Below are 57,671 nucleotides of genomic sequence, written 5' to 3'. Positions count from 1 at the left end.
AGGTTAACGTTGGCGGTACCGAATGCGAGCACGTCGAACGTCACGCTTACAAACGCCTTCTCGGACTCAAAATCGGTTCCCGATGTGTCGGAGTAGTTGCCCTTGATCGTACCCTTTGTGGTCTCATTCGCAACAACGCTGCTTACGTTGGGCATGATTTTGCCGGTAGCGGTCTTGTTGTAGCTGAGCTTTGAGGTGTCGTAGGTAAGGGTCCACTCTGAGTTTTGCAGATCCATGTTGGACTTGAACATATAGTTTACCGTAACCTGAGAGCCTGTCTTGGTAGCGGTAGTGGTGCTTGACGGGAAGAAGTTAGAGGTCGCGTTTACAGTGAGCTTTGTGTCAACAGAGGGAGTACCGTTGATAACGGAGGTCGAACCGGTGACATTGTTTGAGCTGAAGCCCGAAATCGAGGAGATATTCTGCTTCTGGCTGTTCTTTACGGCGTTTTCGAATTTCAGTGTGCTGCCGCTCTTGTAGCCTACGGAAAGCTCCTGAACGTCGAGAGCGACGCTCGCGGTACCCTTGCCGATTACTTCGAATTCAGCCTGTACAAACGGCTTTGAGGTCTTGAAATCATACGGATTGCTGATTTCGGAGAAATTGCCGTATGCAACGTTGTTGTAAATATTCGCGCTGCCGCTGATGTTGGGCATAAGACTTGCCGCGGCGGTCTTGAGCTTGAGCTTTGAGGTGTCGTATTTCAGGTTCCACTGACCGTTTACGAGATCCATAGCTGACTGCAGGTTGTATGTAACTGTTACTGTGCTGCCTGTAGCGGTAACGCTGCCGCTGCCGCAGATGTTGGATGTAGCGTTAACTACGGTCTTGTCGGAAACGGGATCTGTTGTGGGCTGAGGAGTTGTTACGGGAGCCGTGGTGGGCTGGGGAGTCGTTACGGGAGCTGTGGTGGGCTGAGGAGGCGGAGTTACGCCGCCCTTGCCGATGCTCGCGAGGGGTACTGTGAGTGCGTCGAGGTCGTCCTTCTCGTGAGAGGTACTGGGGTCGTTGCCGTAATCGCCCTTGACGTTGTCGATCATTGAGGGGTCGAACGGACAGCAGTCGAGAGCAGATTCGCCTCTGCCGCAGAGGGTCATGGCGCCGATGCCGTTAGAGGTGAGCTGGCTTGCGGTGATGCCCAGAGCGGAGAACGGGATCTTGATCTCATAGAAGCTGTCGTACTTGGTGTCGTGAACACCCTTGCTTCCCTTGTAGGTCTTGTAGTCTACCCAGTCGGAGCTGTCGGAGAATACGTCGTCGGGTGAATCGGAATTGTTGAGACCCCAGATGCTGCTGCAAACATTGCCGTCAGCCATCTTGTACTCGATACCTTCGTCCTTGAAGCTGCCGCAGTTGGTGGTGTAGCTGGTGTTGCCCGCAGCGTCCGCTACGGTGAAGTGGCCGGGAACGCCTGCGCCCGGCTTTGCGCTCATGTAGAACAGGTGGTCAACATGGGTGCCGCTGTAGTCGATCTGATCGCCCCAGATGTACTTGCCGTCGGTCACCTTACCGGTAAGACCTGTTGATGACGGATTTACGCTGAGGGCGAGAACCATGTGAAGATCGCCGATCTTGCCGCCGTCCATAAGGGACGCGTCACCCGGGTTCTGCCATGTGTCGGTTGTGTTGACGTACTGCATGCCGATGTAGAGGTTGGAGCTGTCCCACGCTGCGAGAAGCGCGTAAGCGTCTATCAGGCAGTTCTCGTGAGAGCCCTTCCAGTGGTTTGCGCAGTCCCAAGCCGCGCTTGTTGCGATGACCATGTCCTCCGACCAGTCGGAAAGATCGCCGTCGATGGTGATGCTGCCTGCCTTACCGACGCCGCCCGAGGGGTTAGTCTGGTAATGCGAGCTGAGTGTGCCTGCCGCTGCGCTTACGGAAAACGCCGCTGTAGCGACGGTTGTGATCAACAGCGCCGCGACAAGCAGAACGCTGATGAACTTCTTTGTGTTTCTCATGTTAATTACCTCCTAAATACTGCTCGATAATTCGCAATATAAATTACCAATTTAATTATAAATGCTTTTGCTGGAAAGTTCAATAAAAAAATCAGATGCGCAAAGTTTTTGTCACAATGCACATCTGACGGGGTTTGAATTTGTGTATTATTACTGTACGGTTTGTTTCTCCTTTTTGATTCCGAAGAACATTCTCAGCAGTCCCGCGAAAAACTTTGGATTTTCAATAAGTACAACCTTCATAACTACCTCCGAGCACAAGATAAACTGACGAGCACAAGCGCGGCAGCCGCCACGCACAGCACCCATTCTGTCGGCAGCACAGACGCGACAAGCAGACCGAGTCCGAACCAAAGGCAGGTGCGGACCTTTTGTTTTCTGCATCTCACTGTATCACCCTCTGTCATTTTATACCGTAACGCCGAATGTGTGCTTGAAATTTTCGCGGTTTTACAGTATGATAAGAGCGGTGATTAATATGAGAGAACTGACGATAGGCAAAAACGACGCGGGACAAAGGCTCGACAAGTTCCTGCAGAAGCGGTTCCGCACGATGCCGAAAAAAATGATGTATATGTATATCCGCAAAAAATGCGTCAAGCGCAACGGCAAAAGATGCGCTGCCGACGAAATGCTCAGCGAAGGCGATGTGCTGACGTTTTATATAAAGGACGAGTTCTTTGAAGCCGCACAGGAAAAGCACTATGAATTCATGAAGGCTCCGTCAAAGCTCGATATCGTTTACGAGGATGAAAATCTCCTTTTGCTCGACAAAAAGCCCGGGCTTATCGCGCATCAGGACAAGAGCTACCACTTTGACTCTCTCGTAGGCCGCGTGCAGCATTACCTGTATGAAAAAGGCGAATACGACCCTGAGGAGGAAAAGGCGTTTTCTCCCGCGCTCGTCAACCGCATCGACCGCAACACGGGCGGGATCGTCATCGCCGCGAAAAACGCGGAGGCTCTGCGCATACTCAACCAAAAGATGAAAACGAGAGAAATCGAAAAATACTACCTCTGCCTTGTTTACGGCAAGCCGGAAAAGGACAGCGGCATTCTCAGCGGATTTCTGACGAAAAACGAGAGCAAAAACAAGGTCACGGTTCACAAAACCGAGGTCAATGGCTCAAAGGAGATCCGCACAAAGTACCGCGTTCTCTCGTTCGACGGCAAATACAGCCTTGTCGAAATCGAGCTGCTTACAGGAAGGACGCACCAGATACGCGCGCACATGGCGAGCATCGGGCACCCTCTTGTCGGCGACAGCAAGTACGGACGTAAAAAAGCGCCCGGGGGATTTCCCTATCAGGCGCTTTACAGCTATAAATTGATATTCAACTTCACCGGGGACTCAGGCTCGCTCGGTTACCTTAACGGAAAGGAATTCTCGGTCAGGGACGTGTGGTTTGCAAAGTCATTTTAAGCACAGAAACGCTGACATCGTTCCTCGGTGACCCTTTGTCGCGCGGTGACTCCAGAGCAGATCGCTGTTGCAGTTGGTACAGAGGTCTGAGACAGTTATGTTTTTGTTCTTTACGCCCGCTGCGGCGAGAATCTGACGGTTCGTCTCGAGCAGGTCGATCATGAACTTGCCGTCTTGCTTCGGGAACACGAATTTCTCCGTCTGCAAATCCTTGAGAGCGAGGAAATGCTCCGCGCACGGCAGATCTACCTCGTAGCAGCAGACCGAGATCGCGGGGCCTATGGCGGCGACGATATTCTCAGGCTTTGTGCCGTACCTCTCGCCCATTTCCTTTATAACCTTCTCGCCGATACGTCCCACAGTGCCGCGCCATCCCGCGTGAGCGAGAGCGATAGCCTTGTTCCCGGTATCGACAAAGAAAAGCGGCGTGCAGTCGGCGTAGTAGGTCACGAGCGTAACGCCGGTCTCGTTGGTCATAACAGCGTCAACGCTCTCCATATCGCGGGGCTTGTAAATGCCGACGCCGCGGTTTTCGCGGGTAACGGCGCGGACAACGGTGTGGTGATCCTGAGCAGAAGCAGTCAGGCTCTCAAACTCAAATCCCGCGCTCTCACAGATTCGGCGGTAATTTTCCGTGACCGCGTCAGGGTCGTCGCCGCGGTTGAACGCCATGTTCATCGAGCTGAACTCGCCCTGAGACGCTCCTCCGAGACGGGTGGAGAAGGCGTGATTTATAAAACTTATTTCCGATAAAGAATTATGCGTGAGATAAGGCACGGTATCGGGGTTATTAAGGCGCATTGTAACTGAGTGAAAATTCAACGGTATCCCTCCAAAATTCTACTTGAAACTTATGCCCGCTTGTGATACACTATTAGTGCAGAGGTGATTCAGAATGAAAAACAAGCTGTTCGGCAGAAATATCGCACCCGACTGTTCATACTGCGAAAATTCTTTTTTCGAAAACGGAATTATGGGCTGTAAAAAGTCAAAGCGCATTCAGGACGGCAAATGCAGAGCGTTCAGCTACGATCCGCTTATGCGCGTTCCGCGCAGCATTACCCTGAGAGGTACGTATTCCATAGAGGATTTCAAGCTTTAATAAATTATCAGGAGCCAATCTTCCGGTTGGCTCCTTTTATTATACTATTTGTAGTCGACCCAGTCAATAGCGGTGCTGCAAGTGGGCAGATAATAGCCGTCGTAGTACTTATCCGCGCTGTAGTCGATGGTGTAATCAATATCCTGCCACGTGGTGCCGAGCATATATATTGTATTACCGATGTATACGCAGCGGCTGACCTCGGCGTTATTGTTCTTTTCAAATACCTCAGAGCGGTACTCGTCGAAAATATTTATCTTTCCGTCCTCGACCTTGAAGTTGATTATCCCTGAAAAGCTGTCGTAGCCGCTGTATCCGTCGCCGCTGCCGTAAAACGGGATCGTAAAGTCGTTTCTTTCGGTATTGACAAGAAGCGCCTTTGGATTGTACTGCACCTCTGAGTAATAGTCCTCAAAGACCTTCGTGTCGAGCACCTTCGGATTCTTCTTGTCGCTGACGTCGAAGGTGACAATTTTCATTCCGTTCTGAACCTCCATGTCGGTGTAGTACACGTTTCCGGTATTGTAGCCTATGCCGAGGACTGTATTCTCGTCAATCGGAACGAGCATGGTCGAGAAGCCGCTGATCTTGACCTCGCCGAGGATTGCCGGGTCGGACGGATTTGTCAGATCTATAACGAACAGCGGGTCGGTCTCCTCGTAGGTGATGACGTAGGCTGTATCTCCCATGTAGCGGACTGCCTTGATGCTCTCGTCCTTGGCAAAGCCCTCGACCGCGCCGATCTGGTTAAGCTCTGGATCGAGCACATAGAGGTTGTTGACTTCAAAGCTGTTTTTGCCGTTGATCGAAGTTGTAGCGACTCTGAGATTGCCGTTGTGCTCGTCGAGGGAATACTGGTTATTGATCTCGCCGTTTACACAGCAGCTCGCCACGGCGTCGAGGTCATCGTTGAGGCTGAATTTTACGATTTGCGTCTTAACCTCCGTCGGCGCGTAGTAATTGCCCGCAAAGCTGTTGCTCAGTATGCGGTTATAGTACTTTGCTTCGTACTCAGTCGCATTGACGTAGAGGTAGTCCTGATTGCAGTAGATATCATCGGCTGAGCCTAAAATCGACTTCGTGTTGAGAACCTTAGCGCCGTTTTTGGTATCGACGCTGCTGACAACGAGAAAGCTGCTGTCTGCGGGCGTTTCCACCGAATAAATGCAGTTTGCGGGAACCTCGTCGGGAGTCGCGCCTGAATTGCCGGTCTCGGGAATATCGCCATCGTCGTATACGTAGTAATCGGACACCATATAGAGGGTGCCGTCGATCATGCGCGAGGAAATATATCTTCCGCTCTGGGAGAAGGAATCGATAAGCTTTGGCTTGCTCCTGTCGGAAATATCGTAAACCGACGCTGCGGTCGAGGTATTTTTGCGGTTATCGTCGGCAAGGACGACAAGACGGTCGCCGTATACGTAAAACTCGCGGAAGTGCTCGTCGTTAAGCTCAGTAATCTCGGACACACGCTCGGTGTCATTCCGTGCCGCGCGGTAGATCTGTATCTGATTTTTCATTCCGTTTGAAACAGGCGCGAGGTAGTAGATGTATTCGCTGTCGGTCTTGACGCAGTCCGCCTCGTCGACTCCCGTGTGCTGAACATAGGTCGAATTGTGCGACGAAGAACCGCCCGATGAGCCTGACGCAGAGCCGTTTGCCGAGCCTGCAGAATAGCTGTCGGAGTTGAGTTTTTCCTCAGCTCCGTACTCAAGCACATTGCCGTCAAGAACGTTATATCTCTCGCCGCTGTACAGATTTTCCCGGAACTTCATCGCGTTGCCGACCGCCTTCTTCACCTCGTCGCGAGAATTGAACTGCAGAAGCTTTGCGGTTCCGCTGACAGATACAGGCGTTCCGATGCTTCTCACGGGAAGCTTGCCGAGAAGATTGACCGCGAGGAAGGCTGCCGCGGTTATCACAGCGACGCTTGCGGCCGCTGCCGAGGTTATACCGAGCACCATACCGGTCTTTTTCTTCTTTGGCTTGACAGGCTCGACGCCCTCGAGCTCAGACAGAACCAAATCCTCGTTTATGCCGTCGGGCGCGTTTACGCCGTCGGAATCAAATTTTTCCCTGATAAAATCAAAATCGTTTTTCATATTACTCACTCCAAAAACTGTCTCATCTTGCCGAGCGCGCGTGACAGGCGCGAACGCACCGTAGAGGGATTCATGCAAAACATCTGCGCTATCTCCTGACTGTTATAACCCGCGACGACCGACAGAAGCACGATGTCCCTGTCCTCTGTTCCGAGGCTGTCAAGCGCCTCGCTGAGCTCGCTGCGGATATATGTCTCGTCGGGAAGTATATAGCGGTTCTCGTCGATCTCAGCAAAGGATATCTGAGCCTTTCTGCGGATGATCGCGCAGCACTCGCGGTAGAGTATGCGGAACAGCCACGCCGAAAAAGCCCTTTCGTCGCGTATCGAGCCTATGCCCATGTACGCCTGCGTGATACAGGCTGAAACCGCGTCCTTGGCGTCCTCGGCGGAACGCAGCTTGTAGTAGGCGTAGCGGTACAGGCTGTCCTTGCAGCTTATGTACAGAGCGGCAAACGCCTGCTTGTCACCTGCCGCGGCTTTTTTTACTAATTTATTACCGTCCATTTCCGTCCTCCAACGAATTCGTTCATATATATAGTGTCAAATAAACGGCGAAGTGTTGCACAGCTTTTGAAATATTTTAAAAAAATTTGAGCGCACCGGTGGTGCGCCCTTTGTTTTTACGCGAGCTGGAAGTCGAGAATGTAGCTCTCGATGCAGAGCTGAACTACTTCCTTTGCCTTTTCTACGCCCGAAATCTCGGTAGCCGCGGTCTCCTTGTCGTCCTCGAGGGTCTTGTAAACCTGGAAGAAGTGGCGGATCTCGTCAAAACGGTGCTTGGGCAGATCCGAGATGTCGTTGTAGGTATTGTAGTTGGGATCGTTGATCGGCACAGCGATGATTTTTTCGTCCTTGCTGTTGTTGTCGATCATGTTGAGCACGCCGATGGGCTTGCACTCTACCAGAGTCATTGGCAGAATGGTCTCGCTGCACAGGACAAGAACGTCGAGCGGGTCGCCGTCGTCGGCATATGTACGCGGAATGAATCCGTAGTTAGCGGGATAGTGGGTCGAGGTAAAGAGCACACGGTCAAGCTTGAGCATACCGGTCTCCTTGTCGAGCTCGTATTTATTTTTTCCGCCCTTTGATATTTCGATTACTGCGTAAAAGCGGTCGCAGGTAATTCTTTTAGGTGAGATGTCATGCCAGATATTGTTCATGGAAAAACCTCCTTTTTTTTCTATTATAAATTATGGCAAATTTTATGTCAAGAGGTTTTATTCACCTTGTCGGAAATAGCCTTTATAATCTGGATAACGACTGTCGGAGCGAATGCAAGAAGCGCAACATAGGCGTACATCATTCCGTCAAGCGATTCCACAACGAACAGGGAGTGAAGCGCAGGTACGAAGAGCACGAGAGCGAGCAGCAGACAGCCGAGCACGAAAGCGCCGACGCTGTAGAGGTTGCTGAGAAGTCCGAGGCTGAATATAGAACGCTTGCTGCGGCAGTTGAAGCCGTGGAAAAGTCTCGCGAGGGTGAGTGTCGAGAAAGCCATTGTAGCCGCAGCGGACGCTCCGTAGGGCAGTCCGAGATAGAAGGCAATAATTACGACAACCGCTATCAGCGCGCCCTGACCGAACATCAGAGCCGTGAAATCCTTTGTGAGAATGCCCTTGTTGGGGTCGCGGGGCTTCTGGGAAAGCAGACCGCCCTCGGGCTTTTCCATTCCTATCGCGAGAGCGGGAAGCGAGTCGGTAAGAAGATTGATAAAGAGCAGATGTACCGGCTCAAACGGCACCGGCAGCGCCATGATCGAAGTAAAGAGCACGGTGAGGATTCCCGCCATATTGCCCGAGAGCAGGAACAAAATCGCGTTGCGGATATTGCGGTAAACATTTCTGCCGTTCGCGACAGCCTTGATGATCGTGGCGAAGTTGTCGTCCTGCAAGATCATCGAAGCCGCGTCCTTTGAGACCTCGGTGCCGGTGATGCCCATTGCAACGCCGATGTCCGCCTTCTTGAGTGCGGGCGCGTCGTTTACGCCGTCGCCTGTCATGGAGACAATATTGCCCTTTCGCTGCCATGCCTCGACGATGCGGATTTTGTTCTCGGGCGATACGCGCGCGTAGACCGAGATCTTTTCGAGCACACGGTCGAGCTCTTCGTCGTTCATCGCGTCAAGCTCCATGCCCGTGACAGCCATGTCGCCGTCGCGCATGATACCGATCTGCTTTGCTATTGCCGAAGCGGTGATCTTGTGGTCGCCTGTGATCATTATCGGCTTGATTCCCGCGCGGATAGCGTCGGCAACAGCCGCCTTGCTCTCCTCACGCGGCGGGTCGATCATCGCGACAAGACCGAGGAAGGTGTAGTCGTATTCTGTTTCAACCGAGAGAGCCTCGTCGCTTTCCTTGTAGGCAAAGGTCAGGACGCGCAAGCCCTCCTCGGAATATTTATTATTCTGTGCAAGAATTATTTTCTTGTCCTCGTCTGTAATCGGACGCACGCCGTCCTTTGTGGCAATACTCACGCAGCGGTCGAGAATCGAGTCTAGAGCGCCCTTTGTGAGAATGTGCGGCACGCCGTGGAGCTTGTATTTTGTGCTCATCATCTTGCGGTCGGAATCAAACGGAACCTCCTCTACCCTGCCGAGGGTGTCGCGGATAATATTCTCGTCAAGACCTATGCTGCGCGAGGTTTCGATCAGAGCGTACTCCGTCGGGTCGCCGATGCCCTTGCCGTCGACAATGCTCGAGTCATTGTTGAGCACCATGTCGTAAATCAGGCGGCGGTGGCTTTCGAGACGTATGTCAAGCTCCTCCTCGCGTATGCTCTCGCCGTTGATGTAGATGCGCTGAACGGTCATCTTGTTCTGGGTGAGCGTACCGGTCTTGTCCGAACAGATAACCGAAACGCAGCCGAGGCTTTCAACCGCCTTCAAGTCCTTGATAACGGCGTTTTCCTTAGCCATTTTCTGTGTGCCCATAGCCTGAACTATGGTGACGATCGAGCTCAGCGCCTCGGGAATCGCAGCGACCGCGAGAGCCACGGCAAACATCAGCGAGTCTATGATAGTCTTGCCCTGCCAGAGCGAAAGTCCGAATACGACCGCGCAGATTACCATAATTATGATCGCAAGCTTGCCCGAGAACTTGTCAAGGCTCTGCTGGAGCGGAGTCTTTTTCTCCTTGGCGGAATTCATCAGGGAAGCGATGTGTCCGATCTCGGTATTCATTCCCGTCTCTGTGACGAGGACAAGCGCTCTGCCGTAGGTGACAAGGCTGCCGGAGAATACCATATTAGCGCGGTCAGCAAGAGGAGTTTCGCCGCTTAACGTTTCGTCGTTCTTGTCGACATTGGTGGATTCGCCCGTCAGCGAGCTCTCGTTGACCTGCAGCGAATAGTTGCGGATAATTCTGCCGTCGGCGACGACAAGATCGCCTGCCTCTAGAACAACGATATCGCCCGCGACGACTTTTTTGGAGTCGATCTCGAGCTTCTGACCGTCACGGATAACCTTGGCGGACGGAGATGACAGGGATTTGAGGCTGTCGAGGGATTTTTCAGCCTTTACGTGCTGGGCGGTGCCGAGGATCGCGTTCATGATGATTACCGCGAAAATAACGATCGTGCTCTCGATATTGCCCGAGAACATCGAGATTATCGCCGCGGCGATGAGGATCAGCACAAGCAGATCCGCGAACTGACTTAAGAATACCTGCAAAACGGTTTTCTTTTTACCCTCCGCGAGGACGTTTTCGCCGTCTTTTTTGAGACGTTCAGCCGCCTGTTCAGAGCTGAGACCGTCGGTCGTGACGTCAAAATGCTTAAGCGCCTCTTCTCCTGTTTTTTGATACCAGTCTGCCATAAAACTACCTCCAAAAAATAAAGACCTTTATTGTGCACGTTACCCATGCGCAATAAAAGTCTCGTTCTTTAGTGTATATCCGATACCCCTGAGGGTATGAGATTGACGAAATATACCACGGCTATCGCCGCGAACTACTCCCCTTTAACAATGCAATTATATCACATCATCATCAGGGTTGTCAATATGCTTTTTGCGTTTTTTTACCCTCGGCTTGCTGCAATACGCAAGAATGATCCCTACAAACGCGGCAAGCGCTGCGGCTCCTCCGATTATAGCCGCAATGTCCTCCTTGTTCATTTCATAAGCGACATACGCCGCCGCACCCGCGGCAGCCACGCTGATGATCGCGAGAATAAAGCCGATGATAAACAGCGCGTTCATTTTTTGCTTCTGTCCCATATTATTCACCTATCGCGTTTGCTATCGCCGCGAAGTCCTCTAAGCTGAGCTTTTCCGCGCGTGCCGTCGGCGAAACTCCCGCCGCCCCGAGAACAGACGTTATTTCCTCCTTGCTTCTGCCAAGACCCGCGCTCAGCGAGTTTGCGATGACCTTGCGCCGCTGTGAAAACGCCGCCTTCACAACCGCGAAAAAAAGCTTCTCGTCAGCCTGAACGGGCGGTTGTTTCAGGATATCGAGTCGGATTACCGCCGAATCGACCTTAGGCGCGGGCATGAACGAGCCTGCGCTCACCCCGAACAACAGCTGCGGCTTTGCGTAATAATTGACCGAAACCGTTACAGCTCCGCTCATTCGCGAGCCGACCTCAGCGCAGATACGCTGCGCCGCTTCCTTCTGCACCATTACGGTGACGGAGGTTATCGGAAGCCTGTCCTCGAGCAGCTTCATGATCACGGGCGAGGTGATGTAGTACGGAAGATTCGCGCAGACCACGACCTCAAGTCCCTCAAATTCGTCCTTGATGAGCTGATTCAGGTCAAGCTCGAGCACGTCGGCGTTGACGACCTTAATGTTGTCATACTCCGCGAGCGTCTCGTCGAGCACCGGCAAAAGGCGCTTGTCCAGCTCGACCGCGACGACCTTGTCCGCGAGCTGACAGAGCTCGTTCGTGAGCACGCCGATTCCGGGGCCTATCTCAATCACGCCCACGCCCTTGCCCGCGCCGGAGCAGGACGCCATTCGCGGACAGACAGACGGATTTATCAGAAAGTTCTGACCGAGCGCCTTCGAAAACGTGAAGCCGTGGCGCGAAAGGATATCTTTAATTGTGCCGATGTCGGATAGTCGTTTCATCTGAGTGTCCGCAGTCCTTTCGGGTATTTATTCTTTAATCTGCCGTTTGAAGCCTTGCCGAAGCCGACTGTCATGCCGCTGACGCAGACGGCGCAGTAGCCCTTTACGTCCGCGGGCACGGCGGTCTCCTCTCCGTGGAGATACGCCTTAATTTCCGCGCTGTCAGCATCAAAATCAACCGCATTCACGCAATCGGATTTCTTTGCCGCGGCAAACGCGCTGTGGTGCGGCTCGATGCGCTTTTTCACGATCTCGCCGAGAATCACGCCCGCTCTCAGTACAGGCACGCCGTCTATGGGCTGATAATTCTTTGGAAGAATAATAACTTTATCCTTCAAGACAGTGATATTCTCTCCGAACGGTCGGTCAGCAAACAAACTGTCGTAAAAATCGAGAACCTCGCTGTCCGTCTTTGCTGTAATCACGGGCAGAGGATTCCTGCCGCTCTCGCCTTTTTTGCGCAGTCTTGCGGCAAAATGACCCTCGCCGCCGTCCATCGGGAATATCCTCCGCGCATAGTCAAGAGCGGGTCTGCCGAAGCTCACTCCGGCGTCCTCAAGCTCAAAGTCCGGGTTTTTATCTAAGAAGCGTGTTATCACGCCCTCGTTTTCCTCCTGTGAAAAGGTGCAGGTCGAATAGACCAGAACGCCGCCGGGTTTCAGAGCTTTTTTCGCGCTTTCGAGGATATTGAGCTGACGCACCGCGCAGCTGCGGACATGCTCAACGCTCCACTCCGTCTGAGCTTCGCCGTTCTTGCGGAACATTCCCTCGCCGCTGCACGGAGCGTCGACGAGTACCTTGTCAAACATACCCGCGAGCCTTTCGCAAAGCTGCTCAGGGTGGGCGTTCGAGACAACGGCATTGCTTATTCCCATCCGCTCAATATTCGATAAAAGAATATTAGCGCGGTTCCTGACGATCTCGTTGCTCCACAAAAGCCCCGTGCCGTTGAGCATTGCGCCTATCTGGGTGCTCTTTCCGCCGGGAGCCGCGCAGAGATCGAGAACAAAGTCTCCCTCACTGACCCCGAGCATTTCCGCCGCCGAGGTCGCGGACGGCTCTTGTATATAGAACGCTCCGCAGTGGTGCAGCGGACTGTTGCCGAGCGACTGCACCTGAGCCGGGATATAAAATCCGTTCGGGCAAAACGGCGTTGGTTCAAGCTCAAAGCCGATAAGCTCCCTGAGCTTTTCCGGCGTGCACTTCAGGGTGTTCACACGAAGTCCGCGGAAGTTCTCACCCTCGTAGTATTTTAAAAATTCTTCGTATTCGCCGCCGAGCAGCGATTTCATTCTGCCGAGAAACTCCTCCATCAGTAGCCGAGTTCCTCGTTGATGATGATAACCTTGATTCTGTTTACGTGGCGCTGCTGCGCGCAGACAACATAGTTGCAGCAGATCCTGCCGTCACTGTGGCAGCCCTCGCACATCTCCGGGTTTTCTTTGTTCAGAGAAACGCACTGACCCGACTTCGCGCAGTAGGTATCGATTCCGAGACGGACGGTATTTGGCGGCGCCGCCTTTGTCTTGACTCTCTCGACAGCCTGAGCGATGTTCCTGACGAGCTTGTTCACGCCGCAGACGACGATAACGCTCTTGGGACCGTAGAGAATAGCCGCTACACGGTTAGAATTGCCGTCGACATTATAAAGCTCGCCGTTTTCGGTGACGGCGTTGGAGCTTGTGAAAAACGCGTCGGCACAGAAGGTCTTGCGGTATACCTCCTCAACCTCCTCGCGGGTGATGCCCTCGCGCGAGCGGTCGAGGTAATTGTAATCGGATGAACTGATAATATCGTAAATGCCGGTCTGCTTGAGTGTAACGGAGCCGCCGTTTGAGATAACGTCGCCCTTGCTTATCAGCGTCTTGACAAGCTCGCGAGCCTCGGCGCTGTTCTCGCAGTAATACGCCTCCATGCGGTTGCGGCGGAGATTCTGCATCGTTTTTTCGATTCTTGCCTTTAATTCGTCAGTCATGATAATCACGCCCTTTTTTGTTTTTCCTAATTATACCGCAAAATCCGCACGAGCGCAAGACGCAGACGTGATTTTTACGGCTCTTTAAAAGGTACGTTCAAATACTCGGCGACGGATTTTGACAGAGCGCGGGCTATGTTGTCGAGATTATCGCGTATCCAGCGCGCGTCCTCGCGGTTGTCGTGGTAGGCGGTCTCGATCAGCACGGCAGGCGCCTTTGTCTTTCGAAGCTCGGCGAGCTTGGCGTCGGGTACGAGCTTTATGTTCATCGGCTCGCGGTAAATCGGGCGGTAGTTTTCGGCGATTATCTCAGCGAAGCGTTTTCCGCGCGTACTTGTCGGGTAGTAGTAAATCTGCACTCCGGTGTTTTTGCCAGCCTGAGCATCGGGCGAAGCGTTGCTGTGGATCGCGAGATGAAGGTCGTAGTCCTGACCGTTCGCGTCGTTGATGATTTTCCAGAGCGGCATTTCGGGCGGATTGCGCGAAAAATCTATGCCGCTCGCAATGAGATACGGCTCCATTGCGTCGGCGACAAGGTTCATGTAGTATTCCTCGTTGCCGCCGTCGACGTAATGATTGAACTCCTGGGCGGACGGACTGAGGTAAATTTTAGGCATAACTGTACTCCCTTTCATATTTGGTTGTACAGTATATGCGGACAGTGAAAAAATGTTGCGGTAATCTTCGTTATAATTCTAAAATGCAATTAAATTAGAAGGTTTTTGTGTTAAGATGATTGAAATAAATGGATTTTATATCCTGAATTTTGTAAATTATTTTGAAGGGAGAAATGTCAATATGAAATGGGTATGCACCGTATGCGGTTATGTTTACGAGGGACCCGAGCCGCCTGAGGCTTGTCCCGTCTGCAAGCAGCCTGCCTCCAAGTTCAAGAAGATGGAGGTTGAGGCTGAGTACGCTACCGTCCACAAGCTCGGCGAGGGCAAAATGCACGACACAAGCGAGGATATCATCGCGGATCTGAGAGCTAACTTTGAGGGCGAGTGCGCTGAGGTCGGTATGTATCTGGCTATGGCGAGAGTCGCTGACAGAGAGGGTTATCCCGAGGTTGCCGAGGCGTTCAAGAGATACGCCTTTGAGGAAGCCGATCACGCTTCACGTTTTGCCGAGCTGCTCGGCGAGGTTCTGACCGACAGCACCGAAAAGAACCTCAAGATGCGCGCCGACGCTGAGGCAGGCGCCTGTGAGGGCAAGTTCGACCTCGCAAAGAGAGCGAAGGCAGCAGGTCTCGACGCTATTCACGACACCGTCCACGAAATGGCAAAGGACGAGGCAAGACACGGCGCGGGCTTCAAGGGACTGCTCAAGAGATACTTCGGCTAAGCTATGATACCGCTTGCACTGATTTGCGTTCTTGCAATCGGATTTCTCGCCGGCGCGGTTTTATTGTTCCAACAGACAGTAAAGGGATTCAAGCGCGCCGCGACAAAAAGGAGCGTCATAATTTGTACGGCTGTTTACATTATCTCAGGCATAGGTCTGATTACAGTATCGTGCTTTGACCTGTCGGTAATGTTCGCCTACCTGCTTATCGGGCTGGTGTTTCTCGCATTGGCGTTCTTTTTGGTAAAACGGAACTTTTTCTGACAAGGAGTGGGAGTGATCCCGCTCCTTTTTCCGTGGGCAGGGCGTATTGATATTTCACCGCCGTTGTGATATAATTCTATAGTAAATATCAATCAGAAAGGAAATACGCGTATGAAATTAATACGGAGCTTTTCCGTGGATCACACAGCCATTGTCCCGGGCATCTTTGTCAGCCGCGTTGACGAGGTCGGCGGCGGCACGGTCACGACCTATGACATCAGACTGAAAAAGCCTAACAGAGAACCCGTTATCGACGTGGCGGCTATGCACTCGCTCGAGCACATCATCGCTACATATCTCAGAAATGACAACGACTGGAAGGACGAGATCATCTACTGGGGTCCTATGGGCTGTCTGACGGGCTTTTACCTTATATTAAAGGGCAATCGTTCTCCGCGTGAGATTTACGGTCTGCTGCTCGGCGCTTTCAAGTCCGTGAATGAATCGCAGGAGGTTCCCGGAGCTACAGCCGTGAGCTGCGGCAATTACCTGATGCACAACCTCAATATGGCGAAATGGTACGCCTCGGAATTTGCTGCATATCTTGAAGAAAACGCGGATAATCCGGCAATTTTTGAGTACCCGCAAACCGAAAGGCTCGTTACCGGAGAAGGACAGAATTTCTTTGATTCCTGATGTATACAAAAAATCCACCGTCGCTGTGACAGTGGATTTTTATTTTTTTATCAGTCGGCGCTTCTGCCGTCGATGTCATTCTTGATCTGCTCAAAGGTGACGCCGTATCTTTTGGCGATGTCGGCGGCGTAGCTTACGCCCTGAGGCGGTGCTATGATGACCTTGAAGCTGCGTTCGCCGCCGTGTATGCCAGTGATAAGGCTCTCGACTCGGCTCTCACCTTCTACAGCTTCATTTATCTCGCCGACAGAGGTCGCAAGCTCGTGCATATGCGTGTTGAAAATCGAGCGTACTCCGAGGTAGCGCATGGACTTTACGACGCCCTTCGCGATGAACACGCCCTCGGCGACGCTGGTTGTGGCTAAACTCTCGTTGAGCAGCAAAAGGCTGTGTCTTGTCGCGGTCTTGAAAATTTTTGAAAGCCTCTGGCTCTCCTCGCCCAGTCTGCCCAGATCCACGGTCTCGTTCTCGTCTGCGGGAAAATGCGTGAAGATATTGTCGCACGGGCTGATTTCAGCTGAGCCTGCGGGAATGTACACGCCCCACTGCGCCATGAGCATCGCGATTCCTATCGCCTGAGTGAAGATAGTCTTTCCGCCGCGGTTGGGTCCCGTTAGAATGTATATGCGGCGCTCATCATTGAAATCGAAGTCGTTGGTGATGATATTGATTTCCTCGCCGCGCATCTTGTTTATCGCGAGCTTGAGATTGTAGACATCCTTGAAGGTGCAGCTGCGCTCCTCACTGCTGAGGATTCCGGGCTTGCACATCGGCATTCCCGAGGCGATCAGCTTTTCCGTAAGCTCTGCCCAGCGGTTGTAAAAAAGGACTTCGGGCATTATTCCCGTGAGAGAATAGGCGTTGACGCTGATGTGCTTTCTGAGTGTGTTTTTGATGTCGGCAACGGTGCGGCTCATGATATCGGACACCTGATGGCGCAGCGCGTCCGACAGCGCGTCCTTTCCGGTGATGTTGTCAGCGTCGATATGGTTGCTGTTGTGGTTTACTGCCGTCGCCGCAGCTGCGTCAACCATCAGACCCGCGAAGGTTCCCTTTGAGTTATTCGGATTCGACGGGTGAAAGCGGCGGCTCTTGTTGTCGACTCCCTTGTGGAGATTGTCCTTTCCCTCAGTGAACTTCATGAAGCGGCTCATCAGACCGGGATTTGAATACTTTGTGTCGTTGAGCGAAACGATTCCCGCGTACTCGGGACGGAGGAAGGAGTCGAGGTTAACGCCGATCGTGATGCTCTTGACCTCACGCGCCTTGCTCATCATCTCGTCGACGTCGGCTTTAAGCGCGTCAAAGCCGCTCTCCTCGGGAATGGAGGTAACCATATCGCGCAGTGCGCACATGCCCTCGGACTGAATATCAAGCCCGGTCAGGCAGTCCCTGATCATCGTGATGCAGGTCATGTACTCGTCGATCGCGCGCAGGCGGTTGACAAGAGTCCACAGCACTGAGTCGTTGCTGTCCATCTGAAAACGCTCGAGGTCGCGCAGATCCGCGAGCTTCATCACAAGCTCCGTCATCGAGGCTCTCAGCTTCGGAAAACGCAGGAAATCCTCAAAAATATCGCGGCGGTAGCGGATAGTCTCGGGGTCTGTCGGCAGCTTTGACAGCATACCGCGGAGAACGGGACGTTCGCTGCGCTTTTCTGTCAGCGCGTCGAGAATAAAGTCGAGTGAAAGGTCGTTGATCGCCTCGTCTGATAAAGTCGTGTAAGAGTGCTCTGCGTTCTGCGGCTCCATTAAGCTGAAATCCATAATAACCTCCGATATTTTTACAAGCTTTTTTGTTTACAGCTCTATTATACATGATAAATCTGAATTTCGTCTGAAGATTTTTATTTTTTAAGGATATCAAAAAAGCCTTCGCGGAAGAATCAGCCCGCGAAGGCATTTATGATATACTATTTATCTATCCAGCCGACATATCCCTCGGTGTACTGGTTGTCTGTGATAGGCACATAACGGTTCTGGTCGCCCATGTCGTCCAAAAATCCGTTGTACGCGCGGTAGATCTCACCGGTGTTGTTGTCGTAGACGCGCTCGTACTCCTCGAGCATATCGGAACGCTTCTCCTGAATAATGGTATCTGATTTGCTTCTCTCCTCAAACGCCTCCATAACCGGGTCGGGGTCATTTATGGTGTTTTTCGGCTCCGTCACAGACTGCGCGATCTGCTGCCACTGCTTAATATAGTAGTCGGTGTACTGGAAGGACTTCGCTATCGTGCCGATAACCTGAGACCAGTTTACCAGACTTCCCATAGGCGCCCACTGGGTGCAGATGCAGTTTATCTCCCACGCGCCGTAGTTTGAGCCCCTGATTATAACGTCCTTTGAATCCATGATAACAGCAGAGTATACGCCCTCGCCTTCCCAGCCGTTTTCCTTGAAGGTCGCGTAGAGAGCCTGATAATCCCTGATCGCCGTGTACGGACGGATAGACTGTATCAAATCCTTGTTGCCGGGAACGCAGGAATTCTGCACGGTGAAGTAATCGGTGGTGTCCTTGTAAAGAGTTTCAAAATACTCCTGTACCGTTCCATCGGACAGCGAAATATTAAAGCCGAGCGTCGACGCCATCGACGCGTCTTTGGCGGCGTAGGCGTGATCCTGATTGAAAAAGCCTATCTTGCCGTCGGGACTCGTAGCCTTCCACGCGAGCTGATTAGCGTCGCCCTGCCACTCGACCTGCCAGCCGCTCGGTATCTGCAATGTGAAATACTCACACGTATACGGCTCCCACTGTACAGCCGCCCACTCCGCGGGTCTTACGCTTACATTCTCGGGCTCGGGAGCCTGAGTCCCCTCGGGGTAGTACGTCCACCCGGTTGACGGTTCTTCGGTTGAGGGCACATAGTCCGTCACGTCAATGTCCTCAAAGTCCTCTCCGTCGTCACCGAGCAGGTTATTGAGCATTCTCAGTCCGCCGCAGCCCGAAAGCGAAGCCGCAATAAGCATTGCGGACAAGATCACCGCAAGTGTTTTTTTCATACCTTTGCCTCCTTTTTAGTGATTGCCTCTTATTATTTTAGCATAGTTCTCGTAAAAAGGATATAGAATGTTCCTGCTATGTGGCTTTTTATGCGGTTTTTTTCACAAAAAATCACTTGTCAATTGTTCATTACGAGCTTGCACAGAGCCGAGCGCGTCTGGACGCCCGTCTTTTTGTATATCGACGTGACATGGTGCCGCAGAGTGCTGACCGAGATATTAAGCCTTGCGGCTATCACGTCCTGCTTGTCGTCTGTGGTGACAAGCTCACGCAGCACCTTCATCTCAGAGGGCGTGATGCGGCAGCTGTCCCCGATAGCGCTGAATAAATCCGCATCCGGCTCAGGCTCCTCAGCTTTTTCCGCTTCGGGCTGCGGCTCCTGCGCAGCGTGTCCCGAAAAATCAAACGCGCCCGTGAGGGCCATCATCACGATCACAATGACAAGAGCCGCAATGTCGATGATAAGCACCGCGACCTGAGAAAGAGCCGAGAACTTGAGCGAAATCGAGAGCACAACCGCTGCGCTGTCGAGCACTCTTCCCATGACAGCCCAGACCGCGGGGTGCTTTGTCCTCGCGGCAAGCCGCAGAAAAGTCAGGTTGTAGTACGCGATCACTACGGTGAGAGCGACGTAGTACAGGCACATGTTGAGAATGTAGGTTTCCTTGCCGAGCAGCACCGTGTTCAGAAGCGCTATCACAACCACGCACAATGTGCCCAGCGGAAGGAATTTTCCGCCCCGGATATCGGCAAGAATGCCGAACAGAAGAATGGCGGGTATCATAAGAAGCCGCGGCCATGTGTAGACATTATAATCGGTATAGCCGGACGCGACCTGCAAATGGTGGATATAGCTGTTGTAATAGCTCGTAAAAATCAGCAGAGCAAGGGTAATTACCGATGTGTAAAACAAAATGGAACGCGGCGTAAAGGATCTTCCCTCTTTGGCAGGCGCAATGGCTTCGGTGTTTTTTATCAGCAGAAAGCCCATCACGCCGAACGAGGCAAGAAGCAGCACGGCAATTGCGGGAATCACCGTCCACTGCAGCTGCAGGAAGAACTGCAGCGCGACCGCAGCGGAGTAACCGACGCCGACGCACAGTCCCGAACGCGCCTTTTTCGCTGTGAGCGCCGCGAGACGGTAATAGACCGCGCCGCCGGTGCAACCGAGAAAATAAACGCTGAACCCTGTTGCCGCGAGATAAAACAGCGAATCCGGCGGACTGAACAGCAGCACCGCCGTTCCCGCCATACAAAGCAGCAGAGCGGCAAGCACAATAGCCTTGTAGGTTCTTTCCCGCTTGACCACCGACTTTATCAGCGCATGTGAGAAGAAGCCGCAGATAACCACAAGCTGCACAAATAGGTAAACAAGCTCCTGGTGCTGTTGTTCAAGATATCCGCGTCCCGCCTGATTGCTCATGCGCAGAATGATAAACTGCACAAACATAAACGCTGAGAACAGAACGGTCATTCTTATATTTATATTCTTTTGTAAGGAACTCAGAATATTTTTCATTATCTTTTCTCCCTGATTCTTGTCAGCAACACAATTATTATAGCGGAACAGCAAGTTTTTTTCAATAGAATTATTACAAATTGACAAAAATATAGATTTTCAGCGCGAGATGTGTTATATTTAACGTAGCAAAATAATTTTGAAAGGAATGATAATATGAAATACGAATACATCACTCTCCGCGAGCGTCCCGGTCTCGAAAACGAAGCTGCGACTTGGTTCAGCTCAAAATGGGGCGTGCCTGAGGAAGCGTATCTCGAGTGCATGGACGAATACCTGAGCGGAAAAACCGAGTACGGCTGGTATCTCTGTCTTGACGGAGAAAAAATCGTAGGCGGCCTGGGCGTTATCGAGAACGATTTTCACGAGAGAAAAGACTTGTACCCGAACGTCTGCGCGGTGTACACCGAGGAAAGCTGCCGCGGTCAGGGCATCGCGGGCAGGCTGCTGAATATGGCTGTCGACGATCTGAAGTCCAAGGGCATTTCCCCGGTTTATCTCATCACCGACCACACGGGCTTTTACGAGCGTTACGGCTGGGAATTTTACTGCATGGTTCAGGGCAGCGACCCCGAGCCTTCAAGAATGTATGTGCACAGATAGGTTTGGAATATTTAAACGCGGAAAAGGACGGCTCGAGCCGTCCTTTTGTTTTATAGACTATGTTATCGAATCAAAGTCCGAGAGCGTTGAGCTCCTCAGCGGTTTTCTCAACGAGCTTCTCGCATTCCTTAGCGGTGTTTCCGAAAACCTTGCCTACGCCTGCCCAGCCTCTTGTAAGACCGTCGAGAGCGGCGTTCTGCATCATGTTGCCCATACCTGCCTGCTCCTGCTTCTGAACCTGGAACTTGTTGGATTCCTGACCCAGACCCGCGCGAATGATCCAAACCTGATTTCTCTTGTCGAGAGCGGGGAAAGTGATTACATACGCAAGGCCGTGCTTTGTGAGTGAAGGCTCGCCAGCTGTGAATTTCTTGTCCTTGATCGCCTCGTAGAAGGATTCAATTGTATATTTGTTTGCGGTTTTAACTGTCTTGATTTTTACTCCGAATGCCATTGAGAATCAACCTTTCTGAAGATATTGCATTTCTGCAAGGTCATTATACAATATTAAATTGAAATAATCAATAATTGTCATCAGATTCTGCAATCTTATACATTTTTCTGTTGCGCTCAAGCCTTTTACGTGGTAAAATTTAAGTATAAATACAGAAAAAGGAGAATTTTTATGGCTACCTCAAAGGAATACCTGCAATACATACTCGAACAGCTCGGCGGTATCGATGAAATCTCTCACCGCGCGATGATGGGCGAATACGTCATTTACTGCAAAGGAAAGGTCGTCGGCGGTCTTTACGACAACCGCTTCCTCATCAAGCCTGTAAAATCCGCGCGTGAGCTTCTGCCGGACGCTCCGCTTGAGGAACCGTACCCCGGCGCAAAGGAAATGCTCCTCGTCACCGAACCCGAGGACAGCCAACTGATGGAAAAGCTGCTTAACTCCGTCGCGGACGAGCTGCCGGCGCCGAAGAAAAGAACGAAGAAATAAATATTGGGGTGAAATTATGGCTCGATTGAAAAACAAGCTTATCGGAATACTCTACACCGTCCTGCTGGGCATTATCACGGGAGCGATAGTCTGGGCGTTTTTGAGGGTGATGAACCTCGGAATCGGCTTTCTGTGGGATTTTCTTCCCTCAAAGCTCAATTTTCCGTTTTATACCGTCGGAGTATGTCTTTTCGGCTCGGTGCTTGTCGGTCTGTACAAGCTCAAATTCGGCGACTACCCCGAGGAACTGACGGTTGTTCTCGGAAAGCTCAAAAAGAACGGACGTTACCCGTATCATAATCTGTTCGTAATTCTGGGCGCGGCTCTGTTTCCGCTGCTTTTGGGCGCGTCGATCGGTCCCGAGGCGGGCTTGACCGGAGTTATCGTCGGTCTGTGCTGCTGGGTCGGCGACAAGCTCAAGCGCTACTACAAGGAATCAGAGGATCTCGCCGCAATCGGTGCGAGCGCGACTCTAGCGACGATTTTCCGCTCGCCTATGTTCGGATTTGTCGAACCTCTCGAGGGCGAGGCTGACGCAAAGCTCCCGAAGGCGTCAAAAACCGTGCTTTACATTCTTGCTATTCTCAGCTCGTTCGGAATTTTTATCCTTCTCAACAAGCTGACCGGCGGCAGCACGGGCTTTCCCGCTATCGAATTCGGCGGTTATGAGCTTATCCACCTGCTATGGGCTATTTTGCTCACTCTCGTCGGCATTGTTCTCGGCGCTCTGTTTCTCGCCTTTGAAAAGCTGACCCATTTTCTTTTCGGTTTTGTCAAAAACGCCGTGGTACGCTGCGCAATCGGCGGTCTGGCTCTCGGCTTAATCGGAACGCTTCTTCCGCTGACGATGTTCTCAGGCGAGCACGAAATCGAAAAAGTCCTTTCCGACGGAAGGACGATAGGCGTTATCATGCTGCTGGTCATCGCCGTCGTCAAGCTGTTTCTGACTAACGTCTGTATCGCGTCGTGGCTCAAGGGCGGTCACTTCTTCCCCGTTATCTTCTCGGGGATCGCCGCGGGGTACGCGTTCTCGATGATAATCGGCATAGATTCAGGGCTTTGCATGGCTGTCGTCACTGCGGCTCTGCTTGGCAGTATTATCAAAAAGCCCGTTGCGGTTACCCTGCTGCTTCTGATTCTGTTTCCGTGGCAGCTCGTGCCCGTTATGCTCGGAGCCGCGGCACTCGGCGGATTCATCGACCTTCCGAGGCTGTTCGGAAAATCCGCGAAGGCTGAATAAACTGCAACTCACCGCGTATTTTTGCATCTTTCCGCCAAAAACATTGAAGGTACACATGTTAAGCGCTATAATTTACCCGTAACAAAAATCGAACGCGAACATCCTGAGATACTCGAAATCCGCTGTCATGAAATCAGCGACGAGGTGCGCGAGATAGTCGTCTTTGTCAAGTCAAGGCAAGGTCAGCTTACCGGCACCTGCTACGACAGTTTGTAAAAATATAGGCGGCATGCCGGAAGCCCGCGCAAACAGTGGCTTCCTTCATGCCGCTCTTTTTTATTCTCTGTTTTTTATACTATCCGCTGAATCAGTCCGGCTTTGCGGGCGGATTGCCTTCGGGAGGATTTCCGCCGGGTTTGTTGCCGTCCGGAGGAGCCTCGTGACCGCCTGAGGAGGTCGAAACCTTGATTTCGATCGCGTCGCCCTGAGAAGCCGTGCCCTCGGTGTACTCCTTGCCGTCCACATAGAGCTTGTGGCCGTTGAGGTTGATCGAATCCGCGTCGCAGGTAAGTGCGGAGATGTAGGAATCGCCTGTCAGAGTCCATGTGGAGCCCTTCTCGATTTCCACGTATACGCTGCCCTCGGCGCCGTCGGGGTTGATCGCTCCCGTGAAGCTCGAATTACTCTTGAGATAGAGATTCAGCGTGGATATGCTGTCGACGAGCATGTCGCCGTTGATAGTCTGTCTGGAAGCGTTGAGGTTGACCTGACCGCCGTTGTTTCCCTCGCTGCCCCAGCCTGCCGCAGCCGCTCTGAGGAACACGCCGTCGCCCTCGTTAGTGATAGAGGCGTTGCTTAGCGTGATATCTGTGGCTGTGTTATTTACAAAGAACACGTCGCCGTTCTTGTTGACAAGACTGCCGCCGTTCATTGTGAACGAGGACAGACCCTGAGCCGCGTCGCCGGACATTGACTGATAAATCATGACCGCCTGATAGTAGCTCGACTTGTTGCTGTTCTTGGTATTGTTGTCGGCTGTAAGACTGACGTTATTGAGAGTGACTGAGTTCTTGCCCTCGACAACTACGCCCTGAGAAGCGGTAGATACCATTTCAGCGTTGCTCACGGTGATATCCGCTGTCGAGTAAATCACCGGAGAGCCCTTGCCGCTCGTCGAATAATAGCCGCCGTCGACGTTGACGGTGCCGCCTCCTCTGTCTGAACGGATCGCCGCCGAGGAGTTGCCCGAGGTCTCGATCGTCAGGTTCGAGGCGTTCATTGTGCCGCCGCCCGTCGTCATCAGACCGCCGGAGCAGTTGCCCGTGGTGTTGATGTAGGAGTCGGAGATTTTTACGGTGGTTCCGTCACCGTAGCTGAATACGCCGTTCGCGTGGGTTCCGTCGGTCTTGACAACGATGTTGCTGAGATTCAGCGTGCCGCCGTTAGTCGCGAATATCGCGGCGTTCTCGCCGTAGAAATCCGCCTCGTCGCCGTCGGCTTCACCTGTTTTGGTGACAAGCACGTGGCTGTAGTCCGCGCTCTCACCGCCGGCGGTAATCGCGTGTCCGCCGTCCTCGCTGTTTGAGATCGTTTCATTGACAGTGATGTCGCTCTCGGAAAGACGCTTCGTCTGAGCCGCCGTCGACGCCTGAGTCTGAGCGGCGGTGGTCGCCGTCTGAGTTGTCTCAGCCTGCGCCGAGGATTCTGTGACAGATGACAGCTGATCTGAGCAGCCGCTGATTGAAATCGCTGCCGCGGCAGCTGTTAAAAGGGATATTAATATCATATAGGATTTACTGATTTTGGCTTTCATAACGATTACCTCCTTTGTTTTGACTGTATGATACTCCCCGAAGATTAAAAAAAGCTTAAATAAATATGCTCATATATTGATTTTTTTGTATTTTATCAGATCTTTGGATTCCTGATTCCTTAATTGTCGAATATTCTCAAAATACATCGATTTTCACTCTCAAACAGCCATATTATTCGTCTTTCTTGACATCTGTTTCTGTTTGGAGTAATTAATTATAAATAATTAGGCATTATTTTTATTCAATATCTGTATAGCTTGCACAACAGTATGACGATTTTCTTGTGCTGATTCTTCTCATTTCTCATTTATTTCGTTGCTGTTTGGGCTAATTTTTCCATTTGTTAGGCGACAAAACACGGTTGTTTATGTATAATAATTAACGAAGGTGAAAAATGAAGGGTTTTTTAGGGTTTTTTAAGGAATACTTTGAGGTAGTTTATGAGAAATATTATTATGCAGTATTGCAGCAGCGTCCCGAATGCGGTGACGGAGTTTGATGAAAAGACTCACACCGGAACCGTCAGAGTGCTTAACTCCGACGGAAAATGCAGCGGCACGGTTCAGTTATTTATGATTGATTCGGGTCTTGCATTTGACACATTCGTTTTTAATTCGGGCGATGATGTTATTTTATCGGCGGATGCCGGAAAGCTCGCAAACCTGCCCACCGAACGAATAAAAATCAGCTATTGCATTAAGGGCAGATGCGAAACCACAATGGTTGACGACCGTCAGTTCTATATCTCGGGCGGTGAAATCGCGATAAACTGCGGCAAACCGGCAAAAAAAATGCGTATATTCAGCGGCGACTTTGAGGGCTTTCAGTGCGTAGCTTTTCTCAACTCAAAATGGCTCGAAAAAATGAGAGATTACAACAATTCGGAGTCCGCGCCCGAAAAAATCTACAAGCGCATCAAGAGCAGAAACGAACCCATGATAATAACCGCGGACAAGAAAATGGCTGAGATTGCCAAGGAAATCATAAGCTGCGCGGAGGAGTCGAAATTCGATATGATCTCCGTCAAGGTTATGGAGCTTATGATCCTTATCTCTAACGGAAACACCGAGGCCGACGGACTTGAACGTAAATACTATACAAACACCCAGATCGAAATAGCGCGGCAGACCCGCGACATCATCTGCAAGGATCTGAGCGTGCGCCACTCCGCCAAGGAGCTTGCCGCCCGCTTCGGAATCAGCGAAACCAGCCTGAAAAGCTATTTCCGCGGCTACTTCGGCGTGGGATACCACGAGTACCAGAACAACGTCCGTATGGGAATGGCAGCCAATCTGCTTGAAAACACCTCGTTAAAGGTGCTCGAAATCTCGCTCAAGGTCGGCTTCCGCAGTCAGACCAAGTTTGGTATCTGCTTCAAAAAATACTTCGGAATGAATCCGCTTGAATACCGCCGCAGAGCAAAACTAAAACAATGATATTTCCTTTTTTAACTCCTATACGCTGAAAGAACCGGCTCAAGCCCAGAAATAAGGTTTGAGCCGGTTCTTTGATTTTTTAGTGTATTGACACAAAACCCGTTTGAGCTTACAATAAAACAAACACCTCACAAGGAGAACGCACTATGGGCGAAAAGCTTTTTACACTTTCATTTGACGACGGCACCGAACAGGATATCCGCCTTATCGGGCTTATGGAAAGGTACGGGATCAAGGGTACATTCAACATAAGCAGCGGAATATTCGGGCGGAAAACATACATTAAACGCGTCGGAAACGGCGGCAAAACCGCCCTTGAAGCCGACCCTATGCACCCGGAGCTGTACGTTAACCACTATATTCTGAGCGAAAAGGAAGCTCTCAGGGTCTACTCAAGCCCGAACGTCGAAGTCGCGAGTCACGGAACGCATCATCTGGTGCAGTCTGATCTGACAAAAATTCAGGCTGAGGAGGAGATCACGAGAGATTTCAGGAGACTGTCGGAGCGGTTTGGCTGCCGTATCTTCGGTCACGCGTTTCCGAAGGACACATTTAACGGCAATGTGATCGACGCGCTCAGGCAAAACGGCGCGCTGTACGCGAGAAGAGTATCGCGCCAACGCCCCAAGGACCTTTCCTTTGACCGCAGCAGCCTTATCCTGATGCCGACCTGCCGCCACTGTGACCCGTTCGCCGACGAACTGCTCAGTGAGTTTATCAGCGCTCCCGCGGGCAGGGACGACATGGTTTTTGTAATGTGGGGTCACAGCTACGAGCTCGACTACGGAACGTCTCTCGCCTGCTGGGAGCACATTGAGCGAATGTTTCAGGCTCTGTCGCGCGCCAAGGACATTAAATTCGTCACCAACCGCGAGCTTTACGGCACGTGATCATAGTGTTTGCTCCGCGCGTTTGCCCTGTAAATACAGCATGATAAACACCGCGTAAACAAAAATCACAGTGACCGCAATATTAGCGTACGGAAGCTCGCGCAGCAGCAGCATTGAAGCGATAAAGCAGGAGGCAAAAGCACAGAGAGTCAGAGCGTTTTTGCGCGTAAAGGCGCACTTGTGCTTCGCGTATTTCTCCGTAAGGAACATGAATGTGAAGTACAGCACCATCGAGCCGACTAGAAGTACAGTCTTTTGGAGGAGATTGACCTCTCCGTCGCGCATAAACTCAAGCGCTACGGAGATATTGTTCAGCGCGAAAATCATAAACACATGGATCATCATGTAACCGGTGCCGTGGGTGATAGTCTCGCGGTCGATGATCCTGTTGTACAGAACGCCGTATGACAGCAGCAGACCGACGACTATCAAAAATCCCATTGTTGAGAAATAAATGCCGCTTACGGTAATTTCTCCCGTGAAATACGAGGAAAGCGAAATAATCATCTCGCCGAAGGTAAACACGACATAGAGCATGGCGCGCTCGGAAAGATGCGCGAAATCCACGGGCACCATGCGGTTGAGGTTGCCCGAAAGGATCGTAGCGACAATGCCGAACGCTATGGGGATATAGGCGACTGACACTCCCGTAAGCGAATAAACGAGCACATGAACGCCGACAAGAGCAGCTTCTGTGAACAAAATAGCCGCCTTGCGCTTTAGCTGCAGCGTCTCCCACGGAGCGTCCTTCTGGTTGCGCAGCTCAATTATGTGCTGCACGCCGATATTGACGAGAATCAGCGCCCACGCGATGTTGAAGCGGTAAAACGAGCTCTCCCACCCCACCGATATTCCGTCAGCCATGTGGTAGAGCAGATACATATTGATAAACAGGAAAACATGGTCGCGCACGCCGTTTCTGCCGTAGATATTTATGTAGAACGTCGTGAAGTTCCATATCTGAATGACGGCGAGCGTGCAGACTACATAGGCGAAAAAGCTGCCCTGAGTGACGTAGCCGTTGTCGACATGGTGCAGCAGCGCGTTATTGCGCCCGATAATAAATACAAATATAAGGTCGTATATCAGCTCAAGATATTCGACCTTTTTTTCTTTTTTCATCTCAACCATGCTCTCACCTTCGTGCTTTTTCAGAGAATAAAGAATAGTGAACAGAGAATAACGAATAATACAGAAATATCCTTTGGGGTAAATCTATAATAAACTATTCGCTGTTCACTGTTCACTACTCACTGAGCCATGCGTAATCATGGCATATCTGGCGGAGACGGCGGGATTCGAACCCGCGGGGGATTGCTCCCTAACTGATTTCGAGTCAGCCCCGTTATGACCGCTTCGATACGTCTCCGTATTCAACTTTATATATTTTACATTGTTTTGAGCAAATTGTCAAGGGTTTTCCGATATCCGGCGGCATTCATTTAATAAAGGCAAACGTTTGTCCGAAATATCAACATTTTGTTTCAAAACTATTGAAAAGAGAGTAATTTTTTGATATACTAATAATGAAAAATTGTAAGGAAGTGTTGTATATGCTTACGCGAATATCCAAAAAAGCAGGGCTTATCGTCACATCGGGGTTACTGGCTTTGCTGATAGCCGTATCCTGCGTCCTGCCCGCCGTGGTTTCGGCGGCCCGCATCTCAGATGAGACTGTCGGCGGCATTGTGACCAGCCTTGCCCTCAAGGAAATGAATAAGTTCGCCTACGACCTGATCGACCGCACTATCCTCGCCGGATTGGGCAAGGCGGCTTCTTCGACCGAAAACGAGAGCGTTCAGAAGGTGCTCAACGCCACGAGAAAAATCCTCGGCGGCGGTCAGGGAGTCACCAACTCAAAAATTCTCGCTGCGTGCGATGAGATCCAGCAGCAGCTCTCTGAGCTTGATCTGACCGTCCGTGCGGCAAGCTCTCACACTAACAGCCTGCTGTCACAGATGAACGTGCTCCTCACGGAATACGAGTTCAATGACAAGGTCACTCAGGCGCGCGCGTTTGACGACAAGTACAACAACGTCATCAAAAACTTTACCGATCTCAACACCGCGCTGCAAAAGTACTGCGACGACTCGAATAATCCCGACGTTACCGAAAACCAGCTGTATGAGGATTATCACAATCTTCAAACCGCCTACGCCGCTGTTTCGTCCTACTACGACGGATTCAAAACCGACAGCGCCGATTCGATTGAACATCAGGACGATATCAACTTCGACAGCGATCTGGACAGATATCTGGAGCTGATCTCTCCGTATTCTCCGACGCAGGCGCTCGCTGACGATTTGTCGGACAGCGGCAAATGGGGCAACCGCACCGATAATCTGACATACCTTGATTACGCGAAGGAATGCTATAAGGCGCAGATAGTCGGCGAAAACCAGATGTACGACCTGATGTCCGCAAGCATAGGCAACGCGGCGTCTCCGCTTATTACATATCTGACCGCCTATCAGCTTTACGCCGGCTACAAGGCGTGCATGCTCAACTCCGACGCGGGCTACTGCGACAACAAGACCAAGGAGTCGGAGCGTCAGGAAGCGGTTTACACTACATGGTCGCTGTTTGACGAACGGCAGAAAAAGGCAGTCCGCGGCGTTTATCAGCTTTGCTCGATCTATCAGAAAGAGCTTACCACACTCATGCGCGGATATGACATAAAGCAAAACATGCAGATGGATTATATTTACGAAGAAGAACATGTGGTTGAGGATAATGTTCTTCAGGATCTGACAAGAACGATGAGGGCGCGCGCTACCGACGCCGACCACATGTTTTATCTTGTAAAGCCCTACGGAAAATCCTCTGTTTATGCCGTCAGCAACTACTATGATGAAAAAACTCATTTTTGCGCACAATACCTGTATTATAACTATAACGGACCGCATGATTACTGCGTGTCGCAGGACTATTTCAACCTGCAAATGACAAACGAAAAAAACAGAGACCGCGGTTTTAAGACCATTGCTAACGGCGGAGAGCTGGACGATCTGCTCTCGCCGAATATCTGGGATTCATCGGGCAACTACCTTGACACTTACCTCCGCAAAAACGCCGGCTTGAGCCAGACGGCGAACATCGAGAACACTCACAAGGGAGCGTCAAGCAATTATGACGACTTGAAAACGGGCGCTTATGTCATCCTGTATGAAAGCGGCTACGACAACTCCAGCAACAAGGTTCAGATAATCAACGAGTCCATGCCGATCTACGGCTCGGCAAGCTCGAACCAGTTCAACATGAAAATCGCCGATATCCGCAACAGCGGCAACAAGCCTGTAACGGTCATCATGAAAAACTATGAGACCATCAGCAGGAACCTCAAGGCTGAGGGCAGCGGCACGGCGGTATCGCTGTACTGCGGCGGCAAAAAGCTCGCCGACAGCGGTGAAAAGCTCACAAGCGGTTCAGAGGTCGAGCTTCAGATGACTCCCGAAAGCGGCAAGGTCATTGACAAGATCCGTCTGCTGCGTGCCGACGGAAGCGAAATGACCACACTTTTCAACAGCACTCAGACCATTAAGGACAACGAGACAGGCGAACAGAAAACCGTTGACGTTTCAGATATGCTCTGCGAACTAAGCGACGGCACCTACAAGCTGGTTTTCTCCTCTCCGTATCAGGACTGCACCGTCAGTGTGTCAACGAAGGACGCCTCTGCCCCGCGCTACAACGTCACACTGCTCAATTCCTTTGACGGAGATTTGCAGTTCGGCGAGCACGACAGCATTTCACGCAAGGATTTTGTCGAGGGAGAAACTGTCACGGTCTTTGTCCGTCCCTATGAGAGCGGAACCGTTACAAAAGTCTGGCTGCTCGACTCCGACACCACCGACCCCGTAAATCATGAGCTGAAGGATATTGTTGTTTCACCCTCCGACGCTCAGTGCTTTGCTCCCACCGAACGGGCGTATACCTTCACCATGCCGGCGCAGGACGTCTATGTCGACGCGGATTACGATAAATCGGGCAAGCTGCTGAAATTTGACGATACCAAATTTATTTACGACAAAAACGGCAAGCCCACCAGCTATATGACCGTCGGCGGCGACTGGCTTTACAGCGGCTGGGATTTCATTCCCGTTTCCTTCAACCCCGGCGAGGAAGCGAAGCTTGTCGCGGTGACTGACAGCAGCCACGTTCTGAAATCCGTCAGTGCGCACGGCGAAAGCAGCGGCAGGGATTATCCCGTCACCATAAAGGACAACGACTACACCGTGACATTTGACGCGGAAAATCCCGAGAACATCGTGGTTGTTCCCGAATTTGAGGAAAACGACAAGATGTATGTCGCTTCTATCCGCGATTCAGTTGAGCATGAACGAGGTCTGTTCTTCGCCGACAGCGACGGCAAACCCCTCAGCGTATATGACATGAAGTACAACGAAGGCGATACCGCAACGATTGTCGCTACCATAGACGACGCGCTGACGGTTCCGCTTACCGTCACCGATAAATACGGCAGGGATATAACAAATGAAGTGCCGTTCACCGTTGACGAAAGCGCCAAAACCAAATCATTTACCATGCCCGCGAAGGACATTACCATCAACGTTCCCGAATATCACAATTTCCGCAACGGCATCTGCCGCGACTGCTGGCTTTATGAAACGCCGCATCTCGGCACTGACGGCTTCTATGAGATCAGGAACGCCGGCAATCTGTTCTGGATCTCCGCGCTCGTCAGAAACGACCCTACACACGCGAGGTTTGACAAGCAGAACAATTCGCCGAAGTTCAAGCTGATGAACGACATCACCCTCGAAAGCATTCAGTGGGAGCCGATCACCAATTTCAGCGGCACATTTGACGGACAGGGCTTCACCATCAACGATTTCTACTTCCATAAGGAGTGCACCGACCCAACCGACGAAAATATGCGCTACGGTATGTTCGTGAATTGCACATGGGCGCATATTCAGAACTTCTCAATCAAGGGCAAGGCAGAGATCATCTATAACGTTTCCGAAGATGCAAAGCTCTCGGAAGCCCACGCCGTACGCTTCACGGCGGTCGCGGCGGGAAATGTGGAGTACTGCACAATATCAGACGTAAACTCGTATGTAGACATCTACGGCGAAAGCAACGGCAGCAAGTACAATATGTTCATCTTTGCTGCGGGCATAGCGGAAACCCTCCATCACGACAACACGGTTTCACGCTGTGTCAACTACGGTAATATCTACGGTGATATCTACGGTTCAGCGGGAATCGCGTATAGGACGCAATCGCCTTCTGTCACTATCGAAGACTGCGCCAATACCGGCAATTTCAAATCGAATGATAAACTGTCCACCGCCTCGGGCATCATCTCCTCGCCCAATACCTCGATCTTTTTCGGCGATAAGGAATACGTAAATATAAACAACTGCCACAACTACGGCGATCTTCACTGTATGCCCCTTCTGGATGAATACGCCGGCTGCTCCATTACAGGCGTTATGTCAGACAGAATCCATATCAGCAACTGTTATTCGCTTGAAAACTGCGCTGCCTTTGTCGATTACTCTACGGTCCACACCGCCGATCAGTTCAAATCAGGCGAAACCGGCTGGAAGCTCAACAACGGCGTGACAGACGGCACTCAGGCGTGGTACCAGAATATCGACAACGGCAAAACTCCCGATATTTATCCTCTGCCCGACAAGACGCGCGGCACGATCTACTACATCGAGAGCGAAAACCGCTATTCCAACTATCCGGACGGAAATCCTCCGCAGCCGCCCACGGAACCGACTACCGCTGAACCCACAACGGTTGAGCCGACGACTGTCGAACCGACCACAGCCGAACCGACGACTGCTGAACCGACAACTGCGGAACCCACAACAGTTGAGCCTACAACAGCAGAACCTGCAACTGCTGAACCAACCACAGTTGAGCCTACTACAATCGAACCAACGACTGTTGAGCCGACCACAGAGCCTGCGACAGAACCTGCAGGTCACGGTATCCGCACCTATCAGGAGCTGTGCGACTTCCGCGACAAGGTCAACGGCGGAAGCAATTCCGATTCCGCATATCTCGAAAAGAACATTCTCGTACCCGAGGGTTCCGAATGGACTCAGGGCATCGGCACCGCCGACAAGCCGTTCGGCGGCACCTTCGACGGCAATGGCTACTGCATCATCGGTCTGAGAATGAATAACACCGAAAACGAGGCTCTGTTCGATTATATCGGAAAGAGCGGAACCGTGAAAAACCTTATGGTATTCGACAGCGACTCCGTCACCTCAGCAAAATACGCAGGCGGCATCGCGGCGTTCAACGAGGGCGTCATCGACCACTGCACAAGCGGCATAAACGTCCTCGGCAAGACTAAGATCACACTTCCCTCGGGCGCTAAGATCACTCCGTCCGACTACAACTCACACATCATCGGCGAATTCAGCGGCGGTATCGCGGCTGTCAACAATGGAACTATCACCGGCTGCCGCAGCGGAGCTATCGTTTCCGGCACAAACTGCGGCGGTATCGCGGCAAAGAACGAGGGCAGCATCTACGGCACCGCCAACAACGGAGCTGTCGGCACAGCATCGAAGTCCTGCCGTTTCTCTGGCGGTATCGCGTACTTCAACACGGGCAGCATCAACAGCTCCTACAACTCCGGCAAGGTCAACTGCGGCTACACTGACTCCATGGGAAGCGTTGCGGCGGCGAACAGCTCGGAGGATGTACACAAGGTATTCTACTCAAACGTAAACAGCATTCCGGCGGCAGGAAGTGTTCAGGCAGACGAGAGCCGCGCTCTTGTACCGCTTGACAGCACGAATATACTTGTCGAAAACACGGATATGCTCAAGCCCTCATTCGCCGCCAAGCTCAACGAAGCGACTGACGATACGGTTACGTGGGTGCAGACAAAATACGGCGACACCTACTTCAATCAGGGCTACCCGACGGTTCAGGGCATATTCCTGCAGCAGCAGACGCTCACCCTCGCTCAGAACATCGAGATGAGCGGTATGATGCATAAATCGCTGAACGTCACGGCTCAGGCTCTCGACCCCGCAAGCGACGAGTACAAGGCTATGAGCGCGGCGGCAAGCGGCGAGATACTCTCGGCGTACTCCGTATCTACAACAGACGCGGACGGAAATTACATTCCCGCGGAGCTATGGACTGCGGACGGCGTGAAGATTTCCGTTCCGGTCGACGGAAACACAAGCGTCGTACTCACCGCGCTCTCGGAGAGCGGAGAAGCGGTCAGCATCGCTCCCGACAGCGTAAGCGACGGCAAGGCGGTATTCACTCTCGCGGCTCCGATGGACTTCGCTGTCACGGCTTCAACAACTCCCGACGAAGAAGGAACCACCTCTAACACCGAACCTTCCACCGTGCAGGACGCTACCTCGGCTACCTCGGCAACAAAGGCGACCTCTGCCTCCACAAAGGACAGCGCGACAAACAGCAGCGCGTCAGGCAACGGCACAGTCAAGACAGGTGAGTCCGTTCCAGCTATCGCAACGACAGTTCTCCTTGCCGGACTTGTGTTATTCGCCATGTTCAGGAGGCGCAGATTTGAAAACAGATAAGCAAAGCAATAAAAAGAAGATTATATTAATAATTTCCGCGGCGGTTCTCGTTATCGCCGCCGCGGTGATTATCATGGCGGTCTGCGGAGTGTTCGGCGGCGGCAAGCCCGTCGACTCAAAGGGCGTCGTCGGCGTAATTTCCGACAACTGGGATCCCGGAGTCGAGGATTCAAATCCCGCGCAGAGCGGCACAAAAATTCCGGGCTACTCCACCGCCGAGATGAAAGCCGGCGAGAATACTCTCAGCCTTAGCATCGGCAACCCGAAGGAGAACAAGGTCGGCATGTACGCTTCCTTAAAGCTCAGCGACGGCACGGTGCTGTATGAATCGCCGCTCTTAAAACCCGGACAGGGCGTGACGGAGATTCCTCTTTCCAAATCTCTTGAAAAGGGCACATACGACGCGGTAGTCGTTTACCGCTGCGTGATGCTCGACGATGACGAAACACCGCTCAATTCCGCCGAATCCGGATTTAAGCTGATTGTTGATTAAGGCAATACCGCATAATTCAGGTGTGCGAATTGCGAAGTAAGATTTTTCGTCAGAGTGTACAAATAATCGGTACGCATACTGACGTATGGGTGCCGATTTTTGGGCAGTCTGACGGAATAATATTCAAGCAAGGCGTGCACCGCGAATTGTGCGGTGTTGCCTCAAGGCTCTGCCTTGTAAATAGAAAAATTATTTGAAAGGATGACAAATCAAATGAAAACCAAAAGAATCATTTCCGTCGCGATCGCGGCTGTAATGGCGGCGGTATCCGCAGTTTCCGTTTCTGCGGCTCAGCTCACCGAGAGCAGCCAGAGCGGACAAACCGAGGTCAAGGCGCGCATTGAAGGCGCTCAGCCCGGCGACGTAAGCTACATCATCACTATTCCCGACGTTGTTGATTTCGGAACTCTGACTCAGCCCGCCGACAGCACCAAGGACAGCTACAAGACGGTTGACTACACCGTTTCGCTCGACAAGGCTGAGGGACTTGACGCCGATACACAGCAGATCTCCGTCTATGTCAAGGACGAGAACGCGAGCGTCAACGGCGACCAGGAATTCTATATTGCAAACAAGTCCGACCCGACAAAGAAGTTCAAGTATCAGGTATTTGACGTTCCCTCCGCGGATTTGAACTACAGCACCATCAACATCAACCGCAATACCATGACTCAGGCGGCAGGCTACTTCCTCAAGGGCTTCACCACCGTCGGCGAAGAAGTCAACGGCTCGCTTGTTATTAATCAGGTTCAGCTCTGCGACTACAGCCTCGCGGACATCGTTGGCGAGTACAGCGGCTACATGGTATTTTTCAGCACGATAGAGAACCAGTAAGGCGCTGAAGAGCTCCCGGAAAAATGAAAAATTGCATATTGAAGGGCTTGTGTATTTTTTTCATGCTCCTGAGCCTTATCGCCATGTTTGTGCCGATCGCGTTCGCGGCGCAGGACGGACACGGCGGCAGCACCGAGGTCATCGCCCGTATAGAAGCACCGACGGAGCAAACCACTGCACAGCCCTTCACCGAGCCGCTTTCTCCAACCGACAGCACGCCTGTACAGACCGGCGGTTCCGCTATCTGGATAATCCTGTCGGTAGTTTGTATGGCGGCGGCATTGCTGCTGATTTACAGAATAAGAAGCGGATAAAAAACAACTGCACCCCTGTCAGTTTTCGTGACAAGGGTGCAGATATTTTTTATTGCATATACGGTCAATATGTTCAAGAGCCGGGGAAATCCCCGGCTCTTGGTAATTTCAACGATTAAATTATGTATCCCAACCCGTATGAATCATCATTAAGGAGCACTATAAGACTCAAATCCAATATCGGATAAGTGATGACTATCTTCCAGCAGAAGCAGTCTATCCCAGTAGTACAAAGACATCTGTAAAGCGCTGTTGCATGCCTTTAAATAATCACTTGATGCCGTTGCTCCGGTGAGAGGATTGTAATATCTGACACTGGTATCTTGACCGGTTCCGTCATATTTGATAGTTCTTGCGTCAACATTTGCCATATACAGCTCTGATTTTGATGTTGTTTTGTTCGTCATCATAAACTCAGGTTTAATGTTGAAAGTGTTTGTGAAATCCGTATCAAAATTTGAAACAATCCGATAACTGCTGGCGTCATAGGCGAAGAAGAAATTCAGAACCTTATCCGACTTTCTTGTGATCGAATACAACAATTCATTATTTTTACTATCGGTGGTGTGACCCATTATAAAGGGATTTCCGTCCGAATCATAAAGATAAGCATTTTTATTGATATCACTGATAACCTGCTGGTACATCATTTTCATCGCGTCGTCGTCAGACATAAACGAAACCGTTACAAGACATTCCGCGGTCAGTCTGTTGGCAGTTTCTGCCGTAATATAAACACTTCCCTGCCAGTTTGCGGTAACCAATCCGGTTTTGCTGTCAACAGAGGCTATATCCGGATCCTCTGAATACCACGTAATATTCTTTTCGGTAACGTTGCTCGGCGATAGTGTGGCTGTCAGATACGCGCTGCCGCCTTCGCTTAAATTCAATACCTGCTTATTCAGTTTGATTGATGTGGGATAAACGCGCTCGACAGGTTTAGTTACCGTTACCGTACAGCTTGCCTGTACGCCTGAGCCGTCCTTTGCCTTCGCGTAAATCGTCGCCGTACCCGCGCTCGCTGCGGTGACCTTACCGTTCTGGTCAACCGTCGCTGCGGCGGTGTTTGAACTCGACCAAGCAACAGACTTATCACTCGCGTTTGTGGGTGATACGGTTGCTGTCAGCGTCTGAGACTGTCCCGTTGTTAAGCTCAGAGACGTCGAGGAAAGCTTTATCGACGATACCTTGATTACGGTAACCGTTACCGTACAGCTTGCCTGTACGCCCGAGCCGTCCTTAGCCTTCGCGTAAATCGTCGCCGTGCCTTCTCCCGCCGCGGTGATCTTGCCGTATTGGTCTACCGTCGCGACGGACGTTTTGGAGCTTGACCATTCAACTGACTTGTTATCCGAGTTTGAAGGCGATATTGTTGCCGTCAGCGTCTGCGACTGTCCCTTTGTCAGACTCAGGGTAGTTTTTGAGAGTGTGATTGAAGTTACCTTGATACCCGAAACCGTAACCGTACAGCTTGCCTGTACGCCCGAGCCGTCCTTTGCCTTCGCGTAAATCGTCGCTGTGCCCGCGCCGACTGCGGTGACCTTGCCGTTCTGGTCTACCGTCGCGGCGGAGGTGTTTGAGCTTGACCACTGAAGCGAACTATCGGAAGCATTCGACGGAGATACGGCTGCCGTGAGAGTCTGCGACTGTCCCTTTGTTAAGCTCAGAGAGGTCTGGGAAAGCCTGATCGACGACACCTTGATTACGGTAACCGTTACCGTAGAGCTTGCCTGCACTCCCGTGCCGTCCTTAGCCTTTGCGTAAATCGTCGCTGTGCCTGCGCCTGTCGCGGTAACCTTGCCGTTCTGGTCAACAGTCGCTGCTGCGGTGTTTGAGCTGGACCATTCAATAGTCTTGTTATCGGCATTCGATGGCGATACCGTTGCCGTCAGCGTCTTTGTCTGTCCCTTATTCAGGCTGATTGACGTCGAGGAAAGCTTGATTGACGATACCTTGATTCCCGTAACAGTTACCGCGCAGCTTGCCTGTGCGCCTGAACCGTCCTTCGCCTTTGCATAAACCGTCGCCGTACCTTTGGCGACCGCCTTAACCTTGCCGTTCTGGTCAACGGTAGCGACAGCGGTATCTGAGCTTGACCATTCGACCGACTTGTTTTCGGCGTTCGACGGAGAAACGGTTGCCGTCAGAGTCTGGGACTCTCCGACTGTTAAACCGAGAGTATCAGAGGAAAGCTTGATCGATGATACCTTTACCGCTTCGACTGTTACCGTGCACTTTGCCTGTACGCCCGTGCCATCCTTAGCCTTGGCGTAAATCGTCGCTGTACCCTTGCCTACCGCAGTTACCTTTCCGTTTTGAGCGACGGAAGCTACAGAGGAATCAGAGCTTGACCACTCGACCGACTTGTTTTCGGCGTTTGCGGGCAATACGTTTGCCGTGAGCGTCTGAGAATCTCCGACCTTTAAGCCGAGAGATGTTGATGAGAGCGTGATCGAGGATACCTTTGCGCCTTCAACATTCACCGCGCAGTATCCCTGTACGCCCGAACCGTCCTTAGCCTTGGCGTAGATCGTCGCGGTACCCTTGCTGACCGCGGTCACCTTGCCGTTCTGGTCAACAGAAGCCACAGCGGTATTTGAGCTAGACCACTCGATCGCCATGTTTTCAGCGTCTGTCGGTAATACTTCTGCCGTGAGCGTCTGCGACTCTCCCGCCGATATTGTCATCGATGTTTCGGAAAGCTTGATTGACGAAACCTTGATTCCTTCAACCTTAACAGTGCAGAAGCCCTGTACGCCGGTGCCGTCTGTCGCCTTGGCGTAAATCGTCGCTGTACCCTTGCTCAGCGCTGTGATCACGCCCTTCTGGTCGACGGCAGCTACAGAGTTATTCGTGCTTGACCACTGAAGTACGGTGTTCTCAGCGTATGCCGGGAATATCACGACTGCCGGCGATACAGACTCGCCGAGAGTAATTGTCATTGTCTGTTCCGCAAAGCTTATTGTCTTTATCTTTGTGGAAATAATGTGTCCTATTCTGACGTTAGCCGGAAGCTCGGCAAGATAGCGCTGGATCTCGGTAACGTCGCTGATCGTAACGGTATTGTCTCCGTTGGCGTCGGCAGTTTTCAGCTCGTCCTCTGTCAGGGTCTCTCTGCTGAAATCCGTGCCGTCCATATCGCACAAGCCGGCAAGCCATAGATATAGGTGATACCGGAAAAATTTACATATGAGTCTCTGCTGCATTCTACCGAAATATTCCCTGTATTATAGCATTGTGTGACTTTTCCTCCGCTATAAGTGTATCCCGCTATTCCGCTTGCGTAAGTACCATAGGGAATCGTGATCTCAGCTTTGTTGCAGCAGCCTTCTATCGCTCCGTAGTTATATCCCGCGATAGCGCCCGCGTAATAAACATAGATATTTGAGCCTGCGCTGACGCTGCCCGATACCGTCAGGTTTTTGATTGTACCGCTATTGCTGGCAAACAGACCGAGATAAATATCTCCTGTTCCGCTGGGTTTGCTCTTCATGTTGATCCGCAGACCCTTGATTTCATAGCCGTTGCCGTCAAAGGTTCCATTGAACGCGGTTTTTCCGTAAATTCCGTTGCTGCCGATCGGCTCCCAGCCGTTGCCTAAATAGTCCCACTCGCCGCCCTCGGCTGTCGCTTCGCTTAGGTTGATGTCGTTCATCAGCCTGTAGCTGCCGGAGAGATTAGTGTTGACATAGCTCAGATCCCTGACGGTTCTGATTTCATATACGCCGTCATTCATCGTCGGCGCATATCCTTCGCCGGGTTCGGAATCCTTCGTTTGCTTATTGTTTCTCAGCTGCGGATACTTATACTCGGCATTTTCATCAATAAACCAGGTGTTCGCTGTATCAAAACCCTTGAACAGTTCAAGCTTCTTCATCTGGCTATCGTTCAGTAGTTTAGCGCCCGTTATATCCGCGCCGCTGCCGCTGAGGAAGTAGCAGTTCGTTACCGATGTATAAGAAATCGCCTTCGCCGCGGTTCCGGTATTGTAACAATTATTTATGCTTCCGCTGCCTGAGCAGGCGCTGATTCCGGCACTGGACGCGTAGGCGGCATTGTACGTATTGCTTGCCGTAATGTTTCCTGTGTTATAGCAGTCACTTACGGTTCCGTTAGCACAATGAGTAATACCGGAAGCATAAACGCCATTCGAACTTTTTCTAGTCGCTGAAATACTGCCTGTATTATAACATTGTGTGACTTTTCCTCCGCTATAAGTGTATCCCGCTATTCCGCTTGCGTAAGTACCATAGGGAATCGTGATCTCAGCTTTGTTGCAGCAGCCTTCTATCGCTCCGTAGTTATATCCCGCGATAGCGCCCGCGTAATAAACATAGATATTTGAGCCTGCGCTGACGCTGCCCGATACCGTCAGGTTTTTGATTGTACCGCTATTGCTGGCAAACAGACCGAGATAAATATCTCCTGTTCCGCTGGGTTTGCTCTTCATGTTGATCCGCAGACCCTTGATTTCATAGCCGTTGCCGTCAAAGGTTCCATTGAACGCGGTTTTTCCGTAAATTCCATTGCTGCCGATCGGCTCCCAGCCGTTGCCTGAATAGTCCCACTCGCCGCCCTCGGCTGTCGCTTCGCTAAGGTCGATGTCGTTCATCAGCCTGTAGCTGCCGGAGAGATTAGTGTTGATCGTGTACAAGTCCTCGACGGTACTGATCTCGGTGTAGCCGTCGTCGCCTGTCAGCTGATAGTCAGCTTCCGCGGCGAACGCTGTGCCCGTCACCGAAAAACAGCCCAGAATCATGCACAAGACTATGATGATCGATAAGCTTTTCTTTAACATAAACATCCTCCTTAAAAAATTATCAACTTTTTTTATAATTAAAGCACATATTCACTGAATTCGCGTCACAAAATTTCCATTGACATTTTGTCACTATTCAACAAGACCCGGGTTCGAAACACACACAAAACGGCGCATATATCCCTTTTGACATATTCCCGCTGAATTCCGTGACTCTAAGGCTGCCGGAGAAGCCCACTTTTACAGCCTTAACGCATCACAACAGTATCATAGGCAATCAGACATTCACTGTCTTCGAAGATCGTTTTTTTATATTGATACATTAGTGTATAGAAAAACAATAATGTCTCGCTATTTTTTGTTCTATAAATATTGAACAATTATCAACGGTATGATAAAATAAAAATGTTAATATTACTCCGGCAAAGCAAGAAACAATAATATGAAACAAGGGGAAAAATAATTATGGCAGGAGATTTTATGCAGAATTTTGTTGAACGCTTTTTGCAGACAGCGGCGTCAAATCCTCAGAAAACCGCTCTTGTTTGTAATGAAGAAAAAATGACCTACTCACAGCTTGAACAGCTGAGCGCGAAAATCGCCTCGCGCCTGCTGCGCAGAGGAGCGAAAAAGGAAAAGATCTATCCTATCGTTCTGGAGCGCAGTTCCATCTACATAGCCTCGATCATCGGTATCCTTCGCGCGGGAGCGGCTTATTCTCCGCTTTCCACGGAATATCCCAAGGACAGAGTCGCTTTTATCATCAGGGACAGCGGCGCTGATTTTGCGATCGACAACGGCTTTCTGGAGAATATCGAAGATGAAAAAATCCTCTCGGAATTCCCCGAGATCCACATGGAGGACGCCGCGATCGCTATTTACACCTCGGGCTCTACGGGAAATCCAAAGGGCATTATCCACGATCACTGGTCGTTTACAAACGCGATCGTCAGGCAGCTTGAGGTAGGCGCAACGGCTGACGATATTGAGCTCAGCGTAACGCCCTTCAACTTCGCGATCTCGTCCCATGATATTCTCACCTCGCTCTGGGCAGGCGCGGAGATACATATTCTCACCGAGGAACAGCGCAAGGATATTCTGTTTATTGACAAATATATCGACACACACGGCATCACTGCCTCGGTCATCAGTCCGCAAATGCTCAAGCAGCTTCCCGTAAGGGAAAGCACGCTCAAGCTAATCAATTCGGGCGGCGAACGTATCAGCGGAATCTACAGCCCTTATGCGCGCATCAAAAACGCCTACGGACTCAGCGAGCTGCTGAGCATCGCGATGACCTTCGAGCTTGACAAGGCTTATGACAACACTCCTATCGGCAGACCTCTGAGCGGCTTTAAGGCGCTGCTGCTCGACGACGAGGGCAGAATTGTTCCCGACGGCGAAGAAGGCGAGCTGTGCATTGCTGGCACAATGGCGCGCGGCTATATCAATCTGCCCGAGCTGACCGCCGAGGTCTTTACCGAGAATCCCTATTCAACGGACGAAACCGACAAGCGGCTGCTTCATACGCGCGATATCTGCAAGCGTCTGCCCGACGGCAGCATTGTTTACGTCAACCGCAAGGACTGGATGGTAAAAATCAACGGTCAGCGCGTTGAGATGGGCGAGGTCGAGGTTCAGCTCGGCAAGATAAAGGGCATAAAAACTGCCGTTGTAAAGGCGTTCACCGACGATAACGGTCAGACATATATCTGCGGCTACTTTACTTCCGACAGCAAGATTTCCGACGCCGATATCCGCAGGAGGCTGCTGAAAAAATTCCCTCCGTATATGGTTCCGCGCTTCTTGGTTCAGATAGACGAATTTCCGCTCACTCCGAACGGAAAGCTTGACCGGAAGGCGCTCAAGGAGCCGGACGCGTCAGAGTTCCGCAGCGAGTACGAGGCTCCCGTCACCGAGGGCGAAAAACAGGTCTGCGCCGCCTTTGAAAAGCTTCTGAAGCTCGAAAGGGTCGGCATTAACGACGATTTCTTCTCGCTCGGCGGCGATTCTATCAAGGTCGTCATGCTGCAGGAGGAGCTTGAAGCTTTCAAGCTGTCGTCCGCTCAGATTTTCTCGCTGAGAACACCGAAGGCGATTGCCGCGAGCGTCGGCGACGGCGAGCAGATTTCCTTTGAGTATGAGGAAAAGTCCGCCTATCCCATGACTGACGCCCAGCTCGGAATCTATCTCGCGAACATTCAGGAGCCGCAGAGCCTTGAATACAACAACCCCGCCTCGATGTTTTTCCCGGATTCTCTCGGTGTGGACGCGGAGCGCCTCGCGAAAGCCGTAAAACAAACCGCCGCGCTCTATCCGTTTATGAAGGTGTGCGCGAAGGTCATAGACGGCGTTCCGTGCGTTGTACCCGTCAAGGATATGGAAGTCAGGGTCGACATCGAATCCACCGGCGAAACCGACGCGGACAAGCTGTGCCGCTCCTTTGTAAAGCCCTTTGACTTTGAGCACGGGCCGCTTTTCCGCTTCAAGATTTTTATTACCCCCGACGGACTGTATTTCTTCAACGACGTTCATCACCTTATCACCGACGGAACCTCCACCTCCGTATTCACTCACAATCTCGCGAAGATTTATATGGGAGAGGAGCCTGACCGCGAGGAAGTAAACGGCTTCATGCTCAGCTCCTACGAGCAGAAGCTCAAGCAGAGCAAGCGCTTTGAGGAATGCAGAGAATTTTACGACAAAATGCTCGCGGGCGTTGAGACCGACTCGAATATTATCCCCGATCAGATCGACGATCCGCCCGAGATCACCGGCGCGCACTTTACTCTAAATCTCGGCGATTATCTGTCCGCGTCCTCCGTTGCCGAGAGCTGCAAAAAGCTGAAAATCACCGAGAACACACTCTTCCTCGGCGCCTTTGCCTACGCTCTCGCAAAGCAGGGCGGTCAGGAGCAGTCGCTGTTCTGCACCGTTGAAAACGGAAGACATATCCCCGAGCTTCAAAACACCTACGGTATGCTGGTTCACACCCTGCCCCTGTGCGTGAATATCGACGAAAACGCGCAGGTTGCCGCGTATCTTGCCAAGGTTCAGGAGCTGCTGTTTGACAGCCTGAATCACGATATCGTATCTATCGTGCAGCTTGCCAATGAGTATGAGGTCAACTCCGATATCATCTTTGTGTATCAGGGAGAAATGCTCAACGGCGTGACTATAAACGGCAGCTTTATCCCTTATCACATTCACAAATCGGGCGACGCGATGTCGAAGCTATCCCTCGACGTGCTCAAAAGAGAGAACGACTACACGCTTTCATTTGAATACCGCGCCGATTTGTACCTGAAAGAAACTATTGAGAATTTTGCTCATCTTTATATAAACATCATCGAAGGCCTGCTCGGGTGCGATTCGCTCAGTCAGATCACCTTCTGTAAGGAGAGAGAACTCGAATTCTACCGCGCGGCAAACGACAACCGTCTTGAGTTTGACCGGACGCTTACTCTCGTTGATCTGTTCCGCAGACAGGTGCAGCTGCACCCAGACAACATCGCAATAGGCTTCAAGGACAAAACCCTGACCTACGCAGAGCTTGACCGCTATTCCGAGAATCTCGCGAAGCTGCTCGCAAAAAAAGGCGTGACCCATGAAGTACCCGTAGGAATCATGGTAAAGCGCTGCGAGCTATTCCCCATCTGCACTCTCGCCGTTCTCAAGGCAGGCGGCGGATGTCAGCCGCTCGACAGCAACTATCCTCAGGACAGGCTTATGTATATGCTTGAGGACTCAAAGGCTCCGGTTGTCATCGCCGACGACGAGCTTGCTCCAATAATAGACGGCTGGAACGGCGTGATTATTTCCGCCAATGAGATTTATAACCTTCCCGACGACTTTGATACCGCGCTGACCGCTCCGAATGCCGACTCGCTGTTTGCGCTGATATACACCTCGGGTTCGACGGGCAAGCCTAAGGGCTGCATGCTCGAGCACCGCAATCTCGTCAACTTCTGCCTTGCCTTCTGCGAGCGGTTCGACATTTCCGAAAAAGATCACTTTGCCGCCTACGGAGCGTTCGGCTTTGACGCGTCGATGCAGGATCTCTATCCCGCGCTCACGGCAGGCGCGTCGGTATATATCGTTCCCGAGGAAACAAGGCTTGATCTGGTCGGACTGAACGAGTTTGTTATCGGAAACAAGATCACGATGATGGACTGCACTACACAGCTCGGCAGGCAGTATATCACCGCTTACCCCGACAGCCCGTATATGAAGGTGTTCACGGTCGGCGGAGAAAAGCTCGTTCCGTGTCCGCCGCCGCATTTCACGTTTGCCAACACCTACGGTCCCACGGAATGTACGATCTACGTTACCGACTACGTGCTTGACAAGGAATACACCTCGGTGCCGATCGGAAAATCCTTCGGCAACTGCGATATTTATATTGTCGACAAGTACAACCGCCTGCTGCCCTCGGGCGCGGTCGGAGAGCTTGTCATCTCGGGCTATCCCGTGACCAGAGGCTACCTCAACCGAGAAGATCTGACCGCCGAGAAATTCATTCCGAATCCCTTCTTTGACATAGAGGGCTATGAGAGAATGTACCTCACGGGCGACGTATGCCGCTATCTGCCCGACGGAAACGTTCAGTTTGTGGGCAGACGCGACGAGCAGGTCAAGATCCGCGGCTTCCGCATTGAGCTGACCGAGATCGAGCGCCGTATCCGCGAGTTTGAAGGAATAAAGGACGCTGCGGTCATCGCCAAGGACCTGCCCGGCGGAGGCAAGGCGGTAGTTGCCTATGTGGTTTCCGACGCGGCGGTTGACGTTCCGACGCTGAACGGCTTTATTGCGGACGAGCTGCCGAAATATATGGTTCCGTCCGTCACGATGCAGATAGACAAGATTCCGCTCAACCCCAACGGCAAGGTCGACAAGCGCAAGCTTCCCGAGCCTTCGATCCAGAGCGGAGATGAAAATCAGGGCGGCAAGGCGCTCAATGTGCTTGAGGAGCGTCTGTGCGCCATGGTGAGCGAGATCACGGGCTTCGAGAGCAAAAATATTACCGACAGCCTTGTTTTCCTCGGACTCACCTCGCTGACTACGATCATGTTCTCCGCAAAGCTGTACGAAAACTTCGGCGTAAAGGCGGGCGTTACCGAGCTGATGGACGACGACTGCTCGCTGCTGACTGTCGAAAACATGATCCTCGAGGAGATGTGGAGCGGCAAAGCCGTAGATACAGCCCAGAACTCCGATGCGCCGACCGACAACATTCCGCTCTGCGCGGAGCAGCTCGGCGTTTACTACGACAGCGTAAAACGCCCCGACGCGCTCATATACAACATTCCGATGAAATACACGCTTTCCAAGAGGACTGACGTCGACAGACTCAAATCCGCGCTTGAAAAGCTTATCGGCACAAATCCCGTTCTCACCTCGGTCATCGCGCTTGAGGGCAAGGAAATCATTCAGCGTCAGATGGACGACTTTGTCTGTGACATTCCCGTCCTCACCATGAACTCAAAGGACGTCGCCGACGAGGAAGCTGAGTTTGTACGACCCTTTAACCTCTCACGCGGTCCTCTGTTCCGCTGCGAGATAATCAGCACTGAAAAGAACGTTCTGCTTCTCTTTGACGCGCACCATATCATCTTTGACGGACTCTCGCTCTCCGCGTTTATCAAGCGGCTCGCCGATATCTACACAAACGGCACCGAACCCGAAACCGACACCTCGTATTACAACTATATCGCCGGGGAAGCTGAGCTTGAACAAAGCGAAAATGGCAAACAGGCGCTCGAGTATTACAAGGAGCTTTTTGCCGACTTCGAGAACGCGTCCGATATTTCCGCTGACCTCAACCGGAACGCCGAGGAAGGCGATCTGCGCGAGGCGGTGACATATGTCGACAAGACCGCTGCGGACTCGTTCTGCCGCGAAAACTCTCTCACGCCTGCGGCGCTGTTCCTTGCGGCAACCGAATACGCCGTCAGCCGCTGCACCGCTGACCGCAAGGTTTATATCTCGATGATTTCGGGCGGCAGAGAGGATATCCGTTACATAGATTCGCTCGGAATGTTCGTCAAGAGCCTGCCTCTGCACGCGTTTATTGACACAGAAAGAACCGCGCTTGAATTTGTTTCCGACTCAGCGGCAGCAATGCGCGCGGCTCAGAAGAACAGCGCATATCCCTTCATAAAGCTGTTTGACCAGTACGGCTTTGTTTCAAAAATCAACTACGCCTGTCAGCTCGGAGTCAACGAGACCGCCGTTCTGGAAAATGAAACGATAATTGAAAACGTCATTATCAATCCTCTGCCCAAATTCAGCCTGTCCGTTCATATCGAGGACGGCGGCGAAGGCAGAATAGCGGTAAACGTTCAGTATAATTCCGCGCTCTACAGCGAAAAGCTCGCAAAAATCATCTCCGCTTCGATCGCGCGTACCGCCGAGTCGATCATTTCCGACGGCTCTCAGAAGCTCTGCGCGCTGAGTATGCTCTCCGATAAGGACAGAGAAAAGCTGAGCGGCTTTTCTCACGTTGAGGAACGCGAGATCGGCATAAAGCTCTACCACGCTCTGTTTGAGGAGCAGGCGGCGGCTTATCCCGACAGGACGGCTCTTGTTGCCTGCGACGGCAGCTTTACCTACTCTGAGCTCGATAAGGAGTGCAACCGTCTTGCAAACGCTCTGATAGAAAAGGGCGTGCAAAAAGGCGACAGAGTAGCCTTCCTGCTCCCGCGCACGAGCCGTCAGATCATCGCGATGTATGCCGTTCTCAAAACAGGTGCGGCGTATATCCCCTGCGACCCTGAATATCCCGACGACAGAATAAAATACATTCTTGAGAACAGCGAAGCAAAGTACATTCTCACAGATAAAAAACGAGGCTTTGACAATGAGCTGGATATCGAAGATCTGCTGACAAGCGGCAATACAGAGAAGCCTCAAGTCGATATCAGCCCCGAGGATACCGCGTATCTTATCTACACCTCAGGCTCCACGGGCAGACCTAAGGGAGTTGTCATCAGACACTCGGGCATCGCGAATTACCTCACTCCGTTCCCGGAAAACACGCATATCTACGCGCTGAAAAACGAAGGAAACGTCTATGTTTCGGTCACCACAGTGTCCTTTGATATGTCGCTCAAGGAGACCGCCGCGTCGCTGTGCAACGGTCTGACGCTCGTGCTCGCCGACGAGGACGAAACCAAGGATCCTATGAAGCTCTGCGCGCTGTTTGAGCGCACGGGCGGCGACGTCATCAACGCGACTCCGTCGCGCATTGAGCAGTATATGCTGCTCGACGCGTTCAAGGCGGTGCTCTCGAAGTGCAGAATAATTATGTGCGGCGGCGAAAAGTATTCGCCGAAGCTGCTTGAGAACCTGAAAAAAACCACAAAGGCGCGTATCTTCAACACCTACGGCCCGACGGAAATCACCGTTTCCTGCAACGCCAAGGAGCTTACACACGCCGATGACGTCTGCGTAGGCAGACCGCTGCTGAATGTCAGGGAGTATATCGTTGACGCGGACGGAAATCCGCTGCCCGCCGGTATTGTAGGCGAGCTGTATGTCGGCGGCGCGGGCGTTGCCGACGGCTATCTCAACAATCCCGAGCTGACCGAAAAGAGCTTCAAGCTCTACAACGGCGAAAGAATTTACAGAACCGGCGACTACGCGCGCTGGACTGACGACGGCGACGTTGTCATCCTGGGCAGGTGCGACAATCAGGTCAAGCTCAGAGGTCTGCGCATCGAGCTCGGCGAGGTCGAACGCGCGATACTCTCCTGCGAGGGAGTGAATCAGGCTGTCGCGATGATCCGCCCGATAAGCGGAGTCGACAATCTCTGCGCCTACTACAGCGCCGACAGCTCCGTCACCGAGGAGCTTGTGCGTGAGCATATCTCAAAACGCCTGACAGCATATATGGTGCCTTCGGCGATCATGCGGCTGGATAATATGCCGCAGACTCCAAACGGCAAAACCGACGTTAAGGCGCTGCCGCAGCCGACTCTCAGCTTTGAAGCGGAGTACAGCGAGCCTGTTACCCTCGAGGAAAAAATCCTCTGCGAAATCTTCCAAAACGTGCTCTCGCTCGACAAGGTCAGCGCGGACAGAAGCTTCTTTGATCTGGGCGGCACCTCGCTGACGGTTACGAGCGTGCTTGTCGAAGCAAACGAGCAGGGTCTTGAGGTCTCATACGGCGATATTTTCGCCCTCAAGACTCCGCGCAAAATCGCGGCGAAGTTCTCTGACAAGGGAGAGTTTTCAGACGGTCTGGCGGATTACGACTATACTGTATTTGAACCTGTTCTCCGCGCCAATAATCTCGGATCACTCAAAGGACAAAAGAACCGCGTGGGCAATCTTCTGCTCACGGGCGCTTCGGGATTTTTGGGCATTCATATACTCAAATATTTCCTCGACAACTACAGCGGCCACGTTTACTGTCTGCTTAGAAGCTCCAAGCGCGCAAGCGCCGAAAAACGTCTCAGAGGACAGCTTTACTACTACTTTGAGGACGACTTTGACTGGTACTTTGAAAACAGAATCACGATCGTCGAGGGCAGCATTACCGACAAAAAATGGTTCGCTCAGCTCGACGGCAAACAGGTTGACACTGTTATCAACTGTGCCGCTCTTGTAAAGCACTTCTCCGAAACCGACGACATCGAGCGCGTCAACGCGGGCGGCGTCAAAAACCTGATCGACTTCTGCAAAGAACACAACAGCATGATCGTACAAATCTCCACCGGCAGTGTGGCGGGCGACAGAGTAAACAACTATCCTCCGCGCGAACTCAAGCTGAACGAGCAGAAGCTCTATTTCGGTCAGGTGATAGACAATCAGTATGTACACAGCAAATTCCTCGCGGAGCGTTATGTGCTCGAGGCTATCCGCGGCGGTCTCAAGGGCAAAATCATGCGCGTCGGAAATCTTGCCGCGCGTGACAGCGACGGCGAGTTCCAGGTCAACTTCGTTTCCAACGGCTTTATGGGCAGACTGAGAGCTTATCTCGTGATCGGCGCTTACCCGTACAGCTTCATGAACTATCCTGTTGAGATGGCGCCTATCGACGAGACCGCCGAGGCGATCGTGCGGCTTTGCGCGACGCCCGACGACTGCTGTATTTTCCATCCCTACAACAACCATTATGTGCCGCTGGGAGACATCATTCTTCAAATGCGGAGCATGGGCATGAATATAAAGCTCGCGGAGGATAAAGAGTTTGCGGAAATGCTCATTAAGGCGCAGAACGACCCGCAGAAGGCGGCTAAGCTGACCACGTTGCTCGCCTACGAAAACATGGACAGCTCCAAAAAGGTTGAAATGATCTCCACCGAGAACGAGTATACCACACAGGTGCTCTACCGTTTGGGCTTCAGCTGGTCGATGACCTCGCGGGATTACATGAACAGCTTTTTGAGCGCGCTTGAGGGACTTGGATTCTTTGAAACGGAGGGCGATGAAATATGACGCTTCAAAGAACCCCTGCGCTGCTCGGAAAAAAATTCAACGAGTACCTCTTCCCCACCATAATCAGCTCAATGTCGATATTGCTCGCCTCGTTTGTTGACGGAATCGTCGTTTCGGCGCTCGTCGGCGACAACGCCTTTTCGGCGATCAATCTCGCCGAGCCTGTCGTGCTTTTTATGCAGGCGCTGTTCTTCCTGTTCGGAATCGGCGGAGCAATAAGCATCTCTATCGCCAAGGGGCAGCGCAACAACCGCAAGGCAAACGCGCTGTTCACGCTGTCCTTCGCGGCGTCGGTGCTGGTCGCCGTGATCGTGACGATAGCCGGAATCCTTCTGATCGATCCGATCACCTCGCTGCTCTGTATTGACAGCGCGCTGTATGATTACGCCAAGCACTACGCGCTGTTCAATATTTTCGGTTCTGTGTTCATGATCGTAGTGCCTTATCTTGTTTTTATCATCCGCGTTGACGGTATGCCCAAATTATCCGCGAACATTCTTCTGGTATCAAACGCCGTCAACCTGATGATGGATTTCGTTTACATGGGCATTTTCAAGATGGACACCTCGGGAGCGGCTCTCGCGACCGTCACGGGCTACGCGGTAGGTTTTATCATGGAGCTGTATTATCTGGTGTTCTTCAAAAAGCGCACGCTGAAGTTCATTAAAATCAGCTCAGAAGAATTCAAGTACATGGGCGAGCTGAGCACGGGCGGAATAGCTTCTGTTGTCAACACCATTCTGCTTTTCGTCAAGGCTCTTTTGCTCAACCGCATAGTTCAGGAAACCTCGGGCGCCGACGGTATGGCGGTATTTTCGGTTTGCAATTTCACGGTCACCTTTATCTCGATGTTTGTGTCTGGCGGAAGCGATACGATGACTCCCATCGTCAGCCTGCTTTACGGCGAACGTGATTACAAGGGAATTGATATCGTGCTGCGCAAAACATTTATCTTTGTCGGCGCCGCCTGCGCAGTGATCATCGCGATAATACTGCTGTTCCCGAACCTTCTGCTCTCGTTGTTCTCCGTCACAAGTCCTCAGCGCGTGGCAATGGGAATCCCCGCGGTGCGTATCTTCTCGCTCAGCCTGTTGGGAATTGGCATCTGCTGCGTTACCATGAACTATTTGCAGGCGACAAAGCAAAAGGCGATTTCCGTAACCACAACTTTTCTGCGCGGATTGATTTTCACTGTTCCTATCGCCTACTTCCTGTCAAAAAGCTTCGGGATCACCGGCACAAGCTGGGCGTTTGTGATCTCGGAGGCGCTGACCGCGGCGGTAACCTTCCTGATCTGCTTTATTGTCTACCGCGTCAGAAATGATAAGTACAGCGGTATTCTCCTGCACGAAAGGCAGACCGAGTGCAGCGCGATGTTTGACGCAAGTCTTCGTCCCGAGGCGGAGCAGGCTTCGCAGATCGCCGACAAGGTCATCGGCTTTTGCAACAACAACGGTATTACAGGTCAGACGGCTGATTACGCCGGCGTTCTCGCCGAGGAATGCGTCGAGCACATCCGCCGGTTCAACAGCGACAAAAAGCAGCCGCGCATCGATCTGATCTGCCGCGTCACGGACAGCGCGGTGATTCTGTCGGTAAGAGATAACGGCGAAACCTTTGATTCGTCAACGGTCGTGAGCACCGATGAGGAATTTTCAAATCTTAAAATCATCAACACCCTCGCGGACAAGGTAAGCTATACCCGCGCGCTGGGCTTGAACAACACGCTGATTACGATTGGGAGGAAATAATGCTTAAGTTTTACTGCTACAACTTCACACAGGAAAAATCCACGGCGCAGATCATCGATGATATCAACCTGATTTGCGATCGCACCAAGCATCTTGAGCGCGAGGAGGATATCATGTTCTTCGCCTTTGTACCCGCGCTCTCACTCGAGGCGGTCTGCGCCGCGATTCCCGAGAGGAAGCTGGTGAAGATTTCATCTCAGAGCTTTTGCCTGACGCCCGTATCAAACGAGCTTACCCCCGAAAAGCTTAAGGAAATCGGCGCGGACATGGCGATCACAGGACTCGCCGACAGGCGTTACGCGCTCGGCGAAACCGACGAAATGATCTGCGACAGGCTCGAGACGATTCTTAACATGGGCTTCAAATCCATGCTCTGCGTCGGCGAGAACCGCGAAATGGCTGAAAATCACACCGCGCCCGAGGTCATTGCGCGTCAGATCAAAACAGGCTATAAAAAAATCCCCTATGAGGCTCACTACCGCATCGGCACGATCTACCGTCCGCTGTGGGAGTTCGACGGAAGCCGGTCCGCTGACGAGAAATACACGCTCTCTATGCTAGAGAGCATTAAAACCGCCGTCAGGGAAGCGCTCCCGGGATTTCCGATTGAAATGCCGCTGTTTTACGGCGGTATGCTGAGCGCGGAAAAGCTCGCGGAATATTTTGACAAGGGCATCATCGACGGCGTATTCTGGGACAGCAAAAACATTTCTGCCGCGGATTTTGCCGGATTAATCAATAAGATAGGATAAACGGAGGAAGCGTTATGAACATCACAAAACAGAGCGACTCAGGCAAATTAACCTTATTTTTGGACGGTAAGCTCGACACCGTCACCGCGCCTCAGCTCGACGCGGAGCTGAAATCTGCCTTTGAGGAATACGACACGGTTGAAATCAACCTTGAAAAGCTTGCGTACATTTCTTCGGCGGGACTTCGCGTCCTGCACTCAAACCACAAGCGCGTCAAGGGCAAAAAAACAATGCTTATCAGCCATGCAAACGGAACCGTGCTTGATATTTTTGAATCGACAAGCTTTTCATCGTTCCTTAATCTCATATGAAAAGCGCTAAAAAAGAAAAAAGACTGCCGAAGGTCTTCCGGAGAAAACTGCTTATGGTCACGGTGCTGATCATGCTGTTTTCAATGATTTTTATCGCACTGATAACGCCGTTTTTGAAGAACCGTTTGGTTTTTGATATTCTGTCGCCTCAGCTTTCGGAGATCAACGAAGAAGTAGTATATGATTCCGATTTCATATTTGACGCTGTGAAGAGTATGTTCGTATATGAATCGAAATTGCCCGATGAAGAATATATTACCTCCATCCTGGAATATTGGGGGTCTCCGGCTTGGTATGTTATCGATGAAAACGGCATTGTTATCATGTCTGATGACAAAAGCAAGGTCGATACCGGCGTTTTTGAGGATTCTGTCCTGAGCGAGTACCACAGAGAGCTTTCGGATACGCAGTTGGGCAGCTGCCGCATCTCGGATATCCCGCCGGAGGATTTTCAATCCGGAAACTGGAAGAAGTATGTCGCCGTTTCTCTGGGTAACGGAGTAGTAATGACGGTTATCTTTGACCCGCCTTCGTATTATCAGCAGACTGACGGAATAATGGAAAGCATTTGCAGCTTTAAAACCGTTGGAAAGGACGGCTGCGACCTGATCATTCATGAGGACGGATCAATTATCAGTCCTCCCGAGAAGCTGCGTGAAAACAAAGATATTCGGTTTACACAGCAGGACATGGAAAAGCTGCTTTCGTCCGCTCCCGCGAACACACTTATCGAGACCGAGCTGGAGGGAACGGTATACTGTGCTATTTACGAGCAGGCGGACGGATACTACGCGGTGTCGATAATCTCAAAGAACGAGATAATGCTGGGCATTTATATCATCATCTCAGTTTCGATGTTCTGTATGCTTTTGCTGATGGTCATTATTTTCCTGCGTGTCAACAACCTTGCAAAGCGGCTGATTGTAGATAATATCGGCAAAATCAACAGCGAACTTTCCGAAATCACCGGCGGCAACCTCGACGTAAAAATCGACGTGAAGGATAATCTGGAGTTCAGGCAGCTCTCGGACGGTATCAACACCACCGTATCGTCATTGAAGGGATATATCGAAAGGGAATCCGAACGGTTTAACAAGGAGCTTGAGCTTGCCCACGCGATCCAGACCTCTGCTCTTCCGAACGTATTTCCGCCATTTCCGAACAGACACGACGTCGACATTTTCGCCTCAATGACTCCCGCAAAGGTAGTCGGCGGAGACTTCTACGATTTCTTTTTCACGGACAGCACGCACTTTGTTTTTCTCGTTGCCGATGTTTCAGACAAAGGAATCCCTGCCGCCATGTTTATGATGAAGGCTAAAACCATGATAAAATCTCTCGCTCAGGCGAACCGAAGTGTTGACGAGATCATTTTCATTGCCAACAACGCGCTTTGCGAGGACAACGAGGCGGATATGTTCGTCACGCTTTGGTTCGGTATTCTCGACACGGAAAAGGGTATCCTGTCCTACATCAACGCGGGTCACTGCAAGCCGCTGATACGCCGCGCCGGCGGAACCTTTGAATATTTGAGTGAAAAGGCTGATTTTGTGGTCGCGGCAGAGGAAAGTATTCCGTTTAGCCGCAGAGAGCTCAAGCTCAGCAAAGGCGACGTGCTGTATCTCTATACCGACGGTGTGACAGAAGCAGTTGATCCCGCTGACGAGTTGTACGGCGAGGACAGACTGCGCCTTGCGCTAAACGCTCAAAAGCCGCAGTCTGCGCGGGAAATCTGTGAAGCGGTTCAAAGGGATTTAAGAAGCTATTCAAACGGCGCGACCCAAACAGACGACATTACCATGCTATCCGTTATTTTCAACGGAAGCCGGCTGTACAGGGAAATCACCGTTGAAGCAAAAACGGAAAACCTCAATGAAATCTATACTTTTCTTGACGATATGCTGAATGCTTCGGGATTTGACTTCAGCAGTATCACGCAAATGGGTACCATCGCGGATGAAGTCTGCTCCAACATTGTCAACTACAGCTATCCTGATCAGGACAACGGATATATCAAAGCGGCTTTCTCGTTCAATCCGACAAGCGACGAGGCGGAAATCACCTTTACGGACGGCGGGATTCCGTTTAATCCGCTGAATTCTCCCGAACCTGATTTTGAAAATATTGAGGACAGCGAGGAAGGCGGTTTGGGTATTTTTCTTATCAGAAGATACAGCGATAAGGTGCTTTACGAGTATTCAAACGATCAAAATATTTTGAAAATAGTTAAGAAGAGAAAAGGCCTCCAGCGCTCTATCCATCAATAATACATTTTAAAAAAATCGGCAAAGAGGGCAGGCGATCCTCTTTGCCGTTGCTTTTCTAAAAGAAAAAGGACACTCTTTCGAATGTCCTTTGTTGGTCGGGATGACCATATTTTTCGCTTAAACAGTGACTTTTTGAACTGTTAGGAGCAATTTTAGGAGCAGTGTTTGCTCACATAATGCTCAGATTATTTTTTTCAAGGTATTTATTTGAGGTATCTAATTGTGCTTGCTTGAAAGAATCCTGCACATCACAATACACACCCAGCGTGATTTTGATTTCCGAATGACCTAATAGCGACTGCAAAACCTTAACACCCGAACCGCTTTCCAAGAAGCGAGTTGCATATGTATGACGGCAGCTGTGACAGGTCACATCACCGTCAAGGCTCTTGTCGAGAATATCGTACTTTTCAAGCACCTTTTTGAACTCGGTGTTGACCTGACTGGTCGAAACAATCGTACCTGCCGAGGAAAGAAATATAAATCCGTCCTTTTTATCTCCGGTACACGCCGACAAAAATTCCGCCACATCATCACTCAGCGATAAATCGCGGTTGTGGTATGTTTTTGTATGGTAGTGAATCGTGACACCGCCGTTATCTTCCGAAACAGTCTTGCGAATCCGAAGCACCTTGTTTTTGGCGTCAAAATCGCGGACTTCAAGCGCGTTGACCTCACCCATTCTGCAACCGGTAAACAGACTGAGAAGCATTTGCGGCGCGTAGAGAATATCCTCGGTTTTCAGCACTTCAAGCAAGCGCTGTTCCTCTGTAACCGTCAAGGCTCTGATGATTTTGGTAGGCTTTGCGCTCTTGGGCTTTTCAAGCCAACGCATGGGATTTTCAGAAATGATTTGCTTGCGGATTGCTTCATTGAAAACCCTGTTCATCAACTGAAAAATCTTACTGATATAGCTTTGACTGATAGAAATGTTTTCAAGAAAAAACCGCTCGATTCTATCTTCGTTCATGTCCTGAATATACAGATTGGCAAAATCACCCATCTTTTTCAGTGAGTATATATCTCTTTTTTCGGAGGTTTCTTCAATTCCTTTCAGCTTGGCACGACGCTCAATGAAATCAATCGCAAAATCATAAAACACAACGCTCTTTTCTTCGGGCTTGGTATCAAGCAATCCGGCTTCTGATTGAATTTGAAGCTCCTTGATTTTAGATCGAACAATACTCTTATTTTTGCCTGATACTTTTTTGCGTTTTTTTTGACCGTCTATCGTAACAAAAACTTCACCGATAAAGCCTTTGCCGTTTGATTTGGGATATATAGATCCATTACCGTAGCTTCTTGTACAATTTTTATTGTCTTTAGTTGCCAATTCTAACTCTCCTTTCGAACTAAAGACATCAAAGCGCCAATACAATCTATGACAAAAACCATAATAGCATGGCTTGCTTTGATTTGTCAATAGATTAATTGTTATACTCTGCGCTGTGATGCCCAAGCGCGAAAGGCTTCTTCGCATACAAGAATTCTTCTGCCAATCTGCAACTTTGGAAACTCAGGTCTATCAAAAATCTGTCGTGCCAAAGGCAAAGAAATTCCCATAATCTTGCTTACATCGCGAACAGTTAGGAATTTCAATTCTTGTTTTTCGTTTTTACATGTGCTTTCTTTACATGTGCTTTCTTTGCATGTGCTTTCAGACATTTTGCACACCCTTTCTGTTATTGATTTACAACGTAATAACGCTGTCGACTGTTATTGTGATAGAAAGAGTTTTAAAAAGGATAGTAGATTATCAATTAGCAGAACGTGTGCAATTCTTGTTGTAAAAAAATATTATTTCGATGTTTTTTCACCTATATTATATCATATTTATGCTCTTAAGTCAAACTAATGTACGACAGTGCGTGCTCTAAAGCCTTGTGTTATAAGGAAAAAAAACACACCAAAAAAATTTTCAAATTTTACAAAAA

General features: G+C 51.2%; 42 protein-coding genes and 1 tRNA gene (1 of these 43 running past the window's edge). 20 read left to right on the top strand and 23 right to left on the bottom strand.

Features of this window, described 5'->3' with window-relative positions:
* Nucleotides 1-1,958: the 5' portion of a dockerin type I domain-containing protein gene (locus KQI64_RS05000; protein ID WP_216523634.1), read on the bottom strand. The gene continues 808 nt to the left of window position 1, outside the view; the window shows 1,958 of its 2,766 coding nt (coding positions 1-1,958); its start codon is at nucleotides 1,956-1,958; its stop codon lies beyond the left edge, outside the window.
* 150 nt (nucleotides 1,959-2,108) lie between these two features.
* Nucleotides 2,109-2,201: a stage V sporulation protein SpoVM gene (gene spoVM, locus KQI64_RS04995; protein WP_216523633.1), complete on the bottom strand. Its 93-nt coding sequence runs from the start codon at nucleotides 2,199-2,201 to the stop codon at nucleotides 2,109-2,111.
* A 235-nt stretch (nucleotides 2,202-2,436) separates the two neighbouring features.
* Here spoVM and KQI64_RS04990 point away from each other — a divergent pair, with 235 nt between their 5' ends.
* Nucleotides 2,437-3,381 (top strand): RluA family pseudouridine synthase, encoded by a 945-nt coding sequence (locus tag KQI64_RS04990; RefSeq protein ID WP_216523632.1) that lies wholly within the window; start codon nucleotides 2,437-2,439, stop codon nucleotides 3,379-3,381.
* On the opposite strand, the gene pgeF is transcribed toward KQI64_RS04990, so the two are convergent.
* Nucleotides 3,373-4,203 (bottom strand): peptidoglycan editing factor PgeF, encoded by an 831-nt coding sequence (pgeF, locus tag KQI64_RS04985; RefSeq protein ID WP_216523631.1) that lies wholly within the window; start codon nucleotides 4,201-4,203, stop codon nucleotides 3,373-3,375. The two genes, KQI64_RS04990 and pgeF, sit on opposite strands and share 9 nt — an antisense overlap.
* A 73-nt stretch (nucleotides 4,204-4,276) precedes the next feature.
* On the opposite strand from pgeF, the gene KQI64_RS04980 reads away from it, so the two are divergent.
* The gene (locus KQI64_RS04980; protein ID WP_216523630.1) at nucleotides 4,277-4,483 is read left to right on the top strand and encodes a hypothetical protein; all 207 of its coding nucleotides are present in this window, start codon (nucleotides 4,277-4,279) and stop codon (nucleotides 4,481-4,483) included.
* Nucleotides 4,484-4,527: 44 nt separating this feature from the next.
* On the opposite strand, the gene KQI64_RS04975 is transcribed toward KQI64_RS04980, so the two are convergent.
* From KQI64_RS04975 to KQI64_RS04935, 9 genes are all read right to left on the bottom strand, one after another.
* Nucleotides 4,528-6,585, bottom strand: coding sequence for a beta-propeller domain-containing protein (locus tag KQI64_RS04975; protein WP_216523629.1), 2,058 nt, complete (start codon nucleotides 6,583-6,585; stop codon nucleotides 4,528-4,530).
* A 5-nt stretch (nucleotides 6,586-6,590) separates the two neighbouring features.
* The gene (locus KQI64_RS04970) at nucleotides 6,591-7,091 is read right to left on the bottom strand and encodes an RNA polymerase sigma factor (RefSeq protein WP_216523628.1); all 501 of its coding nucleotides are present in this window, start codon (nucleotides 7,089-7,091) and stop codon (nucleotides 6,591-6,593) included.
* A gap of 116 nt (nucleotides 7,092-7,207) precedes the next feature.
* The gene (locus KQI64_RS04965) at nucleotides 7,208-7,747 is read right to left on the bottom strand and encodes an inorganic diphosphatase (protein ID WP_186834177.1); all 540 of its coding nucleotides are present in this window, start codon (nucleotides 7,745-7,747) and stop codon (nucleotides 7,208-7,210) included.
* A gap of 47 nt (nucleotides 7,748-7,794) precedes the next feature.
* On the bottom strand, nucleotides 7,795-10,398 hold the full coding sequence (locus KQI64_RS04960) for a cation-translocating P-type ATPase (protein ID WP_216523627.1): 2,604 nt from the start codon (nucleotides 10,396-10,398) through the stop codon (nucleotides 7,795-7,797).
* A gap of 156 nt (nucleotides 10,399-10,554) precedes the next feature.
* Nucleotides 10,555-10,800: a hypothetical protein gene (locus KQI64_RS04955; protein WP_216523626.1), complete on the bottom strand. Its 246-nt coding sequence runs from the start codon at nucleotides 10,798-10,800 to the stop codon at nucleotides 10,555-10,557.
* A 1-nt stretch (nucleotide 10,801) separates the two neighbouring features.
* Nucleotides 10,802-11,653, bottom strand: coding sequence for a 16S rRNA (adenine(1518)-N(6)/adenine(1519)-N(6))-dimethyltransferase RsmA (gene rsmA, locus KQI64_RS04950; protein WP_216523625.1), 852 nt, complete (start codon nucleotides 11,651-11,653; stop codon nucleotides 10,802-10,804).
* Nucleotides 11,650-12,966 carry an RsmB/NOP family class I SAM-dependent RNA methyltransferase gene (locus KQI64_RS04945; RefSeq protein WP_216523624.1) on the bottom strand — a complete coding sequence of 439 codons (1,317 nt, stop codon included), beginning with the start codon at nucleotides 12,964-12,966 and terminating at the stop codon, nucleotides 11,650-11,652. Before KQI64_RS04945 ends, rsmA begins: the two co-directional genes overlap by 4 nt.
* Nucleotides 12,966-13,628, bottom strand: a complete 663-nt coding sequence (locus KQI64_RS04940; RefSeq protein ID WP_216523623.1) for a lactate utilization protein — start codon at nucleotides 13,626-13,628, stop codon at nucleotides 12,966-12,968. The genes KQI64_RS04945 and KQI64_RS04940 overlap by 1 nt, the downstream gene beginning before the upstream one ends.
* A gap of 74 nt (nucleotides 13,629-13,702) precedes the next feature.
* Nucleotides 13,703-14,245 carry an N-acetylmuramoyl-L-alanine amidase family protein gene (locus tag KQI64_RS04935; protein ID WP_216523622.1) on the bottom strand — a complete coding sequence of 181 codons (543 nt, stop codon included), beginning with the start codon at nucleotides 14,243-14,245 and terminating at the stop codon, nucleotides 13,703-13,705.
* Between the two features lie 181 nt (nucleotides 14,246-14,426).
* Here KQI64_RS04935 and KQI64_RS04930 point away from each other — a divergent pair, with 181 nt between their 5' ends.
* From KQI64_RS04930 to KQI64_RS04920, 3 genes are all read left to right on the top strand, one after another.
* On the top strand, nucleotides 14,427-14,972 hold the full coding sequence (locus tag KQI64_RS04930) for an NADH peroxidase (RefSeq protein ID WP_216523621.1): 546 nt from the start codon (nucleotides 14,427-14,429) through the stop codon (nucleotides 14,970-14,972).
* A gap of 3 nt (nucleotides 14,973-14,975) precedes the next feature.
* Nucleotides 14,976-15,236, top strand: coding sequence for a hypothetical protein (locus KQI64_RS04925; RefSeq protein WP_216523620.1), 261 nt, complete (start codon nucleotides 14,976-14,978; stop codon nucleotides 15,234-15,236).
* Nucleotides 15,237-15,347: 111 nt separating this feature from the next.
* Nucleotides 15,348-15,872: an S-ribosylhomocysteine lyase gene (locus KQI64_RS04920; protein WP_216523619.1), complete on the top strand. Its 525-nt coding sequence runs from the start codon at nucleotides 15,348-15,350 to the stop codon at nucleotides 15,870-15,872.
* A gap of 50 nt (nucleotides 15,873-15,922) precedes the next feature.
* Here the strand turns inward: KQI64_RS04920 and KQI64_RS04915 are convergent, their stop codons facing one another.
* The 3 genes from KQI64_RS04915 to KQI64_RS04905 all read right to left on the bottom strand — a co-directional run bounded on the left by KQI64_RS04915 (nucleotide 15,923) and on the right by KQI64_RS04905 (nucleotide 20,393).
* Nucleotides 15,923-17,638 (bottom strand): MutS-related protein, encoded by a 1,716-nt coding sequence (locus KQI64_RS04915; protein ID WP_216523618.1) that lies wholly within the window; start codon nucleotides 17,636-17,638, stop codon nucleotides 15,923-15,925.
* A 146-nt stretch (nucleotides 17,639-17,784) separates the two neighbouring features.
* Nucleotides 17,785-18,873 carry a hypothetical protein gene (locus KQI64_RS04910; protein WP_216523617.1) on the bottom strand — a complete coding sequence of 363 codons (1,089 nt, stop codon included), beginning with the start codon at nucleotides 18,871-18,873 and terminating at the stop codon, nucleotides 17,785-17,787.
* 119 nt (nucleotides 18,874-18,992) lie between these two features.
* A complete protein-coding gene (locus KQI64_RS04905; protein WP_216523616.1) occupies nucleotides 18,993-20,393 on the bottom strand; it encodes a helix-turn-helix transcriptional regulator in 1,401 nt (466 codons plus the stop codon).
* 156 nt (nucleotides 20,394-20,549) lie between these two features.
* Between KQI64_RS04905 and KQI64_RS04900 the strand changes: the two genes are divergently transcribed.
* Nucleotides 20,550-20,996: a GNAT family N-acetyltransferase gene (locus KQI64_RS04900; protein WP_216523615.1), complete on the top strand. Its 447-nt coding sequence runs from the start codon at nucleotides 20,550-20,552 to the stop codon at nucleotides 20,994-20,996.
* A gap of 70 nt (nucleotides 20,997-21,066) precedes the next feature.
* On the opposite strand, the gene KQI64_RS04895 is transcribed toward KQI64_RS04900, so the two are convergent.
* On the bottom strand, nucleotides 21,067-21,450 hold the full coding sequence (locus KQI64_RS04895) for a hypothetical protein (protein ID WP_216523614.1): 384 nt from the start codon (nucleotides 21,448-21,450) through the stop codon (nucleotides 21,067-21,069).
* Between the two features lie 171 nt (nucleotides 21,451-21,621).
* Here KQI64_RS04895 and KQI64_RS04890 point away from each other — a divergent pair, with 171 nt between their 5' ends.
* From KQI64_RS04890 to KQI64_RS04880, 3 genes are read left to right on the top strand one after another with little or no spacing between them, the layout of a single operon-like run.
* Nucleotides 21,622-21,942 carry a TfoX/Sxy family protein gene (locus tag KQI64_RS04890; RefSeq protein WP_216523613.1) on the top strand — a complete coding sequence of 107 codons (321 nt, stop codon included), beginning with the start codon at nucleotides 21,622-21,624 and terminating at the stop codon, nucleotides 21,940-21,942.
* 16 nt (nucleotides 21,943-21,958) lie between these two features.
* On the top strand, nucleotides 21,959-23,182 hold the full coding sequence (locus KQI64_RS04885) for a chloride channel protein (RefSeq protein WP_216523612.1): 1,224 nt from the start codon (nucleotides 21,959-21,961) through the stop codon (nucleotides 23,180-23,182).
* A 21-nt stretch (nucleotides 23,183-23,203) separates the two neighbouring features.
* Nucleotides 23,204-23,398 carry a hypothetical protein gene (locus KQI64_RS04880; protein ID WP_216523611.1) on the top strand — a complete coding sequence of 65 codons (195 nt, stop codon included), beginning with the start codon at nucleotides 23,204-23,206 and terminating at the stop codon, nucleotides 23,396-23,398.
* Between the two features lie 91 nt (nucleotides 23,399-23,489).
* Here KQI64_RS04880 and KQI64_RS04875 read toward each other — a convergent pair whose 3' ends face one another.
* The gene (locus KQI64_RS04875; protein WP_216523610.1) at nucleotides 23,490-24,935 is read right to left on the bottom strand and encodes a hypothetical protein; all 1,446 of its coding nucleotides are present in this window, start codon (nucleotides 24,933-24,935) and stop codon (nucleotides 23,490-23,492) included.
* Nucleotides 24,936-25,376: 441 nt separating this feature from the next.
* Here KQI64_RS04875 and KQI64_RS04870 point away from each other — a divergent pair, with 441 nt between their 5' ends.
* Together KQI64_RS04870 and KQI64_RS04865 are read left to right on the top strand one after the other, a co-directional pair.
* Complete coding sequence (locus tag KQI64_RS04870; RefSeq protein ID WP_216523609.1) at nucleotides 25,377-26,372, top strand: helix-turn-helix domain-containing protein; 996 nt, start codon at nucleotides 25,377-25,379, stop codon at nucleotides 26,370-26,372.
* A gap of 146 nt (nucleotides 26,373-26,518) precedes the next feature.
* A complete protein-coding gene (locus KQI64_RS04865) occupies nucleotides 26,519-27,262 on the top strand; it encodes a polysaccharide deacetylase family protein (RefSeq protein ID WP_216523608.1) in 744 nt (247 codons plus the stop codon).
* On the opposite strand, the gene KQI64_RS04860 is transcribed toward KQI64_RS04865, so the two are convergent.
* Both KQI64_RS04860 and KQI64_RS04855 read right to left on the bottom strand, forming a co-directional pair.
* Nucleotides 27,263-28,384 carry a low temperature requirement protein A gene (locus KQI64_RS04860; RefSeq protein ID WP_216523607.1) on the bottom strand — a complete coding sequence of 374 codons (1,122 nt, stop codon included), beginning with the start codon at nucleotides 28,382-28,384 and terminating at the stop codon, nucleotides 27,263-27,265.
* A gap of 158 nt (nucleotides 28,385-28,542) precedes the next feature.
* A tRNA-Ser gene (locus KQI64_RS04855) sits at nucleotides 28,543-28,631 on the bottom strand.
* Nucleotides 28,632-28,815: 184 nt separating this feature from the next.
* Between KQI64_RS04855 and KQI64_RS04850 the strand changes: the two genes are divergently transcribed.
* The 4 genes from KQI64_RS04850 to KQI64_RS04835 all read left to right on the top strand — a co-directional run bounded on the left by KQI64_RS04850 (nucleotide 28,816) and on the right by KQI64_RS04835 (nucleotide 36,456).
* Nucleotides 28,816-34,815, top strand: coding sequence for a hypothetical protein (locus KQI64_RS04850; protein WP_216523606.1), 6,000 nt, complete (start codon nucleotides 28,816-28,818; stop codon nucleotides 34,813-34,815).
* A complete protein-coding gene (locus KQI64_RS04845) occupies nucleotides 34,802-35,308 on the top strand; it encodes a hypothetical protein (protein ID WP_216523605.1) in 507 nt (168 codons plus the stop codon). The genes KQI64_RS04850 and KQI64_RS04845 overlap by 14 nt, the downstream gene beginning before the upstream one ends.
* Nucleotides 35,309-35,521: 213 nt before the next feature.
* Entirely contained in the window at nucleotides 35,522-36,142 is a 621-nt protein-coding gene (locus KQI64_RS04840) for a hypothetical protein (protein WP_216523604.1), read from the top strand.
* 23 nt (nucleotides 36,143-36,165) lie between these two features.
* Nucleotides 36,166-36,456, top strand: a complete 291-nt coding sequence (locus KQI64_RS04835) for a hypothetical protein (protein WP_216523603.1) — start codon at nucleotides 36,166-36,168, stop codon at nucleotides 36,454-36,456.
* 149 nt (nucleotides 36,457-36,605) lie between these two features.
* Here the strand turns inward: KQI64_RS04835 and KQI64_RS04830 are convergent, their stop codons facing one another.
* Nucleotides 36,606-39,593 carry an Ig-like domain-containing protein gene (locus KQI64_RS04830; protein ID WP_216523602.1) on the bottom strand — a complete coding sequence of 996 codons (2,988 nt, stop codon included), beginning with the start codon at nucleotides 39,591-39,593 and terminating at the stop codon, nucleotides 36,606-36,608.
* The gene (locus KQI64_RS04825) at nucleotides 39,560-41,254 is read right to left on the bottom strand and encodes a hypothetical protein (protein ID WP_216523601.1); all 1,695 of its coding nucleotides are present in this window, start codon (nucleotides 41,252-41,254) and stop codon (nucleotides 39,560-39,562) included. The genes KQI64_RS04830 and KQI64_RS04825 overlap by 34 nt, the downstream gene beginning before the upstream one ends.
* 441 nt (nucleotides 41,255-41,695) lie before the next feature.
* On the opposite strand from KQI64_RS04825, the gene KQI64_RS04820 reads away from it, so the two are divergent.
* Genes KQI64_RS04820 through KQI64_RS04800 form a run of 5 tightly spaced genes read left to right on the top strand, consistent with a single transcriptional unit; the run spans nucleotide 41,696 to nucleotide 55,737 of the window.
* Nucleotides 41,696-50,656 (top strand): non-ribosomal peptide synthetase, encoded by an 8,961-nt coding sequence (locus KQI64_RS04820; RefSeq protein WP_216523600.1) that lies wholly within the window; start codon nucleotides 41,696-41,698, stop codon nucleotides 50,654-50,656.
* Nucleotides 50,653-52,407: an MATE family efflux transporter gene (locus KQI64_RS04815; RefSeq protein WP_216523599.1), complete on the top strand. Its 1,755-nt coding sequence runs from the start codon at nucleotides 50,653-50,655 to the stop codon at nucleotides 52,405-52,407. Before KQI64_RS04820 ends, KQI64_RS04815 begins: the two co-directional genes overlap by 4 nt.
* Nucleotides 52,407-53,159 carry a triose-phosphate isomerase gene (locus tag KQI64_RS04810; protein ID WP_216523598.1) on the top strand — a complete coding sequence of 251 codons (753 nt, stop codon included), beginning with the start codon at nucleotides 52,407-52,409 and terminating at the stop codon, nucleotides 53,157-53,159. The genes KQI64_RS04815 and KQI64_RS04810 overlap by 1 nt, the downstream gene beginning before the upstream one ends.
* Nucleotides 53,160-53,173: 14 nt before the next feature.
* Nucleotides 53,174-53,470, top strand: a complete 297-nt coding sequence (locus KQI64_RS04805; protein ID WP_216523597.1) for an STAS domain-containing protein — start codon at nucleotides 53,174-53,176, stop codon at nucleotides 53,468-53,470.
* Nucleotides 53,471-53,523: 53 nt separating this feature from the next.
* The gene (locus tag KQI64_RS04800) at nucleotides 53,524-55,737 is read left to right on the top strand and encodes an ATP-binding SpoIIE family protein phosphatase (RefSeq protein ID WP_216523596.1); all 2,214 of its coding nucleotides are present in this window, start codon (nucleotides 53,524-53,526) and stop codon (nucleotides 55,735-55,737) included.
* A gap of 169 nt (nucleotides 55,738-55,906) precedes the next feature.
* On the opposite strand, the gene KQI64_RS04795 is transcribed toward KQI64_RS04800, so the two are convergent.
* Both KQI64_RS04795 and KQI64_RS04790 read right to left on the bottom strand, forming a co-directional pair.
* Entirely contained in the window at nucleotides 55,907-57,196 is a 1,290-nt protein-coding gene (locus KQI64_RS04795) for a tyrosine-type recombinase/integrase (protein ID WP_216523595.1), read from the bottom strand.
* Complete coding sequence (locus KQI64_RS04790; protein WP_216523594.1) at nucleotides 57,172-57,402, bottom strand: helix-turn-helix domain-containing protein; 231 nt, start codon at nucleotides 57,400-57,402, stop codon at nucleotides 57,172-57,174. The genes KQI64_RS04795 and KQI64_RS04790 overlap by 25 nt, the downstream gene beginning before the upstream one ends.
* Nucleotides 57,403-57,671: the final 269 nt, after the last annotated feature.

The organism is Lachnoclostridium sp. MSJ-17, from assembly GCF_018918205.1.
Lineage (GTDB): Bacteria > Bacillota > Clostridia > Oscillospirales > Acutalibacteraceae > Ruminococcoides.
This window is presented reverse-complemented; position numbering and strand designations above follow the sequence as displayed.

Excerpts from the sequence above, each read along its gene's own strand:
- spoVM (WP_216523633.1), bottom strand. The coding sequence starts at position 2,201 with ATGAAGGTTGTACTTATTGAAAATCCAAAGTTTTTCGCGGGACTGCTG.
- KQI64_RS04990 (WP_216523632.1), top strand. The coding sequence starts at position 2,437 with ATGAGAGAACTGACGATAGGCAAAAACGACGCGGGACAAAGGCTCGAC.
- KQI64_RS04980 (WP_216523630.1), top strand. The coding sequence starts at position 4,277 with ATGAAAAACAAGCTGTTCGGCAGAAATATCGCACCCGACTGTTCATAC.
- KQI64_RS04975 (WP_216523629.1), bottom strand. The coding sequence starts at position 6,585 with ATGAAAAACGATTTTGATTTTATCAGGGAAAAATTTGATTCCGACGGC.
- KQI64_RS04970 (WP_216523628.1), bottom strand. The coding sequence starts at position 7,091 with ATGGACGGTAATAAATTAGTAAAAAAAGCCGCGGCAGGTGACAAGCAG.
- KQI64_RS04965 (WP_186834177.1), bottom strand. The coding sequence starts at position 7,747 with ATGAACAATATCTGGCATGACATCTCACCTAAAAGAATTACCTGCGAC.
- KQI64_RS04960 (WP_216523627.1), bottom strand. The coding sequence starts at position 10,398 with ATGGCAGACTGGTATCAAAAAACAGGAGAAGAGGCGCTTAAGCATTTT.
- KQI64_RS04955 (WP_216523626.1), bottom strand. The coding sequence starts at position 10,800 with ATGGGACAGAAGCAAAAAATGAACGCGCTGTTTATCATCGGCTTTATT.
- rsmA (WP_216523625.1), bottom strand. The coding sequence starts at position 11,653 with ATGAAACGACTATCCGACATCGGCACAATTAAAGATATCCTTTCGCGC.
- KQI64_RS04945 (WP_216523624.1), bottom strand. The coding sequence starts at position 12,966 with ATGGAGGAGTTTCTCGGCAGAATGAAATCGCTGCTCGGCGGCGAATAC.
- KQI64_RS04940 (WP_216523623.1), bottom strand. The coding sequence starts at position 13,628 with ATGACTGACGAATTAAAGGCAAGAATCGAAAAAACGATGCAGAATCTC.
- KQI64_RS04935 (WP_216523622.1), bottom strand. The coding sequence starts at position 14,245 with ATGCCTAAAATTTACCTCAGTCCGTCCGCCCAGGAGTTCAATCATTAC.
- KQI64_RS04930 (WP_216523621.1), top strand. The coding sequence starts at position 14,427 with ATGAAATGGGTATGCACCGTATGCGGTTATGTTTACGAGGGACCCGAG.
- KQI64_RS04925 (WP_216523620.1), top strand. The coding sequence starts at position 14,976 with ATGATACCGCTTGCACTGATTTGCGTTCTTGCAATCGGATTTCTCGCC.
- KQI64_RS04920 (WP_216523619.1), top strand. The coding sequence starts at position 15,348 with ATGAAATTAATACGGAGCTTTTCCGTGGATCACACAGCCATTGTCCCG.
- KQI64_RS04915 (WP_216523618.1), bottom strand. The coding sequence starts at position 17,638 with ATGGATTTCAGCTTAATGGAGCCGCAGAACGCAGAGCACTCTTACACG.
- KQI64_RS04910 (WP_216523617.1), bottom strand. The coding sequence starts at position 18,873 with ATGAAAAAAACACTTGCGGTGATCTTGTCCGCAATGCTTATTGCGGCT.
- KQI64_RS04905 (WP_216523616.1), bottom strand. The coding sequence starts at position 20,393 with ATGAAAAATATTCTGAGTTCCTTACAAAAGAATATAAATATAAGAATG.
- KQI64_RS04900 (WP_216523615.1), top strand. The coding sequence starts at position 20,550 with ATGAAATACGAATACATCACTCTCCGCGAGCGTCCCGGTCTCGAAAAC.
- KQI64_RS04895 (WP_216523614.1), bottom strand. The coding sequence starts at position 21,450 with ATGGCATTCGGAGTAAAAATCAAGACAGTTAAAACCGCAAACAAATAT.
- KQI64_RS04890 (WP_216523613.1), top strand. The coding sequence starts at position 21,622 with ATGGCTACCTCAAAGGAATACCTGCAATACATACTCGAACAGCTCGGC.
- KQI64_RS04885 (WP_216523612.1), top strand. The coding sequence starts at position 21,959 with ATGGCTCGATTGAAAAACAAGCTTATCGGAATACTCTACACCGTCCTG.
- KQI64_RS04875 (WP_216523610.1), bottom strand. The coding sequence starts at position 24,935 with ATGAAAGCCAAAATCAGTAAATCCTATATGATATTAATATCCCTTTTA.
- KQI64_RS04870 (WP_216523609.1), top strand. The coding sequence starts at position 25,377 with ATGAGAAATATTATTATGCAGTATTGCAGCAGCGTCCCGAATGCGGTG.
- KQI64_RS04865 (WP_216523608.1), top strand. The coding sequence starts at position 26,519 with ATGGGCGAAAAGCTTTTTACACTTTCATTTGACGACGGCACCGAACAG.
- KQI64_RS04860 (WP_216523607.1), bottom strand. The coding sequence starts at position 28,384 with ATGAAAAAAGAAAAAAAGGTCGAATATCTTGAGCTGATATACGACCTT.
- KQI64_RS04850 (WP_216523606.1), top strand. The coding sequence starts at position 28,816 with ATGCTTACGCGAATATCCAAAAAAGCAGGGCTTATCGTCACATCGGGG.
- KQI64_RS04840 (WP_216523604.1), top strand. The coding sequence starts at position 35,522 with ATGAAAACCAAAAGAATCATTTCCGTCGCGATCGCGGCTGTAATGGCG.
- KQI64_RS04835 (WP_216523603.1), top strand. The coding sequence starts at position 36,166 with ATGAAAAATTGCATATTGAAGGGCTTGTGTATTTTTTTCATGCTCCTG.
- KQI64_RS04830 (WP_216523602.1), bottom strand. The coding sequence starts at position 39,593 with ATGGACGGCACGGATTTCAGCAGAGAGACCCTGACAGAGGACGAGCTG.
- KQI64_RS04825 (WP_216523601.1), bottom strand. The coding sequence starts at position 41,254 with ATGTTAAAGAAAAGCTTATCGATCATCATAGTCTTGTGCATGATTCTG.
- KQI64_RS04820 (WP_216523600.1), top strand. The coding sequence starts at position 41,696 with ATGCAGAATTTTGTTGAACGCTTTTTGCAGACAGCGGCGTCAAATCCT.
- KQI64_RS04815 (WP_216523599.1), top strand. The coding sequence starts at position 50,653 with ATGACGCTTCAAAGAACCCCTGCGCTGCTCGGAAAAAAATTCAACGAG.
- KQI64_RS04810 (WP_216523598.1), top strand. The coding sequence starts at position 52,407 with ATGCTTAAGTTTTACTGCTACAACTTCACACAGGAAAAATCCACGGCG.
- KQI64_RS04805 (WP_216523597.1), top strand. The coding sequence starts at position 53,174 with ATGAACATCACAAAACAGAGCGACTCAGGCAAATTAACCTTATTTTTG.
- KQI64_RS04800 (WP_216523596.1), top strand. The coding sequence starts at position 53,524 with ATGGTCACGGTGCTGATCATGCTGTTTTCAATGATTTTTATCGCACTG.
- KQI64_RS04790 (WP_216523594.1), bottom strand. The coding sequence starts at position 57,402 with ATGTCTGAAAGCACATGCAAAGAAAGCACATGTAAAGAAAGCACATGT.